Source organism: Cupriavidus sp. JZ107 (assembly GCF_053903255.1).
The window spans coordinates 2,063,567-2,119,406 of the sequence record NZ_CP096481.1 but is presented as its reverse complement, the minus strand read 5'-3'; the positions used below and the strand labels follow the sequence as shown (position 1 = coordinate 2,119,406).

Annotated in this window: 50 protein-coding genes, 1 tRNA gene and 1 pseudogene (2 of these 52 cut by a window edge); 27 read left to right on the top strand and 25 right to left on the bottom strand. The window is 68.3% G+C overall.

The genetic code is table 11. The annotated features are described in order from the left end of the window. A protein-coding gene (locus M1D55_RS19050) for an acyl-CoA synthetase (protein WP_456281560.1) crosses the window boundary here: on the bottom strand, positions 1–1,015 show its 5' portion. It extends 758 nt beyond the left edge of the window; only the first 1,015 of its 1,773 coding nucleotides appear in the window; it begins with the start codon at positions 1,013–1,015; its stop codon lies beyond the left edge, outside the window. Positions 1,016–1,241: 226 nt separating this feature from the next. On the opposite strand from M1D55_RS19050, the gene M1D55_RS19045 reads away from it, so the two are divergent. Further along, positions 1,242–2,135: an alpha/beta fold hydrolase gene (locus M1D55_RS19045; protein ID WP_043437665.1), complete on the top strand. Its 894-nt coding sequence runs from the start codon at positions 1,242–1,244 to the stop codon at positions 2,133–2,135. A gap of 40 nt (positions 2,136–2,175) precedes the next feature. Here the strand turns inward: M1D55_RS19045 and M1D55_RS19040 are convergent, their stop codons facing one another. Continuing rightward, positions 2,176–3,270 (bottom strand): NAD(P)/FAD-dependent oxidoreductase, encoded by a 1,095-nt coding sequence (locus M1D55_RS19040; protein ID WP_456281559.1) that lies wholly within the window; start codon positions 3,268–3,270, stop codon positions 2,176–2,178. A 190-nt stretch (positions 3,271–3,460) separates the two neighbouring features. On the opposite strand from M1D55_RS19040, the gene M1D55_RS19035 reads away from it, so the two are divergent. The 8 genes from M1D55_RS19035 (at position 3,461) to M1D55_RS19000 (ending at position 10,848) form a co-directional block, all read left to right on the top strand. Beyond that, entirely contained in the window at positions 3,461–4,318 is an 858-nt protein-coding gene (locus M1D55_RS19035; protein ID WP_456281558.1) for a 3',5'-nucleoside bisphosphate phosphatase, read from the top strand. A 16-nt stretch (positions 4,319–4,334) separates the two neighbouring features. Beyond that, a complete protein-coding gene (locus M1D55_RS19030; protein ID WP_006579094.1) occupies positions 4,335–4,958 on the top strand; it encodes an L-threonylcarbamoyladenylate synthase in 624 nt (207 codons plus the stop codon). A gap of 100 nt (positions 4,959–5,058) precedes the next feature. Next, a complete protein-coding gene (locus tag M1D55_RS19025; RefSeq protein WP_006579093.1) occupies positions 5,059–5,724 on the top strand; it encodes a site-2 protease family protein in 666 nt (221 codons plus the stop codon). Positions 5,725–5,797: 73 nt separating this feature from the next. Further along, complete coding sequence (locus tag M1D55_RS19020; protein WP_456281557.1) at positions 5,798–7,000, top strand: tryptophan--tRNA ligase; 1,203 nt, start codon at positions 5,798–5,800, stop codon at positions 6,998–7,000. Positions 7,001–7,020: 20 nt separating this feature from the next. Further along, positions 7,021–7,626: a class I SAM-dependent methyltransferase gene (locus M1D55_RS19015; protein WP_456282738.1), complete on the top strand. Its 606-nt coding sequence runs from the start codon at positions 7,021–7,023 to the stop codon at positions 7,624–7,626. A 160-nt stretch (positions 7,627–7,786) separates the two neighbouring features. Next, positions 7,787–8,671: a 4-hydroxy-tetrahydrodipicolinate synthase gene (gene dapA, locus M1D55_RS19010; RefSeq protein WP_064573212.1), complete on the top strand. Its 885-nt coding sequence runs from the start codon at positions 7,787–7,789 to the stop codon at positions 8,669–8,671. Positions 8,672–8,729: 58 nt separating this feature from the next. Continuing rightward, positions 8,730–9,965: an outer membrane protein assembly factor BamC gene (bamC, locus tag M1D55_RS19005; RefSeq protein WP_064573214.1), complete on the top strand. Its 1,236-nt coding sequence runs from the start codon at positions 8,730–8,732 to the stop codon at positions 9,963–9,965. An 88-nt stretch (positions 9,966–10,053) separates the two neighbouring features. Beyond that, entirely contained in the window at positions 10,054–10,848 is a 795-nt protein-coding gene (locus M1D55_RS19000; protein ID WP_456281556.1) for an MBL fold metallo-hydrolase, read from the top strand. Positions 10,849–10,949: 101 nt separating this feature from the next. Here the strand turns inward: M1D55_RS19000 and M1D55_RS18995 are convergent, their stop codons facing one another. Together M1D55_RS18995 and M1D55_RS18990 are read right to left on the bottom strand one after the other, a co-directional pair. Further along, the gene (locus M1D55_RS18995) at positions 10,950–11,186 is read right to left on the bottom strand and encodes a hypothetical protein (protein ID WP_043437644.1); all 237 of its coding nucleotides are present in this window, start codon (positions 11,184–11,186) and stop codon (positions 10,950–10,952) included. A gap of 199 nt (positions 11,187–11,385) precedes the next feature. Continuing rightward, the gene (locus M1D55_RS18990) at positions 11,386–12,594 is read right to left on the bottom strand and encodes a cupin domain-containing protein (RefSeq protein WP_023263668.1); all 1,209 of its coding nucleotides are present in this window, start codon (positions 12,592–12,594) and stop codon (positions 11,386–11,388) included. A gap of 11 nt (positions 12,595–12,605) precedes the next feature. Here M1D55_RS18990 and M1D55_RS18985 point away from each other — a divergent pair, with 11 nt between their 5' ends. Further along, a complete protein-coding gene (locus M1D55_RS18985) occupies positions 12,606–13,133 on the top strand; it encodes an FKBP-type peptidyl-prolyl cis-trans isomerase (RefSeq protein ID WP_456281555.1) in 528 nt (175 codons plus the stop codon). A gap of 75 nt (positions 13,134–13,208) precedes the next feature. On the opposite strand, the gene M1D55_RS18980 is transcribed toward M1D55_RS18985, so the two are convergent. The 3 genes from M1D55_RS18980 to M1D55_RS18970 all read right to left on the bottom strand — a co-directional run bounded on the left by M1D55_RS18980 (position 13,209) and on the right by M1D55_RS18970 (position 17,984). Next, complete coding sequence (locus M1D55_RS18980; protein WP_456281554.1) at positions 13,209–14,309, bottom strand: hypothetical protein; 1,101 nt, start codon at positions 14,307–14,309, stop codon at positions 13,209–13,211. Beyond that, positions 14,306–16,987, bottom strand: a complete 2,682-nt coding sequence (mutS, locus tag M1D55_RS18975; RefSeq protein WP_456281553.1) for a DNA mismatch repair protein MutS — start codon at positions 16,985–16,987, stop codon at positions 14,306–14,308. The genes M1D55_RS18980 and mutS overlap by 4 nt, the downstream gene beginning before the upstream one ends. A 178-nt stretch (positions 16,988–17,165) precedes the next feature. After that, positions 17,166–17,984 (bottom strand): inositol monophosphatase family protein, encoded by an 819-nt coding sequence (locus M1D55_RS18970; RefSeq protein WP_456281552.1) that lies wholly within the window; start codon positions 17,982–17,984, stop codon positions 17,166–17,168. A gap of 196 nt (positions 17,985–18,180) precedes the next feature. Here M1D55_RS18970 and M1D55_RS18965 point away from each other — a divergent pair, with 196 nt between their 5' ends. Further along, positions 18,181–19,089, top strand: a complete 909-nt coding sequence (locus M1D55_RS18965) for an RNA methyltransferase (RefSeq protein WP_456281551.1) — start codon at positions 18,181–18,183, stop codon at positions 19,087–19,089. Positions 19,090–19,369: 280 nt separating this feature from the next. Beyond that, complete coding sequence (cysE, locus tag M1D55_RS18960) at positions 19,370–20,113, top strand: serine O-acetyltransferase (protein WP_456282737.1); 744 nt, start codon at positions 19,370–19,372, stop codon at positions 20,111–20,113. Between the two features lie 50 nt (positions 20,114–20,163). On the opposite strand, the gene M1D55_RS18955 is transcribed toward cysE, so the two are convergent. The 4 genes from M1D55_RS18955 to M1D55_RS18940 form a co-directional block, all read right to left on the bottom strand. Next, positions 20,164–20,946, bottom strand: a complete 783-nt coding sequence (locus tag M1D55_RS18955) for a UDP-2,3-diacylglucosamine diphosphatase (RefSeq protein ID WP_456281550.1) — start codon at positions 20,944–20,946, stop codon at positions 20,164–20,166. 115 nt (positions 20,947–21,061) lie between these two features. Continuing rightward, a complete protein-coding gene (locus M1D55_RS18950) occupies positions 21,062–21,562 on the bottom strand; it encodes a peptidylprolyl isomerase (RefSeq protein ID WP_023264649.1) in 501 nt (166 codons plus the stop codon). Positions 21,563–21,574: 12 nt separating this feature from the next. After that, positions 21,575–22,192, bottom strand: a complete 618-nt coding sequence (locus M1D55_RS18945; protein ID WP_043440631.1) for a peptidylprolyl isomerase — start codon at positions 22,190–22,192, stop codon at positions 21,575–21,577. 154 nt (positions 22,193–22,346) lie between these two features. Further along, positions 22,347–23,141: a tetratricopeptide repeat protein gene (locus tag M1D55_RS18940; protein ID WP_456281549.1), complete on the bottom strand. Its 795-nt coding sequence runs from the start codon at positions 23,139–23,141 to the stop codon at positions 22,347–22,349. Positions 23,142–23,380: 239 nt separating this feature from the next. Between M1D55_RS18940 and cysS the strand changes: the two genes are divergently transcribed. The 6 genes from cysS (at position 23,381) to M1D55_RS18910 (ending at position 29,918) form a co-directional block, all read left to right on the top strand. Next, positions 23,381–24,769 carry a cysteine--tRNA ligase gene (cysS, locus tag M1D55_RS18935; protein ID WP_456281548.1) on the top strand — a complete coding sequence of 463 codons (1,389 nt, stop codon included), beginning with the start codon at positions 23,381–23,383 and terminating at the stop codon, positions 24,767–24,769. Beyond that, the gene (locus tag M1D55_RS18930; RefSeq protein WP_023264371.1) at positions 24,754–25,671 is read left to right on the top strand and encodes a DNA-3-methyladenine glycosylase family protein; all 918 of its coding nucleotides are present in this window, start codon (positions 24,754–24,756) and stop codon (positions 25,669–25,671) included. Before cysS ends, M1D55_RS18930 begins: the two co-directional genes overlap by 16 nt. A gap of 159 nt (positions 25,672–25,830) precedes the next feature. Continuing rightward, positions 25,831–26,802 (top strand): acetyl-CoA carboxylase carboxyltransferase subunit alpha, encoded by a 972-nt coding sequence (locus M1D55_RS18925; protein WP_023264370.1) that lies wholly within the window; start codon positions 25,831–25,833, stop codon positions 26,800–26,802. Further along, positions 26,768–28,270: a tRNA lysidine(34) synthetase TilS gene (gene tilS / locus M1D55_RS18920; protein WP_456281547.1), complete on the top strand. Its 1,503-nt coding sequence runs from the start codon at positions 26,768–26,770 to the stop codon at positions 28,268–28,270. Before M1D55_RS18925 ends, tilS begins: the two co-directional genes overlap by 35 nt. Before the next feature lie 168 nt (positions 28,271–28,438). Next, positions 28,439–29,689, top strand: a complete 1,251-nt coding sequence (locus tag M1D55_RS18915; protein WP_006577422.1) for an aspartate kinase — start codon at positions 28,439–28,441, stop codon at positions 29,687–29,689. Positions 29,690–29,824: 135 nt separating this feature from the next. Next, a tRNA-Ser gene (locus tag M1D55_RS18910) sits at positions 29,825–29,918 on the top strand. 110 nt (positions 29,919–30,028) lie between these two features. Here the strand turns inward: M1D55_RS18910 and M1D55_RS18905 are convergent. Then, positions 30,029–31,195, bottom strand: coding sequence for a mechanosensitive ion channel family protein (locus M1D55_RS18905; RefSeq protein ID WP_456281546.1), 1,167 nt, complete (start codon positions 31,193–31,195; stop codon positions 30,029–30,031). A 350-nt stretch (positions 31,196–31,545) separates the two neighbouring features. Between M1D55_RS18905 and M1D55_RS18900 the strand changes: the two genes are divergently transcribed. Then, positions 31,546–32,739, top strand: a complete 1,194-nt coding sequence (locus M1D55_RS18900) for an acyl-CoA dehydrogenase family protein (protein ID WP_456281545.1) — start codon at positions 31,546–31,548, stop codon at positions 32,737–32,739. A 10-nt stretch (positions 32,740–32,749) separates the two neighbouring features. Beyond that, positions 32,750–33,574, top strand: a complete 825-nt coding sequence (locus M1D55_RS18895) for an IclR family transcriptional regulator (RefSeq protein WP_064573233.1) — start codon at positions 32,750–32,752, stop codon at positions 33,572–33,574. Here the strand turns inward: M1D55_RS18895 and M1D55_RS18890 are convergent. The 8 genes from M1D55_RS18890 to wrbA form a co-directional block, all read right to left on the bottom strand. After that, positions 33,542–33,892 (bottom strand): AtuA-related protein, encoded by a 351-nt coding sequence (locus M1D55_RS18890; protein WP_064573235.1) that lies wholly within the window; start codon positions 33,890–33,892, stop codon positions 33,542–33,544. The two genes, M1D55_RS18895 and M1D55_RS18890, sit on opposite strands and share 33 nt — an antisense overlap. Positions 33,893–33,901: 9 nt before the next feature. Next, the gene (locus M1D55_RS18885) at positions 33,902–35,257 is read right to left on the bottom strand and encodes an acyclic terpene utilization AtuA family protein (protein ID WP_456282736.1); all 1,356 of its coding nucleotides are present in this window, start codon (positions 35,255–35,257) and stop codon (positions 33,902–33,904) included. 112 nt (positions 35,258–35,369) lie between these two features. After that, positions 35,370–36,365 carry a Bug family tripartite tricarboxylate transporter substrate binding protein gene (locus tag M1D55_RS18880; protein ID WP_456281544.1) on the bottom strand — a complete coding sequence of 332 codons (996 nt, stop codon included), beginning with the start codon at positions 36,363–36,365 and terminating at the stop codon, positions 35,370–35,372. Between the two features lie 198 nt (positions 36,366–36,563). Next, positions 36,564–37,220 carry a hypothetical protein gene (locus M1D55_RS18875; RefSeq protein ID WP_456281543.1) on the bottom strand — a complete coding sequence of 219 codons (657 nt, stop codon included), beginning with the start codon at positions 37,218–37,220 and terminating at the stop codon, positions 36,564–36,566. Then, positions 37,217–38,626 (bottom strand): selenium-binding protein SBP56-related protein, encoded by a 1,410-nt coding sequence (locus tag M1D55_RS18870; protein ID WP_456281542.1) that lies wholly within the window; start codon positions 38,624–38,626, stop codon positions 37,217–37,219. The genes M1D55_RS18875 and M1D55_RS18870 overlap by 4 nt, the downstream gene beginning before the upstream one ends. Positions 38,627–38,766: 140 nt before the next feature. Next, positions 38,767–40,200 (bottom strand): FAD-binding oxidoreductase, encoded by a 1,434-nt coding sequence (locus M1D55_RS18865; protein WP_456281541.1) that lies wholly within the window; start codon positions 40,198–40,200, stop codon positions 38,767–38,769. A 67-nt stretch (positions 40,201–40,267) separates the two neighbouring features. Then, positions 40,268–40,699 (bottom strand): DUF2069 domain-containing protein, encoded by a 432-nt coding sequence (locus M1D55_RS18860; RefSeq protein ID WP_006578176.1) that lies wholly within the window; start codon positions 40,697–40,699, stop codon positions 40,268–40,270. Continuing rightward, positions 40,696–41,316 carry an NAD(P)H:quinone oxidoreductase gene (gene wrbA / locus M1D55_RS18855; RefSeq protein WP_006578177.1) on the bottom strand — a complete coding sequence of 207 codons (621 nt, stop codon included), beginning with the start codon at positions 41,314–41,316 and terminating at the stop codon, positions 40,696–40,698. Before wrbA ends, M1D55_RS18860 begins: the two co-directional genes overlap by 4 nt. Before the next feature lie 163 nt (positions 41,317–41,479). Here wrbA and M1D55_RS18850 point away from each other — a divergent pair, with 163 nt between their 5' ends. Beyond that, positions 41,480–42,841: a YihY family inner membrane protein gene (locus M1D55_RS18850; protein ID WP_456281540.1), complete on the top strand. Its 1,362-nt coding sequence runs from the start codon at positions 41,480–41,482 to the stop codon at positions 42,839–42,841. A 93-nt stretch (positions 42,842–42,934) separates the two neighbouring features. Here the strand turns inward: M1D55_RS18850 and M1D55_RS18845 are convergent, their stop codons facing one another. Together M1D55_RS18845 and M1D55_RS18840 are read right to left on the bottom strand one after the other, a co-directional pair. Next, positions 42,935–43,762, bottom strand: a complete 828-nt coding sequence (locus M1D55_RS18845) for an alpha/beta fold hydrolase (protein ID WP_456281539.1) — start codon at positions 43,760–43,762, stop codon at positions 42,935–42,937. Next, positions 43,762–45,111: an O-acetylhomoserine aminocarboxypropyltransferase gene (locus M1D55_RS18840; RefSeq protein WP_006578179.1), complete on the bottom strand. Its 1,350-nt coding sequence runs from the start codon at positions 45,109–45,111 to the stop codon at positions 43,762–43,764. Before M1D55_RS18840 ends, M1D55_RS18845 begins: the two co-directional genes overlap by 1 nt. Positions 45,112–45,412: 301 nt before the next feature. Between M1D55_RS18840 and M1D55_RS18835 the strand changes: the two genes are divergently transcribed. The 3 genes from M1D55_RS18835 to aroC all read left to right on the top strand — a co-directional run bounded on the left by M1D55_RS18835 (position 45,413) and on the right by aroC (position 49,126). Beyond that, positions 45,413–45,859 (top strand): CBS domain-containing protein, encoded by a 447-nt coding sequence (locus M1D55_RS18835; RefSeq protein WP_006578180.1) that lies wholly within the window; start codon positions 45,413–45,415, stop codon positions 45,857–45,859. 142 nt (positions 45,860–46,001) lie between these two features. After that, on the top strand, positions 46,002–47,909 hold the full coding sequence (locus M1D55_RS18830) for an MFS transporter (protein ID WP_456281538.1): 1,908 nt from the start codon (positions 46,002–46,004) through the stop codon (positions 47,907–47,909). 104 nt (positions 47,910–48,013) lie between these two features. Then, positions 48,014–49,126 (top strand): chorismate synthase, encoded by a 1,113-nt coding sequence (gene aroC, locus M1D55_RS18825; protein ID WP_456281537.1) that lies wholly within the window; start codon positions 48,014–48,016, stop codon positions 49,124–49,126. An 82-nt stretch (positions 49,127–49,208) separates the two neighbouring features. On the opposite strand, the pseudogene M1D55_RS18820 reads toward aroC, so the two are convergent. Together M1D55_RS18820 and M1D55_RS18815 are read right to left on the bottom strand one after the other, a co-directional pair. Beyond that, positions 49,209–50,339, bottom strand: a pseudogene (locus M1D55_RS18820) (NAD(P)/FAD-dependent oxidoreductase); the annotation flags it as partial. Between the two features lie 82 nt (positions 50,340–50,421). Then, positions 50,422–51,141, bottom strand: coding sequence for a FadR/GntR family transcriptional regulator (locus tag M1D55_RS18815; protein WP_456281536.1), 720 nt, complete (start codon positions 51,139–51,141; stop codon positions 50,422–50,424). 350 nt (positions 51,142–51,491) lie between these two features. On the opposite strand from M1D55_RS18815, the gene M1D55_RS18810 reads away from it, so the two are divergent. Continuing rightward, the gene (locus tag M1D55_RS18810) at positions 51,492–52,370 is read left to right on the top strand and encodes a flagellar brake protein (RefSeq protein ID WP_006578584.1); all 879 of its coding nucleotides are present in this window, start codon (positions 51,492–51,494) and stop codon (positions 52,368–52,370) included. 169 nt (positions 52,371–52,539) lie between these two features. On the opposite strand, the gene M1D55_RS18805 is transcribed toward M1D55_RS18810, so the two are convergent. After that, a complete protein-coding gene (locus M1D55_RS18805) occupies positions 52,540–54,228 on the bottom strand; it encodes an electron transfer flavoprotein-ubiquinone oxidoreductase (protein WP_456281535.1) in 1,689 nt (562 codons plus the stop codon). Between the two features lie 418 nt (positions 54,229–54,646). On the opposite strand from M1D55_RS18805, the gene M1D55_RS18800 reads away from it, so the two are divergent. Then, positions 54,647–55,432 carry an SDR family oxidoreductase gene (locus M1D55_RS18800; RefSeq protein WP_006578585.1) on the top strand — a complete coding sequence of 262 codons (786 nt, stop codon included), beginning with the start codon at positions 54,647–54,649 and terminating at the stop codon, positions 55,430–55,432. A gap of 384 nt (positions 55,433–55,816) precedes the next feature. Continuing rightward, positions 55,817–55,840: the 5' end (the start) of a TRAP transporter small permease gene (locus M1D55_RS18795; protein ID WP_456281534.1), read on the top strand. The gene runs 582 nt beyond the window's last position; 24 of the gene's 606 nt are visible here — the first part of the coding sequence; its start codon is at positions 55,817–55,819; the stop codon falls past the right edge of the window.

Sequence of the window (55,840 nt, the reverse complement as noted above, 5' to 3'; positions counted from 1 at the left end):
CGCCGAAGGCCTCGCGGCACCAGTCGAACACCGTCTGGCCGACCGCCTCGCCCGCGCTCATCAGCGCGCGCAGGCGGATGTCATAGCGCTCGCGCGGGGCGGGGCAGGCCTTCATCATCTGCTTGAGCGCGGTCGGGAACAGGAAGGTGTTGGTGACGCGGTAGCGCTCCATCAGCCCGAACGCGACCTCGGGCGAGAAGCGGCCCTGATAGCCGACGATCGACTTGCCGAAATACAGCGCCGGCATCAGCGCGTCCCAAAGTCCGCCGGTCCAGGCCCAGTCGGCGGGACTCCAGAACACATCGTCCTCGCGCGGATACCAGTTCTGCGAGCAGACGAAGCCGGTCAGGTTGCCGATCAGCGCGCGGTGCGGCAGCAGCGCGCCCTTGGGCGGACCGGTGGTGCCGCTGGTGTAGATCAGCACAGCGGCCTCGTCGGCCTTGGTCCGCTCGGCCGTGAAGTCGTCGGCCTGGTCCGCCAGCGCCGCGTCCCAGTCGCGGTCGCCCCGGCCGGCCGCGTCGCCGACGGCAATGACCGCCTGCAGCGCCGGGCAGTCGCCGCGCGCGGCCAGCAGATTGTCGATCGAGGTCTCGTCCGCGATCGCCACGCAGGCCTCGCTGTGCTGCAGCCGATAGCCCAGCGCCTCGGGGCCGAACAGCATCGACAGCGGCATTGCAATCGCGCCGAGCTGGTAGACCGCCATATGGGCGACCACGGTCTCGATCCGCTGCGGCAGCACGATGGCGACGCGGTCGCCGCGCCGGACCCCGAGCGCACGCAGCGCGTGCGACAGCCGGTTGGCGTCGCGCTGGATCTCGCCGTAGCGGTGCGCGGCGCGCCGGCCGTCCTCGTGCTCGGCATGGACGGCGATCCGGTCGCGCGTGGCGGGGTCGCGCGCCCAACGGCCGCAGCAGGCTTCGGCGAGATTGAAGTATTCGGGAACGTGCCAGCGGAATTCGCGGTAGAGCGCGGAATAGTCGTCGCGCCGGCTGTCCGGCAGCGAGGGTGCGGCCATGGTGGTCTCCGTTCTTTTCTTGTGTGCCGGGCGTTGGGGCGCCGCGGCGTTTGTTGGCATGCTGGCTGGCGTCGCGGACGTGCTTGTGGCTACAATCGCGGTAAATCGAACGAGCGTTCGATTTTCTGGCTCCGGGATGGCGGGCTTCACCACAACCATCACGACCATCACGACCGGCAGAGCCATCGCCGCAACCAAACAGCCGACAGGCGGGACAGGGCAGACCATGACGATCCGCGACACATCGCGCTCCGAATGTATCACGGTGCGTGGCCTCGATTACCACGTGCGCCACTGGGGCGAACCCGGCGCGCCGAAGCTGTTCCTGCTGCATGGCTGGATGGACGTGGCGGCCTCGTTCCAGTTCCTGGTCGACGCGCTGCGCGGCCGCTGGCATGCGATCGCGCCGGACTGGCGCGGCTTCGGCGGCAGCGGTTGGCCGACCCGCCATCCGGGCACGGCCTCGTACTGGTTTCCCGACTATCTGGCCGATCTCGAGGTCCTGCTCGACCACTATCAGCCCGACGGCGCGGTCGACCTGGTCGGCCACAGCATGGGCGCGAACATCGCGTGTTTCTACGCCGGCGTGCGTCCGGAGCGGGTGCGCCGCGTGGTGGACCTGGAAGGTTTTGGCATGACCGCCACGCGGCCGGAACAGGCGCCGCGGCGCTTTGCCCGCTGGCTCGACGAATTGCGTGAACCGCCGACGCTGAAGACCTACGACAGCGTCGAGGCGGTCGCGGCGCGGCTGAAGAAGACCAATCCGCGGCTGCGCGACGATCGCGCGGCGTTTCTTGCCGAACACTGGTCGCGCCGCAACGAAGCGGGCCACTGGGAGATTCTCGGCGACCCCGCGCACAAGATGATCAATCCGGTGCTGTATCGGGTCGACGAGGCGATGGCGATCTGGGCCGCGGCGACCGCGCCCGTGCTGCATGTCGAGGCGCGCGACTCCGAGACGCTGCGCCATATCGCCCACAAGCAGAGCATCGCGGAATTCAAGCAGCGCTTTGCCGCGTTCCGCGACTTCCGCGAGGTGATCGTCGACGACGCCGGCCACATGCTGCATCACGACCAGCCCGAGGCGGTTGCCGCGCTGATCGAGTCGTTCTGCGGTTGAGCCCGCGCGGCGGGCGTCAGGGCCTCAAGACCTCAGGATTTCAGTCCGCGCCGTGCGTCAGCGCCTCCTTCAGCGCGGCGTTGTTGCTGGTATGCACGTGGACCAGCGCCTTGTCCGGGAAGGCGTAGTGATAGGCGCGGCGCAGCGCCAGCGCGGCCTCGTGGAAGCCGGACAGGATCAGCTTCTGCTTGTTCGGATAGAACGCGATATCGCCGGCGGCAAAGATGCCGCGGCGCGAGCTTTCGTAGGTCGTCGTATCGACCAGGATGCGGCCGGCGCGCATGTCGAGGTCCCAATGCGCGATCGGGCCCGGTTCGGACACCAGGCCGTACAGCGCGACCAGTTCGTCGGCCGGCAGCGTCAGCGTGTCCTCGCGCGTGCGTACCTGCGCAGCGACCAGCGTGTCGCCCTCGGTCTGCAGCGCGCCCAGCATGCCGACGACAAAATCCATCTCGCCGGCCGCCACCGCGGCGCGCATCTCGGCGACGGTATGGTCGGCCGCGCGGAAGCCTTCGCGCCGATGCAGCAGCGTGACGCGCGCGGCCACCTTGCGCAGCGCCAGCGCCCAGTCCAGCGCCGAGTCGCCGCCGCCGGCGACGATCACGCGCTTGCCGGCGAAGCGCGACACGTCGCGTACCGCATAGTGCAAATGCCGGCCCTCGAGCGGGGCCGCCTCAGGCAGCGAGACGCGCTGCGGGGCGAAGGCGCCGGCGCCGGCGCAGATCAGTACCGCGGCGACGTCGAAACGCTTGCCGGCGTCGGTGGCGACCAGCAGCCGCTGCGGCTCGCCCGGCAGCTCCTGCACGCCCTCGGCGCGCTGGCCGAAATGCATCGGCACGGCAAACGGCGCGCATTGCTCCAGCAGCCGGTCGACCAGTTCCTGGGCCAGGCAGCCCGGCACCGCAGGAATGTCGTAGATCGGCTTCTCGGGATAGAGCTCGGTGCACTGGCCGCCGGCGCGGTCCAGCACATCGATGATCTCGCATTGCAGGCCCAGCACCCTGGCCTGGAACGCGGCGAACAGGCCGACCGGTCCGGCGCCGACGATCAGCACGTCGGTGCGGACCGGCTCGGCATGCGTTGCAGCGGGAGAGGAAGCGTCGTGGGAGGGGGAGGCCGGGCGGGAGTTCTGCATGATCGGATCGTTGCGGTCGGCGCGCGCGATGACGGCACGCGGCGCGAAGAGACTGGGGAGGCGTCCACTATACCCCGGCCCCGCCGCGCTTCCGGCTACGCCACCGTTGGCGGCATGGCTTTGCGCGGCCTGCGCCGGGGGGCTGCCCTCGGCTCTGCGGGCGGCGAAGGCGCGGGAGTAGAATGACGGAATGCACGCTTCCCACGCCGCCTCCCACGCCATCAACGCCGACCTGCATTGCCACTCGACCATCTCGGACGGCACGCTGCCGCCCGCGGTCGTCGCCGAGCGGGCGCACGCGAACGGCGTCGAAATCTGGTCGCTGACCGACCATGACGAACTGGGCGGCCAGCTGATCGCGCGCGAGACCGCCGAGGCGCTGGGCATGCGCTATGTGCCCGGCGTCGAGATCTCGGTGACCTGGGCCGGCCAGACGGTGCACATCGTCGGCCTGCAGATCGATCCGCTGTGCCCCGAACTGATCGACGGCCTGACCGCGACGCGCTCGGGCCGGGCCCGCCGCGCGCAGGACATCGGCGAGGCACTGCGCGCGGTCGGCATCGAGGGCGCCTACGAAGGCGCGCTGCGCTATGTCGGCAACCCGGACCTGATCTCGCGCACGCACTTTGCCCGCTGGATGGTGGACGAGGGCATCTGCGGCAATATCGCCGAGGTGTTCGACCGCTACCTGACCGAAGGGCGGCCCGGCTATGTCGGCCATCGCTGGGCCACGCTCGGCGAGGCGGTCAAATGGATCCGCGCCGCCGGCGGCATTGCCGTGATGGCGCATCCCGGCCGCTACGACTACACCGATACGCAGCACGACGCGCTGTTCGACGAGTTCACCGCGCTTGGCGGCGGCGCCGTCGAGGTCGTGACCGGCAGCCATACGCCGGACCAGTACCGCCGCTATGCCGACGTCGCGCGCCACTACGGGCTGCTGGCCTCGCGCGGCTCGGACTTCCATGGGCCGGGCGAGGGACGCGTCGAGATCGGCACGCTGCCGCCGCTGCCGTCGTCGCTGACGCCGGTCTGGCACGACTGGTAAGCCGCCCGCTCGCGCCATGTCGCAGTTCTTCGATATCCATCCGCTCGATCCGCAATCGCGGCTGATCAAGCAGGCCGCCCAGATCGTCGGCAAGGGCGGGCTGATCGCGCTGCCGACCGATTCGAGCTATGCGCTGGCCTGCCGGCTCGACGACAAGGCGGCGGTGGAGCGCCTGCGCCGGCTGCGCGGCATCGACGACAAGCACCACCTGACGCTGATGTGCCGCGACCTGTCCGAACTCGGCAACTTCGCCCGGGTCGACAACCGCCAGTACCGCTGGATCAAGGGCGCCACGCCGGGGCCCTATGTATTCATCCTCGAGGCCACCAAGGAGGTGCCGCGGCGGCTGTCGCATCCGGCCCGCAAGACGATCGGCGTGCGCGTGCCCGACCACGCCATCCCGCAGGCGCTGCTGAACGAACTGGGCCAGCCGATCATCAGCGCGACGCTGCAGCTGCCCGGCGACGCCGCGCCGCTGGACGATCCGCTGGAGATCCGCGAACGCCTGCAGAAGCAGCTCGACCTGGTGATCTGCGGCGGCACCGCGCCCGCGCATGCCTGTACGGTGATCGACCTGACCAGCGGCGAACCGGTGCTGGTACGCGCCGGACGTGGCGATGTCGCCCGCTTCGGGCTGTGAGCGCGGCGTGTTGCCGCTGGGCGCCTCGCGCCACCCCGCGCGCGCGACGCGCCCGACGAATCGGCGTGGCGAGCGGTGCCCGCCGTTACAATAGCGCCCCATGGACGCCTCTCTGATTCAGACCTTCGCGGTCTACGCGCTGCCCGTGCTGTTCGCCATCACGCTGCACGAGGCCGCGCATGGCTATGTGGCCAAGCATTTCGGTGACAACACCGCCTATATCCTCGGCCGGGTCAGCCTGAACCCGGTGCGCCATATCGATCCGATCGGCACCATCGCCGTGCCGCTGCTGCTGTACCTGGTCACCAGCGGCCAGTTCGTGTTCGGCTATGCCAAGCCGGTGCCGGTCGCCTTCGGCCGGCTGCGCAATCCGCGCTGGCACAGCATGTGGGTGGCGCTGGCAGGCCCCGGCGCGAACCTGGTGCAGGCATTCGCCTGGGCGCTGATCGCGCTGGGCCTGGTGCTGGCGCAGGTGGACGAGCCGTTCTTCGCGCAGATGGCCCGCGCCGGCGTGCTGGTCAACCTGGTGGTGGCGGCGTTCAACCTGTTCCCGATTCCGCCGCTCGACGGCGGGCGCGTGCTCAGCGCCTTGCTGCCGCAGCGGATGGCGTACGCGCTGTCGAAGATCGAGCCGTACGGCATCTTCGTCGTGCTGGCGCTGGTCGCCGCCGGCGTGATCACGCGGGTCTGGATGCAGCCGGTGATGAGCCTGCTCGGCTCGCTGGTCCAGCTGCTGCTGGCGCCGATCCTGGCACTGGTGCAATGACGCTGCAATGACGCTGCAATGACGCTGCAATGACGCTGGTGCATTGATTTCCTGAAAGACTGATTACAACGACATGTTCCCCGATCGCGTTCTCTCCGGCATGCGGCCTACCGGCGCGCTGCATCTTGGCCACTACCATGGCGTGCTGAAAAACTGGGTCAAGCTGCAGTCGGAGCACCCGTGCTTCTTCTTCGTGGCCGACTGGCACGCGCTGACGACGCACTACGAGTCGCCCGAGGTGATCGGCCAATCGGTCTGGGAGATGCTGACCGACTGGCTCGCCGCCGGCGTCGATCCGGAGCAGGCGACGCTGTTCATCCAGAGCCGCGTGCCCGAGCACGCCGAGCTGTTCACGCTGCTGTCGATGGGCACGCCGCTGGGCTGGCTCGAGCGCGTGCCGACCTACAAGGACCAGATCGAGAAACTGAAGGACAAGGACCTGGCGACCTACGGCTTCCTCGGCTATCCGCTGCTGCAGGCGGCCGACATCCTGATCTACCGCGCCGACAAGGTGCCGGTGGGCGAGGACCAGGTGCCGCACGTCGAGATCACGCGCGAGATCGCGCGCCGCTTCAACTTCCTGTATGGCCGACAGCCCGGTTTCGAGGAGAAGGCGCAGGAGGCCGCGAAAAAGCTCGGCGGCAAGCGTACCCGCGTGTTCCTCGACCTGCGCAAGACCTTCCAGGAGCAGGGCACCGACAGTGCGCTGGAAGAGGGCCGCGCGCTGGTCGCGCAATCGCAGAGCCTGTCCAATGACGATCGCGAACTGCTGCTGGGCTATCTGGCGGGCTCGCGCAAGACCATCCTGGTCGAGCCGCAGGCGCTGCTGACGGCGGCCTCGCGGATGCCCGGGCTCGACGGCCAGAAGATGTCGAAGTCCTACGGCAACACGATCCGCATGCGCGAGGACAAGGAGTCGGTCGAGAAGAAGGTCCGCACGATGCCGACCGACCCGGCGCGCGTGCGCCGCACCGATCCGGGCGAGCCGGCGCGCTGCCCGGTATGGCAGCTGCACCAGGTCTATTCCGACGAGCCGACCAAAGAGTGGGTGCTCAAGGGCTGCCGCAGCGCCGGCATCGGCTGCATCGAATGCAAGCAGCCGGTGATCGAGGGCATCCTGCGCGAGCAGCAGCCGATGCTCGAGCGCGCGCAGCCGTACATGGACAATCCGGCCCTGCTGCGCGACATCGTCGACCACGGCTGCGCGAAGGCCAGCGCGGTCGCGCAGGAGACCATGCGCGAGGTGCGCGAGGCGATGGGGCTGGGATACCGCTGATGGGCTCGCTGCCGCCGTCCATGCCGCCGTCCGTGCCTCCGTCCCTGGCTGTCGGTGCGCCGCATGCCGCGATCGGCGAGCCGTCGCCGTGGGTGGTGCGCTGGACGCCGTTGCTGCGCGCCGGCGGCCGCGTGCTGGATCTCGCCTGCGGCAGCGGGCGCCATGCGCGCTGGCTGGCCGAGCGCGGCTTCGCGGTGCTTGGCGTCGATCGCGATGGCGCCGCGCTGGCCGGCCTGCCGCCGGCCGTCCGAACGCGCCAGGCCGACCTGGAGCAGGGCGCCTGGCCGCTCGGCGACGAGGCGCCGTTCGACGCGGTGATCGTCACCAACTATCTGCATCGCCCGCTGTGGCCGCATCTGCTCGATGCGCTGGCGCCCGGCGGCGTGCTGGTCTACGAGACGTTCGCAGCGGGGAACGAGACGGTCGGCAAGCCGTCCAACCCCGATTTCCTGCTGCGGCCCGGCGAATTGCTCGATGCGGTGCGCGGCCGCCTGCGGGTGATCGCCTACGAGGACGGCGTCATCGAAGTGCCGCGGACGGCGTTCGTACAGCGCATGTGCGCCGTGCGCGAGGCACTGGAAGGCGCCGGAGCGGCGGCCCCGCCACGCTATCGCCTGGACGGCTGATCGCGCGGCGCGACGTGGCCGCCATGTCGGCGCACAAGCGGGTCAATGCGTTGATCCACTTGGTGTTTGCCCGGGTAGGCAGGGATTGCCGGTGTGCTTCGGCGGCCAATTCGTATCCGGTACAATCCCGCTATTCGAAATCTCGAAAACCATACGACCTATGACACAGATTACCGGCAGCATCGTCGCCATCGTGACGCCGATGCAGGAGGACGGCAGCCTGGATTACCCCGCGCTGCGCAGCCTGATCGACTGGCACGTCGCCGAGGGCACCGATGGCATCGTGATCGTCGGTACCACGGGGGAATCGCCTACCGTGTCGGTCGAGGAGCATTGCGAGCTGATCCGGGTCGCGGTCGAGCAGGCCGCCGGGCGCATCCCCATCATCGCCGGGACCGGCGGCAACTCGACGCGCGAGGCGATCGAACTGACCGCGTTCGCCAAGCAGGTTGGCGCCGATGCGTCGCTGCAGGTCGTGCCGTACTACAACAAGCCGACGCAGGAAGGGATGGTCCGGCATTTCCGCACGATCGCGGAAGCGGTCGACCTGCCGGTGCTGCTGTACAACGTGCCGGGACGTACCGTCGCCGACATGAGCAACGACACCATCCTGCGCCTTGCGCAGGTGCCGGGCATCGTCGGCGTCAAGGAGGCCACCGGCAATATCGACCGCGCGGCCCAGTTGATCAAGGACGCGCCGGAAGGCTTCGCGATCTACAGCGGCGACGATCCCACCGCGGTGGCGCTGATGCTGCTGGGCGGCCACGGCAATATCTCGGTGACCGCCAACGTGGCCCCGCGCAAGATGCACGAGCTGTGCGTCGCCGCGCTCAAGGGCGATGCGATCACGGCCCGCCGCCTCCATATGGAATTGATCGCGCTGAACAAGGCGTTGTTCATCGAGGCCAACCCGATCCCTGTCAAGTGGGCGTTGCAGCAGATGGGCAAGATGGCCGGCGGCATCCGCCTGCCGCTGACGCCGCTGTCGTCCGACCACCACGAGACCGTGCGCCGCGCGCTGGCCGGCGCCGGGCTGCTCGCCTGATCGTTCCGATTTTTCTTTCGCGCCAAGCGGTCATTCCCTTCACTAGGATTGCGTGTCAATGAAACTCAAGCTTAACCGCCATGGCGTGCCGCAAGGCCGCCGTGCCGCCCTGGTCTTGCCGCTGCTCGCCTTCGGCATGATCGCTGGCTGCAGCACCGTCAACGACATGATGCAGGCCGACAAGATCGACTACAAGTCGGCCGCCGCCGCCAAGCGGACCTCGACGCTCGAGGTGCCGCCGGACCTGACCAAGCTCGACGGCGACCGCCGTTATTCGGTCCCCGAGCAGGCCGGTACGACGTTGTCGGGCTACCAGCAGGCCACCAGCACCCAGCCCAAGGTCGCCGGCACCAACGTGCTGCCGTCGGCGGAAGGCATCCGCGTCGAGCGCGACGGCAACCAGCGCTGGCTGGTCATCAGCAACGGCATGGCGCCGGATCAGCTGTGGCAGACCATGCGCGAGTTCTGGCAGGAGAACGGCTTCCTGCTGGTGCAGGACTCGCCCGAGACCGGCATCATGGAAACCGACTGGGCCGAGAACCGCGCCAAGATTCCGCAGGACTTCATCCGCAACACGATCGGCAAGGTGTTCGACAGCCTGTACTCGACCTCGGAGCGCGACAAGTTCCGCAGCCGCGTCGAGAAGGGCCAGAACGGCAACCTCGAAGTCTTCATCAGCCATCGCGGCGCCAAGGAAGAGCTGACCGGCCTGGACAAGTCGCAGACGGTGTGGACGCCCCGCGCGGCCGATCCCGAACTGGAGGCCGAATTCCTGTCGCGCCTGGCGCAGCGCCTGGGCGTGCAGAAGGAACAGGCCGACCGCATGGCCAAGAACGGCACGCTGCCCGCACCGGCTGGCGCCGCCAAGCCGGCCGCGCCGGCCGACGCCGGCGCCGGCAAGACCGCGGCCGCGGCGGCTTCGGCCAGCTATCTGACGCAGGTCAACGGCGCGCAGGCACTGCAGCTGCCCGAGCCGTTCGACCGCGCCTGGCGCTCGGTCGGCCTCGCGCTGGACCGCGTCAACTTCACGGTCGAAGACCGCGACCGCGGCCAGGGCCTGTACTACGTCCGCTATGTCGATACCCGTGACACGGTCAACGACAATCGGGGCTTCTTCTCCAAGCTGTTCACGCGCAGCGGCGGCGATGCCGCGCGCCAGGCCAAGAAGTATCGCGTCGCGCTGAAGGGCAGCGGTTCGGGCACCACCGTCACCGTGCTGAACGACGCCGGGCAGCCGGAGTCGACCGAGATCGCCAAGCGCATCCTGACGCTGCTCGACGAGCAGCTGCATTGAGCGCCGCCTTGCGCGCTGCATTGAGCGGACCTGCGATGCTGGATCGGCGCGCCGCCGTGGTCCGCCCCGGCATGGGGCGGGCGCGGCGATGATGCGGTTCGGCTTTCTGGGCAGCGGCAGCGAAGGCAATTCGCTGCTGATCGAAGCCCGCGATGGCGCCAGCGTGACCCGCGTGCTGCTCGACTGCGGCTTCGGCCTGCGCGAGACCGCGCGGCGGCTCGAGCGGCTTGGCGTGACCCCGGACGGGCTCGACGCGGTGCTGGTCACGCACGAGCACGGCGACCATGTCGGCTCGGCCTATGCCTTTGCCGCGCGGCATGGGCTGCCGGTCTTCACCACGCATGGCACCTGGCTTGCGACCTCGCATCTGCGCGGTGCCGACAAGGCCGATGTGCGCGTGATCGGCGCCGACTACACGTTCGAGATCGGCAATCTGCAGGTATTGCCCTACACGGTGCCCCACGATGCGCGCGAGCCGGTGCAGTTCGTGCTGTCCGATGGCGATGCACGGCTTGGCGTGCTGACCGACGCGGGAATGGAGACGCCTTATCTGGTGGCCCGTCTGGCGGGCGTCGATGCGCTGGTGCTCGAGTGCAATCACGACCGCGAGATGCTGCGCAACTCGGTGTATCCGCCTTCGCTGAAACGGCGCATCGGCGGCGACTTCGGCCATCTGGCCAACGAGGTGGCCGCGGCGATCCTGGCGCGCGTCGCGCACAGCGGCCTCGGCCGCGTGGTTGCGGCCCATCTGAGCCAGCAGAACAACACGCCGGCGTTGGCGACCGGCGCGCTGGCGGCGGCGCTCGGCGCGGGTCCCGACGATATTCTGGTCGCGGACCAGTACGAGGGCTTGGGCTGGCAGGCGGTGAAGGGATCGATCTGACGCGATCAGACCAAGGGGCTAGCCGGCCGCGGCGGCGCGGCCCGGCGAGCGCCCATAAAAAAAACCGGCCCGAAGGCCGGTTTTTTCGTTCGGGCGAACGCTTACTTGGCTTCCGCAGCCGAAGCGTCAGCGGCCGGAGCCGAAGCGTCAGCAGCCGGGGCCGAAGCGTCGGCAGCCGGAGCAGCAGCGGTGTCAGCAGCCGGAGCCGAAGCTTCGGTAGCCGGAGCGGTAGCAGCCGGAGCAGCGGTGTCAGCTGCGGGAGCGGCTTCTTCCTTCTTGCCGCAAGCGGCCACGGCAACAGCAGCCAGCAGGGAAGCGATCAGGAGAGACTTCTTCATTGTTCGTCCTTTAACTTGTAATAGAAAGAAAAACAGGCGATGAATAATTACCGGTAATTATCGCTCGTGAACTTCAATTTAATGGCTCTCCCCGGTGCCGTAATTGCTTTGGTCCACAGTACGAGCCAGCTGGCGATTATATCCACGTTTTCCCGGCTTGTGTAGCGGCGTCATTTGCTGACCACACTGTTACGCATTATTACATCGCAGCCGGTGCCAGCTGCAGCCAGCCCTCCAGCGTCCAATGGTGAAAAGTCTCCATCAACTCGGGCAGGTCGGCGCATTGCGCGACCTCGGCGGCGGTCAAATGGCGTCGATCGGCCAGCCGGCGCAGCCAGCCGGCCAGCTCGCCCGGCACCTCGTAGGCCTCGCCATTGAGGAAGAAATGGCTGCGGTCGTATAGCGCGATCGAAGCCGGCGCCAACACAATGCCGTGCGTTCTGGCCAGTTTCGCGTATTTTCCGGCGGCGATTTGCGGAACCTCGGCGAACTCCACGCCGGGCTTCGGTTCGGACAGATGGGTGCCGATAAACTCGGACACCATGTCATTGGACCAGCGCAACGCCTGCAGCCGTTGCGCAACGGCGCGGGCGAGATCCGCCGGCAGTTGCGCGGGGCGCGAAGTGGCCGCCTGACCGGGATCGGCATAACGCCCGGACAACGCTTCGTTGTCTTCCACGGTTTCCGACAGCCACGCCAGAAAATGGCCCGCCAGCTCTCGATAGGCCGGCGCGCGGAAGCCGATCGAGCAAGTCATGCACTCGCCGTCGGCGACGCCATCGTGGGCGTATTGCGGCGGCAGGTACAGCATGTCGCCCGGCTCCAGCACGAACTCCTGTTCCGCTTCGAATTCGGCCAGTATCTTTAATGGAAGATCGGGCACCAGTTCGAGCCGGTCCTGCGACGAGATGCGCCAGTGGCGCCGGCCCGAAACTTGCAGCAGGAACACGTCATAGGAGTCGAAGTGCGGACCGACACCGCCGCCGTCGGTGGCATAGCTGACCATCACATCGTCCAGGCGTGCATCGGGAATGAAGCGGAATTGCCCCATCAGCGCGGCCGCCGCGCTATTGTGGAGGTTCACGCCCTGGACCAGCAGCGTCCATTGGCGCGCCTTGGCGGGCGGCAGGTTGTCGGCGGCAAAGGGGCCGTGCGCCAGTTTCCAGCGGTTGCGGAAGTGGGTGACCAGCCGCGACTCGACGTCGTCGCGGTCGGCCAGCTCGAAAAGCGCTTCCCGCGAGACTGGGGGCACGATATCAGGGATGGCTTGTCGAACCAGCAGGGGTTTGCGGTGCCAGATATCACGCATGAATGCGGCGGGCGTCATGCCCCCGAGCAGCTGAAGTGGCGCATCCGGATCCACCGGGCCGCGGGGCAGGGCCTGCGCGTATAATGCGGAATCGTTCATGGAGTGAAGAATTGAAAATCGCGAAGAACACGGTTGTGTCCGTGGTGTACAAGCTGTCGGATGCGCAGGGCAATCTGATCGAAGAATCGGATGAGCCGATGGTCTACTTGCACGGCGGCTATGATGGCACGTTCCCCAAGATCGAGGAAGCACTCGACGGTCATGCCGCAGGCTTCGAGACGCAGTTGCAGCTCGAGCCCGAGGATGCCTTCGGCGACTACGACGCCGAACTGGTCAAGGTCGAGCCGCGCGATCGTTTTCCCGAGCCGCTGGAAGTCGGCATGCAGTTCGAAGGCGTGCCCGAAGACGGTGACGAAGAGGATTCGGTGATCTATACCGTTACCGATGTCGCCGAGGACAAGGTGGTGCTCGACGGCAATCATCCGCTGGCCGGCATGGCGCTGCGTTTCTGGCTGAAGGTCTCCGAGGTCCGCGAAGCGACCGCCGAAGAAGTGGAGCACGGCCACGCGCACGGCGCGTCGGGCATCGAGGTGGTCGACGAAGACGAGGACGACGACGGCCCGCGCACGCTGCACTGATCGGCATATGGATCCATCGAACGGAAAAGCCGGCATTGCCGGCTTTTTCGCTTTCCGGGGGACGAGGTTTCCGCGCTAGTTCTTGCCCGCGCCGTCCTGCAGCGCGACCGAGAACAGCGAACGCGAATCGGGCGAGATCGTCAGCTCGGTCCATTGCTTCGGCGAGCCCACCGGCAGCGCGACGCGCGTGAAGCTGCGGATCGTCTTGCCCTTCGCATCGCGCAGCGGCGTATCGATGCCGAAGCCGCCGATGCTGCTGTGGATCAGCAGCACCTGCCCGCGATAGTCGCTGACCAGCTCGCGCAACTGCCGCTTGAATTCAAGATAGCCGTCGCGCTTGCGATGGCGCAGGAATCCGTCGAGCAGCGTGGGCTTGCCGCGCTTCTCCCAGCCGTTGCCAAACAGCGGATCGCCGTGGATCACCAGCACGATGCCCTCGAGCGATTCCTGTTCGGCGACCGAGAACGCGCGCGCGAGCCATTGCCGGTTGGCTTCGCGGCGATCCTCGAATTCGCCGTTGCGGCCGGCCTCGGTGCGATAGTGGTTGTTGTCGTCGGGCACGTTCATGCCGACCAGCAGCACCTTGCCCGCGGTCCACCGAACGTTCTCGCGATAGCTGCGGAACTTGGCCTGATCCGATTGCCGGATCAGCCGGAGCTTGCGCTGGCCCAGCGAATCGTCGTCCGGAAAGGCCAGCTCGCGCAGCCGCGCCAGCCGCTCGTCGGGATCGAAGCTGCCGTTGACCGCCTGCTCACACTCTGCCCAGTCGGTTTCGCCCGGGATATAGATCAGCGGCAGCGGCGACAGATCGAGCAGCCCCAGCCGGCCGGCCAGCATTGCATCGGCGCACGACTCGGTATCGCCCTTGATGCCGCCGGCATGGATCACGAAGGCGAGCTTGCGCTGCGCGAGGTTGTCCAGCAGTTGCTGCGTCGGCGCCTCGGCGTCGGGCCATTGGGGCAGGTCGGCGATCAGTGCGATGCGGACCAGTCGCGAGTCGACAGCCTTGCCGCCTTTGCCGTCGGCCTTGCCGTCGGCTGCCTGCGATTTGGCGGCGACCGGCTGCACGGCGGCGGCGCTCTGCGTGCACCACGCGCCCAGCAGCGCCGCCGCCATCGCAATGGCCAGCAGCGGTCGGCACGACAGGGCCCGGCGGCGCACGCTTGCCATCGTCATGCCGGCTGACCGGATTCCTCGGCCAGCGCCTTCAGTCGATACAAGGCGTCGAGCGCTTGCCGCGGCGTCATGCTGTCGGGATCGAGATCGCGCATGGCCTCGTTCAGCGCATCGTTGGCCGGCGCAACGGAAGCGGAGGCGCCATCGTCGCGGACATCGTCATCGTCAGCCGTGGGCACCGCCGGCGCCGCGAACAGATCCAGCTGCGGCGTCGGCGTGGCGTCGGTCGATTGCTGCTCGAGCCAGGCCAGATGCTTGCGCGCGGCGCGGATGACCGGTTGCGGCACGCCTGCCAGTTGCGCGACCTGCAGGCCGTAACTCTGGCTGGCCGGGCCGTCCTGCACCGCGTGCAGGAAGACGATGCCGTCGCCATGCTCGACCGCGGACAGATGCACGTTGGCCGCCTGCGGAAATTCCTGCGGCAGCTGTGTCAGCTCGAAATAGTGCGTGGCGAACAGCGTGTGGCTGCGGTTGTGCGCGAGCAGATGGCGGGCGATCGCCCATGCCAGTGCCAGGCCGTCGAAGGTCGATGTGCCGCGGCCGATCTCGTCCATCAGCACCAGGCTGTGCGGCGTCGCGTTGTGCAGGATCGCGGCGGCCTCGGTCATCTCGACCATGAAGGTCGAGCGGCCGCCGGCCAGGTCGTCGGCGGCGCCGATGCGCGTGAAGATCCGGTCGATCGGCCCGACCGTCGCGCGCCGCGCCGGCACATAGGCGCCAACGCAGGCCAGCAGCACGATCAGCGCGGTCTGGCGCATGAAGGTCGACTTGCCGCCCATGTTGGGGCCGGTGATCAGCAGCAGCTTGCGCGCCTCGGTCAGCTGGCAGTCGTTGGCGATGAACGGCGTCGACTCCGCGGCCAGCTGACCCTCGACCACCGGATGACGGCCCTGCACGATGTCGATCACGTTCTCGTCGACGCGCTCGGGGCACGACCAGTCCAGCGTGCGCGCCCGTTCGCCCAGCGCGGCCAGCACGTCCAGCCGCGACAGCGCCGCCGCCACCCGGCGCAGCTCGCCGATATGCGGCAGCAGCAGTTGCAGCAGACCTTCGTACAGCTGCTTCTCGCGCGCCAGCGCACGGTCCTGCGCCGACAGCGCCTTGTCCTCGAAGGCCTTCAGCTCCGGCGTGATATAGCGCTCGGCGTTCTTCAGCGTCTGGCGCCGGCGATAGTCGTCGGGCACCTTGTCGGCCTGGCCGTTGGTGACCTCGATATAGAAGCCATGCACGCGGTTGTATTCGACCCGCAGATTGGCGATGCCGGTGCGGGTACGTTCGCGCGCTTCCAGGTCGATCAGGAACTGCCCGCAGTTCTCGGAGATATCGCGCAGCTCGTCGAGCTCGGCGTCGTAGCCGCGGGCGATCACGCCGCCATCGCGCACCGCCGTCGACGGCTCCGGTGCGATCGCGCGCGCCAGCAGGTCCAGGCAGTCCTGCGGTACCGCCAGCTCCGCCAGCGTCTGCGCCAGCAGCGGGGCGGTGTCGTCCGGGGTCACGCAGGCCTGCACGTCGGGCAGCGCCGCCAGCGTATCGCGTAGCGACGACAGGTCGCGCGGACGCGCGCTCAGCAGCGCCAGCCGGGCGGTGATGCGCTCGACGTCGGCGAGCCGGCGCAGCCGCGCGCGCAGCGTGTCGAGGTCCTGCGCCAGCAGCGCGCCGATGGCCTGCTGCCGTGCCTGAGGAATCGCGCGTTCGCGCAACGGATGGTGCAGCCAATGGCGCAGCAGCCGGCTTCCCATGGCGGTGGCGCAGGTATCGAGCAGCGAGAACAGCGTCGGCGCTTCGCCGCCGCGCAGCGTCTCGGTCAGCTCGAGATTGCGGCGCGTGGCGGTGTCCAGGCCAACGAATTCGGTTTCGTGTTCGACCGTGACGCCCTGCACATGGCGCAGCGACTGGCCCTGCGTGCTGGCCGCATAGTTCAGCAGCGCGCCGGCCGCGCCGAGCGCCGCGCCCAGCGGGCGGCAGCCGAACGGATCGAGACTGGCGACACCCAGTTGCTCGCGCAGGCGACGCGCGCCGGCATCCTGGTCGAAGTGCCACTCGGGCAAGCGGGTGCGCGCGCACGGATGCGCCGGCAGTTCGATGCCATCGGTGTGCAGCAGCTCGGCGGGGCGGATGCGCTCCAGCTCGCGCGCCAGTTGTGCCGCCTCGCATTCCATCAGCCGCAGTTCGCCGCTGGCGAGGTTGAGCCAGGCCAGCCCGGTCTTGCTGACGCCGCGCCGCATCGTTTGCTGGTGCACCGCCATCAGGAAGGTATCGGCCTTGTCCGGCAGCAGCGCCGCATCGGTCAGCGTGCCGGGCGTGACGATCCGGACCACCTTGCGCTCGACCGGGCCCTTGCTGGTGGCCGGATCGCCGATCTGCTCGCAGATCGCCACCGACTCGCCCAGCTTGACGAGCTTGGCCAGATATTGATCGACCGAATGGAACGGAATGCCGGCCATGCGGATCGGCACGCCATTGGAGCTGCCGCGCGCGGTCAGCGTGATATCGAGCAGCCGCGCGGCCTTCTCGGCGTCGTCGTGGAACAGCTCGTAGAAATCGCCCATCCGGTAGAAGAGCAGGGTGTCCGGATGGTCGGCCTTGATGCGCAAATACTGCGCCATCATCGGCGTGTGTTTTTCCGTGGTACCAGCCGATGCGCTGGCGGCCGCGGTAGTTGGCAGGTCTTCGGACATGCAATCCTCTCGGCGGGCCGCTGCAGACGGGCAGCGGCCGGGTTCGGAGCGTGCGCGAGGCCGTGGGCGTCGCACGCAAACGCGCATTTTACTGCGCGTTGCGGCCCGGTACGGAGAGGAGTTGGGTGAAAAACTGTGAGGGATGGTTAGCGCCCCGGTTCATCCCGGGGCCGACCCCTCAGGCCGCTGGCCCGCCGTTGTCCAGCGAATACGGCGTCAGCAGGCGCACCATCTGCGCGAATGCCTTCGGGTTGCCGGCCAGCACCTCGCCCTGTTCGAGCTGGCGCGCTTCGCCGGCGTAGTTGCCGACCAGGCCGCCGGCTTCGGTGATGAGCAGCATGCCGGCCGCCATGTCCCAGGGCTTCAGCCCGGTCTCGAAGAAGCCGTCCAGCCGGCCGCAGGCGACGTAGGCCAGGTCCAGCGCGGCGGCGCCGGGCCGGCGCAGGCCGGCGCAGTTCTGCGTCATCAGCGCGAACACTTCCACATAGGCCTCGAGGCCATCCAGGTCACGGAAGGGGAAGCCGGTGCCGATCAGGCAGTCGGCCAGCTTGTCGCGGCGGCTGACGCGGATGCGGCGGTTGTTCAGGAAGGCGCCGGCGCCCTTGGTCGCGGTGAACAGCTCGTCGCGGGTCGGGTCGTAGACCACCGCCTGCACCGGCGAACCCTTGTGCATCTGCGCGATCGACACGCAGTATTGCGGGAAGCCGTGGATGAAATTGGTGGTGCCGTCGAGCGGGTCGATGACCCAGGTGTACTCGTGGCCTTCCTCGCCCTCGCGCCAGGACTGGCCGGACTCTTCCGCTAGAATGCCGTGTTCCGGGTACGCCGTGCGGATGATCTCGATGATCGCGGCCTCGGCGGCGCGGTCGACCTCGGTGACGAAATCGTTGTGCTGCTTGCGCGAAACACGCAGGAGATCCACGTCCATCGACGCGCGGTTGATGATGGAACCGGCCTTGCGGGCGGCCTTGATGGCGATATTGAGCATCGGATGCATGAATCTCTCCAGGACGCCGGAAAGCGGGCAGCGCTGCGGACGGCATGGCGCGCGCGGCTCCCGGCGGACAACACAACGGATTGTAGAAGAACGGGCGCGCTGGCCCTGGCTGCGCTGGCCGGCATCGATGCCTCGGCCGGAGCGGCGGAGCGGCGCGCCAAATAAATTGAACCCCGCATTGTATAGGAACCCGTCAATGGACACGAGCAAGCACGCAAACGAGGCCCCGGGCGCCCCGCAGCAGGCCCTGGACGCCGCGTTCGCGCGCGTGCGCTTCGTGCTGGTCGAGACCAGCCATCCCGGCAACGTCGGCTCGGTGGCGCGCGCCATCAAGACCATGGGCTTCGGCGGCCGGCCCGGGACGCTGGTGCTGGTGTCGCCGCGGGAGCCGGCCGTGCGCGAGCATCCGGAAGCCGTCGCGCTGGCCAGCGGTGCCGACGACGTGCTGCGGGCCGCGCTTGTGGTCGACGATCTGGAGGCGGCGCTGGCCGGCGCGTCTTATACCGTCGCGATGACCGCGCGCCAGCGCGAGTTCGGGCCACCGCGGCTGCTGCCGCGCGAGGCGACGGCAAAGGCCAGCGAGCACTTGCTGGCCGGCGCGTCCGGCATCGAAGCGGAAACCGCCGAGCCGGCCGATATCGCGTTCGTCTTCGGCAACGAGCGCTTCGGCCTGCCCAACGAGGCCGTCGATCGCTGCTCGGTGGTGACCCATATCCCCGCCAATCCGGCCTACGCCTCGCTGAACCTGGCCCAGGCGGTGCAGCTGATCGCCTACGAGATGCGGCTGGCGCTGCTGCAGGAGCGCGCGGCGGTGCCGAGCGATATCGGCTATGCTGGGCAGGCCGCCACGGCCGAGCAGATCGAGGCGATGTTCGTGCATCTGCAGCAGGGCCTGGAGGCGATCGGCTTTCTGGATCCGGCCCATCCGAAGAAGCTGATGCCGCGGCTGCGGCGGCTGTTCGCGCGCAGCGGGCTGGAGCAGGAGGAAGTCAATCTGCTGCGCGGCATCGCCAAGCAGATGACACTGGCCGGACGCGGACCGCGCGGCGGCGACCGCAACAGCGACCGCAATAGCGACCGCAGTGGCAACACCACGGAGACATGACATTGGCGCGAATCGCCGCCTCTTCCCTGGGCACCGACGCTCCTCACGCCTTCCATCGCGAGCGATGTTGACGCCCGCGCCGCGCACGCCCGGGCTGCTCCCGCGCGTGTCGACGTAGCGGCGGGGCAGGTGCGGCGCCCGATGCCCATGACGGCATCAGGGTGCCAAATCTCTTACACTCCCTGCTTCCGTTTTCCCCAGGGCATTGCCCGGACACGACCCCGGCGGCATGCGCGCTCCGATGGCGCGCGGCACGGCGGGGCAATCGCACACGACCAAGATGTTCTCTCGCCTCAAGGAAGATATCGACACCATCATGCAGCGCGACCCCGCCGCGCGCAGCCGGCTGGAGGTGCTGACGTGTTATCCGGGCCTGCATGCCGTGGTGTTCCACCGCTTCGCGCACGCCTGCTGGAATGCAGGGATGCACTGGCTGGGCCGCTGGATCTCGCACTGGTCGCGTTTCCTGACCGGCATCGAGATCCATCCGGCGGTGAAGATGGGCCGGCGCGTGTTCATCGATCACGGCATGGGCGTGGTGATCGGCGAGACCGCCGAGATCGGCGACGACTGCACGATCTATCAGGGCGTGACGCTGGGCGGCACCTCGCTGTACAAGGGACAGAAGCGGCATCCGACGCTGGGCACCGGCGTGGTCGTCAGCGCCGGCGCCAAGGTGCTGGGCGGCTTCACCATCGGCGATGGCGCGCGCGTCGGCTCCAATGCCGTGGTGCTCAAGCCGGTGCCGCCGGGCGCGACCGCGGTCGGCGTGCCGGCCCGCATCGTCCTGCCCGACGCACCGCCTTCGCAGCAGGGCGCACGGCAGGAGTTCTCGGCTTACGGCATCACACCGAATGCCGACGATCCGGTGTCGCTGGCGCTGAAAAGCCTGATCGACCATGCGGCGAGCCAGCAGGAAAAGCTCGAGGCGGTGCAGGCCGCGTTGGACCGGCTCGGCGAGCATCTGGAGAACACGCCCAACGATCGCTTCGATGCCAGCGAGCTGCGCAAGCTGATGAAGTAGCGCGATCGCATCAAGCGAACAGGGCAGGACCTCCGTCTTGCCCTGATGGCTCAGTCCAGCTGCGGCAGCTCGCGAAAGCCCTCGGCATCGAGCTGCAATGCCGCCGCGCGCGGATGCGCGCCATCGAGATCCCAATCGGTCAGTACCCAGCGCAGGCCATGCGGCTCGTCATGCCGGGCCGGGCGGTGCGTGTGGCCATGCACCATCGCCGCCGTGCCGCTGTCGCGCAGCAGCGCCGCCACCGCGGCCGGCGCGACATCGCCGTAGTCGCGCGGCGGCCCGGGCCGCTGGCGGCCGGCCTCGCTGTCGCTGCGCAGCTTGCGCGCGATGCCCAGCCGCCACGACAGCGGCAGCGCCAGGAACAGCCGCTGGATCCAGGCTTTGCGGGTCCAGTGCCGGAAGCGCATATAGCGCGTGTCGTCGGTGCAAAGCATGTCGCCGTGAGTCAGCACCAGGCGGTGGCCGGCGCAGTCGATCACGGTCGGGTCGGGCAGCAGCGTGGCGCCGGCCTCGCGGGCAAAGCGAGGACCCAGCAGGAAGTCACGATTGCCGTGCATCAGATAGACGGGCACGCCGCGCGCTGACAGGCGCGCCAGCGCCGCGGCGACGGCGCGCGGAAACGGTGCCTCGCTCTCCTCGTCGCCGATCCAGAATTCGAAGAAGTCGCCGAGGATGAATAGCGTGCGCGCCTGTTCGGCGGCGCGTTCGAGCACGCGCTCGAATGCCGCCAGCGTGCGCGGCATCCCCGGGGTCAGATGCAGGTCGGAAATGAACCACGCCGGCGCCTCCACCGCGAGGACGGAGGCAGCCGGCGTGCTGGCGGCGGGGCTCATCGATCCGGAACGATTTCCATGGGCGAGGGCATGCCGCCGTCAATGGCGCGCGCTGTGCCGCAAAGAGGCAGCACGCGCCGTGCGGGACGATGTGCCGCGAAGACTCGGCGCACGATTACTCGAGCACCACCGCCTTCTCGATCACGACGTCCTCGAGCGGCACGTCCTGATGAAAGCCGGCGCTGCCGGTACGCACGCCCTTGATCTTGTCGACCACATCGGTGCCTTCGACGACCTTGCCGAACACCGCATAGCCGAAGCCCTGCGGCGTCGGCGACGTGAAGTTCAGGAAGTCGTTGTCGACCACGTTGATGAAGAACTGCGCGGTGGCGGAGTGCGGCGCGTTGGTGCGCGCCATCGCCACGGTGTAGCGATCGTTCTTCAGGCCATTGCCGGCCTCGTTGTCGATCGGGTCGTCGGTCGGCTTCTGCTTCATGCCGGGCTCGAAGCCGCCGCCCTGGATCATGAAGTTCTTGATGACGCGGTGGAAGATCGTGTTGTCGTAGTGGCCCTTGCGGACATAGGACAGGAAGTTCTCCACCGTCTTGGGCGCCTTGTCGGCGTCGAGTTCGATGACGATGGCGCCGTGATTCGTTTGCAGCTGGACCTTGGACATGGCTTTCCTCTGTTACTTGACGATGGTGGCCGACTCGATGACGATCGGCGTGGCTGGCACATTACGCATGGGGCCGTAGGCAGTGGTCGGCGACTTCTTGATGCGATCGACGGTGTCCATGCCTTCGACCACCTTGCCGAACACGGCATAGCCGTTGCCGTCCGGCTGCGGATAGTCGAGACTCGGATTATCTACCACATTGATGAAGAACTGCGCCGTGGCCGAGTTCGGATCGCCGGTGCGGGCCATCGCCACGGTGCCGGCCTTGTTCTTCAGGCCATTCTGCGACTCGAGCGGAATCGGCGCGCGCGTCGGCTTCTGCTTCATGTCGCGGTCGAAGCCGCCACCCTGCACCATGAAGCCGTTGATCACGCGGTGGAAGATCGTGCCGCTGTAGAAGCCGCTGTTCACGTATTCCAGGAAGTTGGCGACCGTCTTGGGCGCAGCGTCGGGATAGACCTCGATGGTGAAGCTGCCGGCGCTGGTGGCGAAGCGCACGCGCTCGGCGGCCGAGGCTGCCGGCGCCGAGGAGGGAGCCGGCGCCTGTGCCTGGGCGGCACCGAAGCTCAGGGTGCCGGCCATCAGCGCGGCCAGCATGGCGCCGAGGGCGCCGCGTCGGGTCAGGGACATGGGAATCTCCAGGGATTGGGCGAGGACGACCGGCGGATGCAGGCGGTCGATGGACGCGCCATTCCGGCAATCGCCCCGCATGGATAACGATCACGCCCGCTCGCTGCCGCATGCATGGGCCAAGCGGTGCGAGCCGGGCAATGCTGCGGTCAGCTCAGTCCAGGTCTTCGCGATCCGGGCCGGGCGGCCTGGGCAGCGGCGGCGGGGCGATCGGGGCCTGCGGCTCGTCGGCCGGCTCGCGCGTGCGCGGCTGCGAGGCTGCCGGCGCATTGGCTGGGGCCTTGGCCGCCGCCTTGGTGCCGACCGCGGCCAGGCCGGTGCGCGCGCGTGCGTCGCCGGGGTTGCGCTTGAGCGCTTCGGCGTAGGAGCGCTCGGCGAGCTTGCGGTAGACGTCGCCCAGATTGGTATAGCCGATCGCAAAACCGGGCTTGGCTTCGAGGGCGGCCAGCAGTTCGGCCTCGGCGCGCTTCAGATCGCCCCGGCGCGCATAGATCAGCGCCAGATTGTTGTGCGGCTCGGGCAGTTCGGGATATTCCTGTGCGATCTCGTGGAAGGCCTGCACCGCCTCGTCCTCGCGGCCGGCCTGCGACAGCGCCCAGGCGCGCTCGAAGCGGGCCTGCACATTGCGCGGGTTGGCGGCGATCACCTTGTCGAAGCGCTCGATCGCCTCCGCATAACGCCGCTGCTGCGCTGCCTTCTCGGCGTCGGCCATGCCGGGGTCGCCCGAAGGCTGGAAGCCCTTCGCGCCGGGCGCGGCGCCGCCGGGGAAGCCAACGGACTGCGCCAGCACCGGCGCAGCGGGCAGGGCGCACAGCAGCGCGGCGGCGCTCGCCACGGCGACGGCGCATGCGCGGCGTACGGTGGTGGCGGCGCGGCGGCGCACGGTCATGTTGCCGGGCGTGACGTGATGCATGGCGTCGGTCGCGACGTTGGACGATGGCAAGCTCATGTAGGTGCGGTCCTTTATACTTCGCGGCATTCTAGCAAAGCGCGGCATCGACGCCGACGCGCGAAGGCTTCCGGTAAGATATGGCCTCGCTCGGCGAACCGATGTCGACGCCGCGGCCGCGACGCATCGCCGTGTCACGTCGTCCGGCGAGTCGGCCGGCAAGTCGGCCGGCGCGCGATCGGCCAGTCGCACCGGCTCGCGCGGCAGGCGCCACGCATTCTCTTCGAACACCCCGTTTCATGCATCCACTGAACATCTACAACACGCTCGCGCGCGAGAAACAGCCCTTCGTGCCCATCGAACCCGGCAAGGTCCGCATGTATGTCTGCGGCATGACGGTGTACGACTACTGCCACGTCGGGCACGCGCGCGTGATGGTGGTGTTCGACATGGTGCAGCGCTGGCTGCGCGCCGCCGGCTACGAGGTGACCTATGTGCAGAACATCACCGACATCGACGACAAGATCATCCGCCGCGCCGCCGAGAACGGCGAGACCATCGGCGAGCTGACCGAACGGTTCATCGGCTATATGCACGAGGACGCGGCCGCGCTCGGCATCCAGCGTCCGGACCACGAGCCGCGCGCGACGCAATACGTGCCGCAGATGCTCGACATCATCGGCAAGCTGGAAGCGAAGGGCCTGGCGTATCAGGCCAGCGACGGCGACGTCAACTACGCGGTGCGCAAGTTCAACGGCTACGGCAAGCTGTCCGGCAAGTCGCTGGAGGACCTGCGCGCCGGCGAGCGCGTGGCGGCCAACGATGCCAAGCACGACCCGCTCGACTTCGTGCTGTGGAAGTCGGCCAAGGACAGCGAGCCGGCCGAAAGCAAGTGGCCGTCGAAGTGGGGCGCCGGCCGTCCGGGCTGGCATATCGAATGCTCGGCAATGAGCTGCGCGCTGCTCGGCGAGCATTTCGACATCCATGGCGGCGGCGCCGATCTGCAGTTCCCGCACCACGAGAACGAGATCGCGCAATCCGAGGGCGCCAGCGGCAAGCCATTCGTCAACGTGTGGATGCATAACGGCTTCGTGCGCATCAACGACGAGAAGATGTCGAAGTCGCTCGGCAATTTCTTCACGATCCGCGAGGTGCTGAAACAGTACGATGCCGAGGTCGTGCGTTTCTTCATCCTGCGCGCGCACTACCGCAGCCCGCTGAACTACAGCGACGCGCATCTGGACGACGCGCGCCACGGCCTGACCCGCCTGTACACCGCGCTGAAGGACGTGCAGCCCGACACGCAACCGCTCGATTGGGACGAGCCGCACGCGCGCCGCTTCGCCGAGGCGATGGGCGACGACTTCAATACGCCGATCGCGGTCTCGGTGCTGTTCGACCTGGCCGGCGAAGTCAACCGCAGCGGTTCGCCCGCGGCGGCACGGCAGCTGAAGGGCCTGGCCGCCACGCTGGGCCTGCTCGGCCGCGATGCGCACGTCTTCCTGCAGGGCGGCGCCGACTCGGCCGGCATCGCGCCGGAACAGATCGAAGAACGCATCGCCGCGCGCAAGCAGGCCAAGGCCGAGCGGAACTTTGCCGAGGCCGACCGCATCCGCGCCGAGCTGCTCGAGGCCGGCGTCGTGCTGGAGGACAAGCCGGGCGGCGTGACCGAATGGAGGCGTGCTTGAACGCTGCCGTGCGCAAGACGCCCGGCACGGCGGCCAAGGCCGCCAGGCCGGCGCGGGCCACCGGAGAGCCAGCCATCAAGGCGGCCAAGGCGACCACTGCGACCAAGGCCACCAAGCCGGCAAGGGTCGCCAAGGCGCCCGCCGCCGGCGAGGTGGCCGCGCCGAAGGGCCGCACGGTGACCAAGGCCGACGGCAAGCCGGCGCTGAAGACCACGCGCGCCGGCAAGACGGCGCTGCCCGAGGCCGCGGCGATCCCGCTGCCGGTCGAGACGGTCGAGGGCGCCGTGCGTCCCGCCTATTGGGACGAGGCCTGCGCCGACCTGATGAAGCGTGACCGCATCCTGCGCAAGATGATCCCGACCTACGGGCCGGCCCATCTGATTTCGCGCGGCGATCCCTTCATCACGCTGGCGCGTTCGATCGTCGGCCAGCAGATCTCGGTCAAGGCCGCGCAATCGGTATGGGACCGGCTGGCCGCCGCCTGTCCGAAGCTGACCCCGGCGCAGCTGCTGCGGGCCGGCGTCGACAAGCTGGCCGCCTGCGGGCTGTCGCGCCGCAAGGCCGAATACATCGTCGATCTGGCCGATCACTTCAAGGCGGGGCGGGTCCATGTCGACAAGTGGGCCGAGATGGACGACGAGGCGGTGATCGCCGAGCTGACGCAGATCCGCGGCATCGGCCGCTGGACTGCAGAGATGTTCCTGATGTTCAACCTGATGCGGCCGAACGTGCTGCCGCTGGACGACATCGGCCTGATCAACGCGATCTCGGCCAACTATTTCAGCGGAGAACCGGTCACGCGCAGCGAGGCACGAGAAGTCGCCGCCAACTGGGAGCCATGGCGCACCGTGGCGACCTGGTACATGTGGCGCAGCCTTGATCCGCTGCCTGTCACTTACTAGTCTGGCTTCGATAACCGATAGCCGAAAGCCGCGGCTCTAAAGTGCTCCTTTCACCATCTTCAGGCGGCGCAAGCGGCGCATACGAGGCGATTTCAGCGCCCGGGGCGCCAGGAAATTCCGGTAGAATGCGCCCCTTCACAGACAGGTACGTGTGATTCAATGAAAACCACCTTCCTGGATTTCGAACAGCCGATCGCCGAACTCGAGGCAAAAATCGAAGAACTGCGCTTCGTGCAGGACGACTCGGCCGTCGACATTTCCGAAGAGATTTCGCGGCTGGCCGGCAAGAGCCAGCAGCTGACCAAGGACATCTACGCCAACCTGACCCCATGGCAGGTGGCCCAGATCGCTCGTCATCCCCAGCGTCCCTACACGCTGGACTATGTGCGGGAGATCTTCACCGACTTCCACGAACTGCACGGCGACCGCGCCTTTGCCGACGATCTGTCGATCGTGGGCGGCCTGGCCCGCTTCAACGGCCAGGCCTGCATGGTGATCGGCCACCAGAAGGGCCGGGACACCAAGGAGCGCGCGCTGCGCAACTTCGGCATGTCCAAGCCCGAGGGCTATCGCAAGGCCAAACGGCTGATGGAACTGGCCGACAAGTTCGGCCTGCCGATTTTCACGTTCGTCGACACGCCGGGCGCATTCCCGGGCATCGACGCCGAGGAGCGCGGCCAGTCGGAGGCGATCGGCCACAACCTGTACGTGATGGCCGGCCTGAAGGTGCCGCTGATCGCCACCATCATCGGTGAAGGCGGTTCGGGCGGCGCGCTGGCGATTGCCGTGGGCGATGTGGTGCAGATGCTGCAATTCGCCACCTATGCGGTGATTTCGCCCGAAGGCTGCGCCTCGATCCTGTGGAAGACCGCCGAGAAGGCGCCCGAGGCCGCCGAGGCGCTGGGCCTGACCGCGCATCGCCTGAAGGCACTGGGCCTGATCGACAAGATCGTCAACGAGCCGCTGGGCGGCGCGCACCGCGATCCGAAGGCCATGGCCGCCATGCTCAAGCGTTCGCTGGCCGAGTCGCTGCGCCAGTTCCAGGGCATCAGCGTCAAGGAACTGCAGGCGCGCCGCCACGAGCGGCTGATGGCCTATGGCAAGTTCAAGGAAACCGGCGCCCAGGGCTGAGGCTGATCCCGCCGCGCCCGATTTGCGCGACCCGACCGCCACGCTGACCGACAAGGTCGCACAGGCCCTGCAGGCCGGTGCGGCCTTTGTCGTTTCCGGGGCCGGCCAACACGAGCGGCACGGTCCGAAGGCGGTGGCGGTGGCGCTGTCCGGCGGCCGCGACTCGGTCGCGCTGCTGCATGCGGCGCGCGCCGCGCTGGCCGCCATGCGCGTGGACGACGCGCAGCCCGTGCCCCTGCTGGCGCTGCACGTCCATCACGGATTGCAGGCCCAGGCCGACCAATGGGAGCGCTTCTGCGCGCAGTTGTGCCGCGACTGGGGCGTCGAATACCGCGCCGCCCGCGTGACGGTCGCTCCGGCACATGGGGAAGGGCTGGAAGCCGCCGCGCGCCGCGCGCGCTACCAGGCCCTGACCGAGCTCTGCGAGCAGCACAACGTCGGCTGGCTGCTGTTCGGCCACCATCTGGACGACCAGGTCGAGACTGTGCTGATGCGGCTGTTCCGCGGCAGCGGCGTGCATGGCCTGGCCGGCATGCCGGCGCTGCGGCGCCTCGCCGAGCACCGCGACATCGCGCTGCTGCGGCCGTGGCTCGAGATCGAACGGCGCGACATCGAGGCCTATTGCCAGACGCACGGCCTGCGCTGGATCGACGATCCGTCCAACGACGACACCCGCTTTGCCCGCAACGCGCTGCGCCAGCAGTTGCCCGGGCTGCTCGCCGCCTTCCCGGCGCTGCGCGCCAATGTCGCGCAGGCCGCCGCGCATCTGGCGGAAGCCGCTCACGCGCTTGACGCCATGGCCGCGCGCCAGCTGGCGACATTGGCGCATCCCGGCCGCGATGCCGCCACGCTGGCTGAGCTCGACCTCGACGGCCTGCGCGCCCTTCCTGTCGCGCAAGGCGACGCGGTGCTGAGGCTGTGGCTGCGCGACCTCGGGGTCCGCGCGCCGTCGGTCGCCCGCCTGGCCGCGATGCGCGCGCAACTGATCGACCATCGCGGCGGCGAGCCCGCGCTGCCGCACGACGGGCTGGTGCTGCGGCGCTTCCGCTCGCGGGTGCTCGCCTGCGTGCCGCCCGGGTCGCCGGCGGCGCAGGCCGTCGCGCTGCAGTGGGCGGGGCAGGCCAGCCTCCCGGTACCCGCCTGGCGCGGCGAACTGCGCTTCACGCGCGACGACACCTTCGGCGTGCCGGAGGCGGTGCTGCGGCAGCCGCTGACGCTGGGGCCGCGCAGCGGCGGCGAGCGCATCGTGCTGCGGCCGGGCGGCCCGGCCCGGGCGCTGAAGCAGGCCTATCAGGAGGCCGCCGTGCCGGCCTGGCGCCGTCCCCATCTGCCGCTGCTGCGGGCCGGAGAGCAGATCGTGCTGGCCGCCGGGCTCGGCATGCATCGCCGCTGGCCCGACGCCGCGCCGGCTCCGCGCTGGCGGGTCGAATGGCAGGCGTGGGGCCCGGAGACCGGCTCGCCGCAGTGAGCGAGGCATGACGCGCGCCTGTCGACCGCGCGCCGCATGCCGCCTACCGCACGGGACATCGCTCCCGCCAGGCTTGACAAGGCCAAACGGCCGCTATTCCGCCTTGCCGGGCGCCGGTGCTTGGTGTATTTTCAGTGGTTTTGCACAATCGCTGGCGTCGACAAGAAGATGGCTCTCATCGTTCACAAATACGGCGGCACTTCGATGGGTTCCACGGAACGCATCAAGAATGTCGCCAAGCGCGTGGCCAAGTGGCACCGCGCCGGTCACCGCGTAGTCGTGGTGCCTTCGGCCATGTCGGGCGAGACCAATCGCCTGCTGGGACTCGCCAAGGAGATTTCGCCGCAGCCGGATCCGCGCGAGCTCGACATGCTGGCCTCGACCGGCGAACAGGCCAGCGTCGCGCTGCTGGCCATCGCGCTGCACGGCGAAGGCATCGACGCGATCAGCTATACCGGCTGGCAAGTCCCGGTGAAAACCGATTCGTCGTACACCAAGGCACGCATCGAATCGATCGACGATGAGCGCATCCTGGGCGATCTCGACGCGGGCCGCGTGGTGATCGTCACCGGCTTCCAGGGCATCGACGCGCTGGGCAATATCACGACGCTGGGCCGCGGCGGCTCCGATACCTCGGCCGTCGCCATCGCCGCCGCGATCGAGGCCGACGAGTGCCTGATCTATACGGACGTGGATGGGGTCTACACCACCGACCCGCGCGTGGTCGAAGACGCGCGCCGGCTCGATCGCATCACCTTCGAGGAAATGCTGGAAATGGCCAGCCTCGGTTCCAAGGTGCTGCAGATCCGTTCGGTGGAATTCGCCGGCAAATACCGCGTCAAGACGCGCGTGCTGTCGTCGCTGACCGATCCCCTGATGCCGCTCGAGCAGGAAATGCATTCGGGCACGCTGATTACTTTTGAGGAAGACCCAGACATGGAAGCAGCCGTCATCTCCGGCATCGCCTTTGCCCGTGACGAAGCCAAGATCACCGTTCTCGGCGTGCCCGACAAGCCCGGCATCGCCTACCAGATCCTCGGTCCGATCGCCGACGCCAATATCGACGTCGACATGATCATCCAGAACCAGTCCGTCGAGGGCAAGACCGACTTCACCTTCACCGTGCCGCGCGCCGACTATCAGCGCGCGCTGGGCATCCTCAACGACGGTGTCAAGGCGCATATCGGCGCGGGCAGCGTGTCGGGCGATCCCAAGGTGTCGAAGGTGTCGGTGGTCGGCGTGGGCATGCGCTCGCATGTCGGCATCGCCAGCAAGATGTTCCGCACGCTGTCGGAAGAGGGCATCAATATCCAGATGATCTCGACCTCGGAAATCAAGATCTCCGTGCTGATCGACGAGAAGTACATGGAACTGGCCGTCCGCGCGCTGCACAAGGCGTTCGAACTGGAACAGGCCTGAATTCCGGCGCGTTCGCGCGCCGGCTCTGGCTGGGGCAGGCAAGTGCGGTGTCATCGATTCGTCGTTGACCAATTGCCGCACCCTCGCTAGAATACGCGCTTCGTTGTGCGGCCTCCCTCGCACAACGCAAGTTTGGGAGACGTGGCCGAGAGGTCGAAGGCACTCCCCTGCTAAGGGAGCATCCGGGCCAAAACCTGGATCGAGGGTTCGAATCCCTCCGTCTCCGCCAGTACATCGGTACATGGCGGCGGAACCCCGGAAGATCGCGGTCTTCCGGGGTTTTGTTTTTTGTGGCCCTTCATTTTGTGGCCCTTCATTTCGTGTGCAACGTGCCGCAGGCTACCGCGCCTGGGACAACGAAGGTCGGTCGCGATGGCTCTGTTTTGGGGGCCATGCCCGTTCGGGCTCGCCCGCATCGCGCCAGGCGGACCCGCTGGCCGCATGGGCATCGGCATCGGTCCCGACCAGCTGCACCGTCCGCACCGGCACTCCAAACTCCACGCCCAGCTTGCCCAGTTCCGTCACCATCGCCAGATTGATCGACTGCTGGATATCCATGTACAGGTTGTAGTCCGGATCGGTGACGAAGTAGACCACCTCGAACTCCAGCGCGCTTTCGCCGAAGCCCTTGAAATGCGCGCGGTCGAAGCGGGTTCTGCCTGCCGCGACGACGGCCGCCTTGACGATCTCCGGGATGCGCCGCAGCGTTTCCGGCGGCGTCTGGTATGTCACGCGGAAATTGAACTGGATGCGGCGTTCGGCCATGCGCTTGTAGTTGTGGATCGTCGTCTTCAGCAGTTCGGTATTGCTGCAGACGATCTGCTCGCCGCTCAACGCGCGCAGCCGCGTGGTCTTCAGGCCGATGCGCTCGACGCTGCCGGCGATGTCGCCGAACACGATGAAATCGCCGTTCTCGAACGGTTTGTCGAGTCCAATGGCCAGCGACGCGAACAGGTCGCTGAGGATGTTCTGCACGGCCAGCGCCACCGCCACGCCACCGACGCCGAGGCTCGCGACGAAGGCCGTGATATTGACGCCCATATTGGCCAGCACCGCGAGCAGCAGCACCGACCACAGCATCACGCGCATGCCCCATGCCATCACCGTGGTGAACACGGGATTGTGGGCCGAGGGTCCGCTACCGGTCAGGCGGTCGTACGTCCATAGCGTGACGGCATGATTGATCCAGATCGCGATCTGCAGCCCGATCAGCAGGAACCACAGATGGCCGATGCGGCTGGCCCATTTCGGCGGCAGATCGAGGAAGTCGACGGCGATCAGCAGCGCGGCCAGCAGCAGCACCAAGCGCGACGTATGCCGCAGCATGTCGGCCATGCGGTCGATGATCACCGGCCGCGTGCGGGCCGCGAGCCGGTCCAGGCGTGCGCCGGCGAAGCCCAGCAGCGTGACCAGCACCAGATAGCTGACCACGGCCGCGATGCCGGCATGCAGCCAGTTCAGGGCCGGGATGCCCAGGAAGACGTTCAGATCGAGCCATTCCTTCATGCCTTACCTCCTGTGCCGAGACGAACGCATGGGGTAGGGGCTTGCAGGATTGATGCCACTGCGCGGCCCGGCATCGGGGCCCGAGCCACACGGGGCGTGGAATGGGTCTATTTCAACGGATCCCGGCGCGACCCTCCGTGACGGCAGGACTGATGCGTTGCGATGGCCGCAGGCAATCGACCTTCGAAAATTCAAACGAGGGCATCGCTGACATGGTGCTGATGGCGGGCAGGCCGCGGGATGGAATCCCCTACAATCGGTTCACCGCATCCAACAATCAGCGGCGGGCACGCGCGATGCAGAGCGATCCATGATCCGCGAGCGCGACCGACCCCAAGGAGACACCCAGCATGTTCACCCCGTGCCCCACCGAACGCAGCCGCGTCATTGCCGATCGCGTCGAGCGTTTTGTCCGCGATGTCGTCGTCCCCTATGAAGCCGATCCCCGCTGCACGGCGCACGGGCCGACGAACGAACTGATCGACGAGATGCGCGCGAAAGCCCGCGCGGCGGGCGTAATGACACCGCATATCCTGCCCGACGGTTCGCATCTGACGCAGCGGGAAACCGCGGCCGTGCTCAAGCGCTCGGGCCTGTCGCCGCTGGGACCGGTTGCAGTCAATACGATGGCGCCGGACGAGGGCAATATGTTCCTGCTCGGCAAGGTCGGCACGCCGGCGCAGAAGCAGCGCTTTCTGGAGCCGCTGGTGCGCGGCGAGGCCCGCTCGGCGTTCTTCATGACCGAGCCCGCCGAGGAGGGCGGGGCCGGTTCGGATCCTTCGATGCTGCAGACCACGGCGACGCAAGCCGGCGGCGACTGGATCATCCGCGGCCGCAAGAAGTTCATCACCGGCGCCGAAGGGGCGCAGGTGGGCATCGTGATGGCGCGAACCGGCGACGGCGAGCACGCGCGGGCGACGATGTTCCTGGTGGATCTGCCGCATCCGGCCATTCGCATCGAGCGCGTGATCGACACCATCGACAGCTCGATGCCGGGCGGCCATGCGCAGATCCTGCTCGACGACCTGCGCGTGCCGGCCGACCAGGTACTCGGCGAGGTCAACGAGGGCTTCCGTTATGCGCAGGTGCGTCTGTCGCCGGCGCGGCTGTCGCACTGCATGCGCTGGTTTGGCGGCACGGTCCGGGCCGACGAGATCGCGCGCACGTATGCCACCACGCGCAAGGCCTTCGGCAAGCTGCTGATCGACCACGAAGGCGTGGGCTTCATGCTGGCCGAGAATCGGATCGATCTGCAGCAGGCCGCGCTGATGATCGACTGGTGCGCCGGCGTGCTCGACGGCGGTGCGGCGGGCACGGCGGAGAGCTCGATGGCCAAGGTCGCGGTGTCGGAGGCGCTGTACCGCGTGGCCGACCGCTGCGTGCAGATCATGGGAGGCCTGGGCGTGTCGCGCGACACCATCGTCGAGCAGATCCTGCGGGAGGTGCGGGCCTTCCGTATCTACGACGGTCCCACCGAGGTCCACAAGTGGTCGCTCGCGAAGAAGATCAAGCGCGATACGCTGGCCGGCACGCCCGCGCGCTGAACGTCGCGAGATGCCGTCGCGTCCCTCACCGGTCCAGCGCGCCCTTGCCGTGCTGCGCGCGCTGTCCGACCCGGAAGTGCGCCGCATGAGCGATGTCGCGCGCGCGACCGGGCTCGATCCCGCCACCGCGTCGCGCATGCTGGACCTGCTGGTGCAGGAGGGCTTTGCCACGCGGGACGAGATGCGCCGCTATGGCATCGGCCCGGAGATCTTCCAGCTGGCCGACGTCGCGCAGCGCCGGGCCGAGCTGCGCAAGCTGGCGCGGCCTGCCCTGCAGCGGCTGGTCGAGGCATTCGGCGATACCGCCGTGCTGACCGAGGCCAGCCGTGGCGAGGCGGTGTGTTCGGACGTGGAGCCAGGTACCGTCGCTCAAAGCGCGAACTACGTGTCGGTCGGCACGCGCCGGCCGCTCGGCGTCGGCGCGGGAAGTCTGGCGGTGCTGGCCTGGCTGCCGGCGCCCGAACGGGCGCATCGCCTGCAGCAGACCTCGCGCAAGCTTGCCAACTATCCGCGTCTGGACGCGGCCGCCATCGCAGAAGAAATCGAGGCGGCCCGTGCGCGCGGGCACGTGATGTTTCTGGACTGGGTGGTGGAGGGCATGGGCGGCATCGCGGTACCGATCCTGGACGACCAGGGGCGCCCGATCGGCGCGCTCAGCGTGGCGGCGCAGACGGTACGGTTGCGCGCGCGCGAAGCGGTGCTTGCGCGGCGGCTGAAAGCCGAAGCCAGCCGTATTGCCAGCGCATGGACCGGAACGGCGCTGGCCGCGCAGGGCGAACGAGGCCGGGTGACGGCGGTGCGCCTATCGCGCCGGCCCGCGCAACAGCGGCGCTAGCTCGTCCGGAATCTCGACGTCGAAGCGCAGCACCGCGCTGGCCAGCGCCTTGCCATAGTTGTCGATCGCCAGGCTGCGCGACACGCCGCCGCCGAGCGCGCCCTCGGCGACGAAGTTGAGCACCTGCAGTCCGTCGACCTCGTAGCGGGTCACCTCGCCCGTGATCAGCGTGCCGTAGCACGACCTGAACGCCGCCGCGGTCAGTTGCGCCTTGATATGCGGATAGAACTCGGGCGCGTAGGCGATCACGGCCGTGTTCGAGGTGTTGCCCTTGTCGCCGGAGCGGCTATGGGCCAGACGCCGCAGGGGTACACGCATGACGCTTCCTTACAGATAGTGAATCTCGGAGCGGATCAGCGCGCGCGGCACCAGTGCCGACCAGACGCCGATGATCTCGCGGGTGCGGTCCTGATGCGGCACGCGCTTGCCGGTCGATGCCAGCCCACAGACCGCCATGCTGTCGATCTCGCGGCCGACCTTGGCGGCTTCCTCGCGCGTGCGCGTGCGCGCCGCCACGCGTACCGCGATCTCGTTCGGCTCGCACGCCGGTTCTGGCGACGCGGCCCCATGCACGGCGTTGACGCCGAGAAAGTCGATGCGCAGCTCGTCCGCGCGCAGCTCCGCGATGGCGAAGCGTTCCTCGAGGATGCGCCTGGCCAGCTTCGCCTTTTCCAGGCAGCCCGGTCCCGCGTAGAAGAACATGTCTTCACCGATATGGCCCTCGGTGCAGCCCAGCGATACCTTCAGCGTGTCGGTGGCCGGCAGTCCGCCGACACCGCTGACGCGCACGCGGTCGGGCCCGACCTGTTCCAGCACCGCGCTCGAGAAGTCGACGATCGCGTCGGGCGTGAGATAGCGGCGCGGATCGTGGACCTCGTAGAACATCTGCTCCTTGACGGTCTGCAGGTCGATGCGCCCGCCGCTGCCTTCAACCTTCGCGATCACCGCGCTGCCGTCGGCCTCGACCTCCGCGATCGGGAAGGCGAGATTCCACGGCTCGGGCACGTCCTTGTAGCCCGGATCGCCGAAGTAGCCGCCGGTCACCTGCGCGCCGCATTCGAGCAGGTGGCCGATGGCGCTGCCGCGCGCGAGACGGGTCGCGTCGTCGGTCGGCCAGCCGAAATGCGCGATCATCGGCGCGAGGAACAGCGAGGGGTCGGCCACGCGGCCGGTGATCACGATCTGCGCGCCGGCGCGCAAGGCCTCGACGATCGGCGCCGCGCCCTCGTAAGGCTCCGCGCTGATCAGCGTGCCGCGCAGCGAGGACACCGGCGCGCCGCTCTCCAGCAGCGTCAGGTCGAGATCGCAGATGCTGCCGGTCAGGTCGGTGGTCGTGATCGCCGCGATCCGGACGCCGGGCAGCCCCAACTCGTCGCACAACTGGGCGACGCGCCTGGCGGCACCGAGCGGATGGATCCATCCCTGATTGCTGACGATGCGCGTGCCGTTGGCGATGCAGTGCGGCAGCACCGCGCGCATGCGCTCGTCGAGATAGGTGTCGTAGCCCGCGAACGCCGGGTCGCGCCGCTTGCGGACCTGCGCGGCCGAGACCGTGGCCTCGGCCATCGTTTCGAAGCAGAGATAGTCGAGCTTGCCTAGGCGCGCCGAGCGTTCTGCGGGTTCGACGCGATCGCCCCACCAGCCCGATCCCGAGCCGATGCGAAGGGTGCTGCTGCGAGTCATGGTGTCCGTCATGCCTGGGTCCTTCTTTGCTGCGGTACGTGTCGTGCGTGCCATACGAGCCGTACGTGCACGACGTGCGGTACGCGCGGTACGTGCGATACGTGCAGCACGCTCATTGGGCCTTGATCCCCGCGCTGCGAATCACGCGCGCCCACTTGTCGGTATCCGCCTTGATCTGCGCCGCGAACGCCGCGGAGCCTTCGCCGCCGGGCTCGGCGCCCAGTTCCTGGATGCGCTTGCGCACGTCCGGCATCGCCAGCACCTTGTCGACGGCCTGCTGCAACTGGCGCACGCGCTCGGGCGGCGTGCCGGCCGGCGCCAGCAGGCCGAACCACGAATTGACCTCGTAGTCCGGCAACCCCGACTCGCGCACCGTCGGCACCGACGGCAGCACCGAGGCGCGCTTGACGCCGGTGACGGCCAGCGCCTTGATCTTGCCGCCCTGGATCTGCGCCAGCGCGGAGGGCAGGTTGTCGAACATCAGGTTGACCTGACCGGCCAGCAGGTCCGTCATCGCGGGCGCCGCGCCCTTGTACGGCACGTGCTGCATCTTGACGCCGGCCATCATGCTCAGCAGCTCGCCCGACAGATGCGGGGAGCCGCCGGTGCTGGTCGACGCGTAGTTGATCTTGCCCGGCTCGCGCCTGGCGAGCGCGATCAGCTCGCCGATGGAGTTGGCCGGCAACGTGCTGTTGACCAGCAGCACGTTGGGCGAATTGGCGACCAGCGTCACCGGCGCGAAGTCCTTCGCGCTGTCATACGGCATGCGCGGATAGATGAACTGGTTGGTGACCTGCGTGCCGAGCGTGCCCATCAGCAGCGTGTAGCCGTCGGCGGCGCTGCGCGCGGCCGCCTCCGCGCCGATGTTGCCGCCCGCACCGGGGCGGTTCTCGACCACCATCGGCTGGCCGAGTGCCTCGCCGGCTTTCTGCGCGACCAGCCGCGCCAGGATGTCGGTCGTGCCACCAGGCGTGAATGGGACGATCAGCCGAATGGGCTTGCTGGGAAAGGCCTCGGCCGCGCTCGCGGACAACGCGGGAACGGCCGCGGCGCACAGCATCGCCATCGCGGCGAGCAGGGCGCGCCGCGCAAGGGAATGACGCTTCATCGGTTTGTCTCCTCGGCGCCAAGGCGCGCGCTGGTTTCGTCAATGGAAACTCTGTGCGGCACAGGGTAGGGCGGCGCCGAAAGCAGCGTCAAACGAAGCGATCAGATTTTCATTGAATGAAAATTCTGGTGTGGGGAGCTGGGTTCCGTCGCGCTCCACCTTGCATCGGCGCCAGGCGCGTTCAGCATGCAGGTACGTTCAGCGCGCCGTCGCCGCCATCAGCGACATCCCACCCACCAGCACGAGACTCAACGCCCAGGCGGCGTCGGTATTGATCCAGCTGCGCGAGACCAGCGCGAGGCCGACGTGGCGATAGGCGACCCAGGCCATCGCGCCGCCGCCCGCGATCATCGCCGCGGTGTGGACCAGCGCGACGAGCATCGCCATGCCGGCGTTGCCGAAGGCGAGCGAGGCCGCGGCCTGATGGCCCGCGTCGGCCCCGGTGCCGCAGAGGTCGAGATAGAGCGGCACCAGCATCAGCCCCGCCCCATGGGCCAGCGCGATCGCGAAGGACCACAGCGCCAGCCGCGACGGCGGGATGCGGGCGAGCGCGCGTGCATGGCGGCGCCGCGCCAGCAGCGCGATGCCATAGCCGATCACGAGGGCGGCGGCGACGAAGCGGATCTCGCGCTGCCAGGCGGCCAGCGACGCGAGCAGGCCGAACGGCAGCGTCAGGGCCATCACCGCGCCGGCATGGCCGAGGCCCAGATAGCCGAGCGCGGCGAACACCGCGTCGTCACGCCGCGCCATCAGGCCGTTCGACACGGCCAGCGGCCACCCCATCGCGGGGCTCAGGCCGTGATACAGGCCGCTGACCATCACGCCGGTCCACAGGCCGGCCTGTTCCCACGTCATCGCGGTCCGACGGACGGATAGCAGAACGAATCGGTCGAGCAGTCGCCGCCTTCGAGGCGGATCTGATGGGCGCGGTAGCCCGCGGGGAAGTCGACCCAGAAGTCGTCGGCCAGCGTCAGGCCGCCATCCGGATCGGCATGGGCCATGACCTGGGCCGCCGGCACGCCGTCGGGATAGAACTGGTTGTCCCAGCTGGAGTAGAGCGAGTTGGACCAGTAGACGCGGCGGCCGTCGCGGCTGATCTCGACCATCTGCGGTCCCGCGGCGAACGGCTTGCCGTTCGGATGCGGCGTGCGGCGCGCGATGCCACCCAGATGGACGGAACCCGTCAGCCGTGGCTTGCGCGGATCGGTGACGTCGTACTGGCGCATCTCGCCGGTGCCCCAGCACGACACGTACAGAAAGCGGTCGTCGAGCGACAGGTCGATGTCCGTCACCAGCGGCGGCACGGCGCCGAACCCCTGCAACATCGGCGGCAGCACGTCCGTGGCGGCCGGTTCGGCCGGAATCGTCGCGGTCTTCTCGGCGTGGAATTGCCCGTCCTCGCGCCACCACGTCCAGATCGATCCTTCGAGATTGGTGGTGTCGACCACCACGCCGACGAAGCCGTATTCGCGCACCGGGTCGTGGGCGGGGCGCACCTCCAGCGCCATCTGATGCCGCGCGCCGAGGTCGATCGTCTGCACGTTGCGCCGCGCGCGCAGGTCCCAGAAGTGCAGGCGATGGCCATAGCGATTGGACAGCAGGTCCTCGGGCACCAGGCCATTCTCGAACTGCGGCGGCAGCGCCCATTCGCTCGATACCATGTAGTCGCGCGGCAGGTTCCACCAGAAGTCGTAGTGCTTGTCCTGCGGGCCGCGGTCGATCTCCCAGCGGCCCAGCACGTCGAACGTCTCGCAGTCCATGATGAAGATGCCGGGCGCGCCGTCGGTGCCATCCTTGCCGGCGCCGCCGAGCGTGCTGACATAGATTCCCTCGGGGCCGCAATGCACGGTGTGCGGCCGCGAATACCCGGTCTTGCGGAAGATCTCGTCGGGCTCGATCACGCGGTGGATCGCCGCCTGGGTCGGATGCGGTTTGGTATCGACGATATAGATCCGCGACGAGCGCATGCCGGGGATGATCAGGAAGCGCCGTTCGAGAAACGCGTGCCCCGTCAGCGGGGACAGCGCCGACGAGCAGGCATTCCAGCCGAAGTGGTGCAGCTCGTCTCCGCGGTGGGTCATCGGCACCGTATGCACGACCTGGCTGTAGGTCGGCGAGCCAGGTTTGACGTCGATGACGGCCAGCGCATCGGGCTGCGAGGCATCGGGGCTCAGCATCACCGTGTAGGCGTACTCCTCCGCCGGCGCTTGCATCGCCAGCGCGGGCGAGGCGTGGAATGTGGGATCTGGCCGCAGGCTCATGGAAGTCCCCTTCTTGCAGCGATGTGCCGCGCGAACCTATCTACACTAGGTCGCGACGAAAGGGGCGTCAACGAAACCGGGGCCTGCCGCTACGACGGATTTCGCATGAGCTTATGCGCGCTTGCCGCCGCCGCCGCGCCTTACACCACCTTGCCCGGATTCATCAGCCCGAGCGGGTCCAGCGCCTGCTTGATCGCTCGCATCATCGCGAGTTCGACCTCGCTCTTGTAGCGCCGATTCTCCTCGCGCTTGAGCTGGCCCAAGCCATGCTCGGCGGAGATGGAGCCATCGTACGCATGGACGCTGTCGTGCACGATGCGGTTGATCGCATCCTGATGCGCGAGGAAGGCGTCGTGGTCCTGTCCCGCCGGCGGCGACACGTTGTAGTGCAGGTTGCCGTCGCCCAGATGGCCGAAGGTCACCATGCGCACGCCGGGGAAGGCGGCCTGCAGCTGCGCGTCGGTGCTGGCAATGAAGTCGCCGACGCGCGAGATCGGTACCGCGATGTCGTGCTTGATGTTCTTGCCTTCCTCGACCTGCGCCAGCGGGATGTGCTCGCGCAGATTCCAGAAGTCGCGCGACTGCTGCACCGATTCGGCCACCACCGCGTCGGCGACGATGCCGGCGTCGAAGGCCGCTTCCATCAGCGTTTCGAAGGTCGCGCGCGCGTGCTCGGCGCTTTCGCTGTCGGACAGCTCGAGCAGTACCACCTGCGGATGCGGCCGGTCGAACGGGTAGCGCAGTTGCGGATAGTGGCGCGTCACCAGTTCGAGGCACATCGCCGACATCAGTTCGAAGCCGGTCAGCATCGCGCCGGCGTGGCTCTGCGCCAGCGCCAGCAGCGCCAGCGCGGCACGCGGGTCGGCCACGGCGGCGAGCGCGGTCACGCGCGCACGGGGCGCCGGGTACAGCTTCATCACCGCCGCCGTGATCACGCCCAGCGTGCCTTCCGCACCGATGAACAGGTCGCGCAGGTCGTAGCCGGTGTTGTCCTTGCGCAGGCCGCGCAGACCGTTCCAGACTTCGCCGCTGGCGGTCACGACCTCGAGCCCGAGGCACAGCTCGCGCGTATTGCCATAGCGCAGCACGCCGGTGCCGCCGGCATTGGTGGCCAGGTTGCCGCCGATCGTGCAGCTGCCTTCCGCGGCCAGGCTCAACGGAAACAGCCGCTCGTGCTCGGCGGCCGCCTGCTGGACCTGCTGCAGGATCGCGCCGGCCTCGACCGTGATCGTGTTGTTCAGCGGATCGACCTGGCGGATGCGGTTCAGGCGCTTCAGCGACAGCACCACCGAAGGCTGTGCGCCGTCAGGCGTCGCGCCGCCGCACAGGCCGGTATTGCCGCCCTGCGGCACGATCGCGATCTGGTGCGCGTGGCAGGCGCGCACCGCGGCGGCCACTTCGTCGGTGGTGCCCGGCAGCAGCACGGCCAGCGCATCGCCGGTATAGCGGCGGCGCCAGTCGGTCAGATAGGCCGCCTTGTCCTCGGCTTCGGTCAGCACATGCGTCGGCCCCAGCGCGGCGCGGCACAAAGACAGGAAGGAGTGGAGGCGGGCGTCGGTCGGGGCTTGCGTCATGGCGTTGGCGGTCGGGTCGGGTCGGAGGAAGCGTCGATGGGAGCGCCGATAAAGACGGCGCGGCGGTTCAGTGCCGTGCCTGCGTGGAAGCCGCTGCGTCGGCCTGGGTTTTGGCCTGCGCACGCGCACGGCGCTTGTACGGGCGCAGATAGAAGATGGTCGCGAAGAAGAACAGCACGGTCAGCGCGACCTCGCACCACGCCAGCCACGACGACGGCGCGCGATCGCTGGTGGCGCGCACGACCCCTTCGGTGAAATACAGCAGGATCAGCATCGACGACCACTGCATCGTGTAGCGGTTACGCGTCAGCATGCCGCGCAGCGGCAGCAGCAGCGGCACGAACTTGACGATCAGCCAGGAGCCGCCCGGCCGCAGCGGGGCGAGGAACCATTCCCAGGCGATCGACAGCGCGATCAGCGCGAGCAGGCTGGCGATGCTCAGCCGGTACAGCAGCGGGCTGTGCAGCGCGGCGTCGTCGCGCGGGTCGGCCGGGTTCATCGCGACGCTCCGTTGGCGGAGGCGTGGTCGGCAAGCCGCAGCGCGGTCTGTGCCAGCCGCTTGCCCATCGCGATGGCCAGCGCCGATTCGTCTTCGCTGACCGGCCGGCTGTTGTCGCCGAGCGCGTGATGGCTCGGCCCGTAAGGCGTGCCGCCGCCCACGGTCGTCATCAGCCCGCGTTCGCTGTAGGGCAGTCCCATCACCAGCATGCCGTGATGCAGCAGCGGCAGCATCATCGACAGCAGCGTGGTTTCCTGGCCGCCATGCAGGCTGCCGGTCGAGGTGAACACGCAGGCCGGCTTGCCCGTCAGCGTGCCCGACAGCCATTCGGCGATGGTGCCGTCGAGGAAGTACTTCATCGGCGCGGCCATGTTGCCGAAGCGGGTCGGGCTGCCGAGCGCCAGGCCGATGCACTCGTGCAGGTCGCGCAGTTCGACATAGGGCGGGCCGTCGGCGGGGATGTCCGGCGCGGTGGCCTCGCACACCGTCGAGACCGGCGGCACCGTGCGCAGCCGCGCGTGGGCGCCGGGCACGCTGTCGATGCCGGTGGCGATCAGTTCGGCGAGCTTGCGGGTGCTGCCGTGACGGCTGTAGTAGAGGACCAGGATGTCGGACATGAGGGCGGAAGGGCAGGCAGGAACGGGACGGGCGTTACATTGCGCGCAACATGCGCAGCGGCGCGCGCGGTGATCCGCGCTTGGCCGCACGGGCATCCCATGCAGGGCAACCGGCGTATTATAGTGGCGGGCTCGGCGCCCGCCGCCCTGGAGTTTGTCCCGCATGTCCCATCCGAGTCTCCTGTCCCGCAGCACCAACCGTCTCGCGCGCCTGCGCCGCGAATGGAACTGGCAGAAGCTGCGTGCGCTGCTGCGCTATGCCGCGCGGCGCGCAGGCGAGGATCGCCTGCCGCAGGTCGCGGCCAGCCTGACCTTCACGACCGTGCTGTCGGTGGTGCCGGTGCTGACGGTCGCGTTCGCGCTGCTCGCCGCGTTCCCGATGTTCGCGAACTTTCGCAACGCGATCGAAGGCTTCCTGTTCCAGAACCTGATTCCCGGCAATCTGACCGATTCGATCACCGGCTATCTGGGGCAATTCGCGCGCAATGCCAAGGGCCTGACCGCGGTCGGCCTGGTCGGCCTGATGGTCACGGCGGTGCTGACGATGCTGACGGTCGAGGACGCGCTCAATGCGATCTGGCGCGTCAAGCAGAAGCGGCGCTTCGCGCAGCGCGTGCTGGTGTTCTGGGCGGTGCTGACGTGCGGCCCGGTGCTGATCGGCGGCAGCCTGTCGATCAGCTCGTACCTGATCTCGATCTCCGCCGGCTATGTCGGCACGATGCCGTTCGGCGTCGGCTTTGCGGTCAGCCTCGCTCCGGTGCTGCTGTCGGCGATCGCCTTCGCCTTGCTCTATACGGCCGTGCCCAACGCCTATGTCGAATGGCGCGATGCCATTCTCGCGGGGCTGGTGGCGGCGCTGGCATTCGAGCTGTCCAAGCGCGGCTTCGGCTATTTCGTCACGCGCTTCCCGACCTATACCGCGGTCTACGGTGCCTTCGCCGCGCTGCCGATCTTCCTGCTGTGGATCTACCTGAGCTGGCTGGTGACGCTGCTCGGCGCCACCATCGCGGCCAACCTGCCGGTGGTGCGGCAGGGCTACTGGCGCCGCCGCACCTTTGCCGGTAGCGAGTTCTACGATGCGCTGGGCGTGCTGTACGTGCTCTACCGCGCGCGCGAGCAGGCGCCGCGCAGCGTCGGCGAACTGGACCTGGGCCGCAAGCTGCGGGTCGAGGCCGATTATCTGGCGGTGCTGCTGGGCAAGCTCAATGCGATGCATCTGGTCGGCAAGCTGCAGCACCATCGCGGCCAGGCGCACTGGGCGCTGCTGTGCGACCCGGCGCGCGTGCCGCTGCGGCTGCTGCACGACCGGCTGGTGCTGAACCTGCCGCGGCTGCCGCGCACCGCGGTGGCGCAGCTGCTCCACGGCGCCGACGCGTTGCGCGGCGTGCTGGAGAACCCGATGCTCGACAAGACGCTGCAGGAAATCTTCGACACCGGCGCGATGTCGCCACCGCAGACGCCGGCGGGTGAGGGGCAGCGCCGCACGCTCGAGGTGGTCCCGCCCGGCTGGCACGGGCAGGTCTGAGGGGGGATATCGCGTCGTTCCCGCGGACGCGGAAACCCAGCGTCTTTTCAAGCCACTGGATCCCCGCTTTCGCGGGGACGACGGTGTGGGCGATTAACCGCCGCTCGCCATCACGCGCCGCGCAAAGCCCGCCAGCGCGTCCAGCACCTCGTCCGGCTTCTCTCCCATGATTGCGTGGCCGCAGGGCACTTCGACCACGCTGGCGCGCGGCATCGTCGACGCCAGCGCGCGGGCCGAGCGCGCCGGCGTCATCATGTCCTTGCTGCCGATCACGACCAGCGCCGGACACTGCAGGCCCGCCGCGGCGCGCTCGCCGTTGGCGTAGGCGTTGCAGGCGGCAAAGTCGGTATGGAACACCTGGCCCTGCGGATTGCGGCGGCCGACCCGTTCCATCAGCCGCTGGCCGACGCCATGCATCCAGAAGCCAGGACCGGGCGCCGACGGCTTGTTGGCCAGGCTCGAATGCGACCACGCATTGACCATCGCGATGGCCTCGTGCTCGCGGTTCTGCGCGGCGTCGAGCAGCGCGTCCGACACCTTCATCGGATAGGCGGTCGCCAGCATGCCGATCGCGCGCACCGCGCCGGCATGGCGCGCCGCGCATTCGAGCGCGATCAGCGAGCCCATGCTGTGGCCGAACACCAGCGCGGGCTGCCCGACGCCGGCCGCTCGCAGCAGCGCGGCGATCCAGTCGGCCATCTGCTCGACCGTGGCCAGCGGCGGCCCCTCGCTGCGGTTGTGGCCGGGCAGGTCCACCGCGAGCACCGAGAAGCCGTGATGCGCAAACCAGCGTGTCTGCAGGCCCCAGACGCTGTGGTCGTTCTGGGCGCCGTGCACGAACACGGCGCAGGGCAGGGCGGGATCGAAGGGTTTGCCGCCGGTATAGGCGTAGGCCCGCTGGCCATCGACGTTCAGGTACATCAGGCGTTCCCTCCGTTGGTCTTGTTGCCGGCAGTGCCGCTGCCACCGCCGCTGCCTTTCTCCATCGACTTCTGCGCCGCCTTCAGCCCGCGCTTCAGGTCATCGATCAGGTCGTCCGGATCTTCGAGGCCGATCGACAGCCGGATCGTGCCCTCGGCGATGCCGGCCGAGCGCAGCGCCGCGGCATCCATGCGGAAGTGCGTGGTCGAGGCGGGATGGATCACCAGCGAGCGTGCGTCGCCGACATTGGCCAGATGCGAGAACAGCGTCAGGCTTTCGATGAAGCGCTGGCCGGCGGCGCGGTCGCCCTTCAGGTTGAAGCTGAACACCGCGCCGCAGCCGCGCGGCAGCAGCCGTTTGGCGATGGCATGGTCCGGGTGCGATTCGAGCTCGGGATAGGCCACCGACTCGACCATCGGGTGCGAGACCAGGAACTGCACCACGCGGCGCGCATTGTCGATATGGCGCGCCATCCGCAGCGGCAGCGTCTCGATCCCCTGCAGCAGCTGCCACGCCGCCATCGGATTCATGCAGGCGCCGAAGTCACGCAGGCCCTCGCGGCGCGCGCGCAGCAGGAAGGGCGCGACGGTGCTCTCCTCGGTGAAGACCATGTTGTGGAAGCCCGCATACGGCTCCGACAGCTCGGGAAAGCGCCCGGATGCCTCGAAATCGAAGTTGCCGCCTTCGGCCAGCACGCCGCCGATGGTGGTGCCATGGCCGCCGAGGAACTTGGTCGCCGAGTGGTAGAGGAGCGCCGCGCCGTGCGCGAACGGCTGCAGCAGATAGGGCGTGGTGAAGGTCGAGTCGACCAGCAGCGGAATGCCATGTTCGTCGCCCAGCTGGGCCAGCGTCGGGACGTCCAGCACGTCCAGGCCCGGATTGCCGAGCGTCTCGCCGAACAGCAGCCGGGTCTCGGGCCGGATCGCGGCGCGCCAGGCGTCGATGTCGCGCGCCTGCACGAAGGTGGTCTCGATGCCGAAGCGGCGCAGCGTGTAGTGCAGCAGATTGTGCGAACCGCCGTACAGCGCGGACGAGGCGACGATATGCGAGCCGGCGCCCATCAGCGTGGCGATCGCCAGATGCAGCGCGGCCTGGCCCGACGCCGTGGCGATCGCGCCGACGCCGTTCTCGAGCGCGGCGACGCGCTCCTCGAACACGGCCACGGTCGGATTCGAGATGCGCGAATAGACGTGGCCAGCCCGTTCCATATTGAACAGCGAGGCCGCGTGTTCGCTGTCGCGGAACACGAACGAGGTGGTCAGGTGGATCGGCGTGGCGCGCGCCCCGGTGGCCGGGTCGGGCGCGGCGCCGGCGTGCAGCGCGAGGGTATCGAAACGGGTATCGGACATGGTCTCTTTCGTGTCTCCTTGTATCGTGGTTCCAGCGAAGCCGTCTGACAGCGGCCGGTACCGGCACGCTCGCGCGGGGCGAACGTCCGGCGGCATGCGGATGTGCCGGCCTGCATCGTAGCATTGGCCGCCGGCGGCGGACCGCGCGGCGCCGAAGGGCTCCGGCTTTACTTGGGCGCCCGCTTTCGGCTAGCATCGGCCCATCTATCGCGGATGGCGCGCAAAGCCTGCGCAGCCACGCGGTTCGGGCGGTTCAGGCAGGCGATGCCCGCCGCACCGGCATCATCGAGGGGAGACCATTATGAAAGTCAGCGACATCCTGCAGATCAAGGGCAATACGCTCTATACCGTCAAGCCGGATACGTCACTGCTGGAGGCGGTCACCACGATGGCCGAGCGCGACATCGGCTCTCTGGTGGTGATGGAGTACGGCGAACTGGTCGGCATGCTGACCTTCCGCGAGATCATCCAGACGCTGGCGTCGAACAACGGCAATGTCGGCAACGCAACGATCCGCCGCGTGATGGACGACGCGCCGCTGACCTGCACGCCCGAGACTGATGTCAATGAAGTTCGCCGGATGATGCTCGAGCGCCATGCCCGCTATATGCCGGTGCTCGACAGCCGCACGCTGATGGGCGTGATTTCGTTCTACGACGTGGCCAAGGCCGTGGTCGAGGAGCAGAGCTTCGAGAACCGGATGCTGAAGGCCTATATCCGCGACTGGCCGGAAGAGAAGGCCAGCTGAAGCGGTCCCGCCGGCGAGGGGCGGGCCATCGCGGTGCCGCCCGCCCGGCTCCCACCTGTTCGAATCCCGACTCCGCGTCCGCGATCGCGCCTGGACGTTCTGCGCCACCGTTGGCGCCACCCTCCGCGCCATTCCCCGATCCATGAGCCAATCGAGCCAGTCCCGCCTGCTGCGCGAGCGCCGTTTTGCGCCGTTCTTCTGGACCCAGTTCCTGGGCGCGATGAACGACAACGTGTTCAAGGTCGCGTTCACCTCGCTGGTGACCTACCAGACCGCGCGCTTCGAGGGCGTGGACGGGGCCAGCGCGGCCTTCCTGATCTCGGCGATCTTCATCGCGCCGTTCGTGCTGTTCTCCGCCACCAGCGGGCAGATCGCCGACAAGATCGAGAAGTCGCGGCTGATCCGGTTGGTCAAATCGCTCGAGATCGCGATCATGCTGGTCGGGCTGGCGGGCTTCGCCTGGTATAGCGCGCCGCTGCTGTACCTGACGACCTTCCTGATGGGCCTGCATTCGACGCTGTTTGGCCCGGTCAAGTACGCCTACCTGCCGCAGCACCTGGAAGATAGCGAGCTGGTTGGCGGCAACGGGCTGGTCGAGATGGGAACCTTCGTCGCGATCCTGCTCGGCACCGTGCTCGGCGGCGAGTTGGCGGCGGTGGGCGGAGCGGCGGCACGGCAAGGCATTCCCGCCACGCTCTATATCGGCGCGGCCTGCGTGGCGCTGGCGATCGCCGGCCGCGTGGCGGCGTCGCGCGTGCCGCTGTCGCCGGCGCCGCAACCGGACCTGAAGCTGAACTGGAACCCGGTGACCGAGACCTGGCGCAACCTGATGCTGGCCCGCGAGAGCCGTACCGTGTTCCTGAGCCTGCTGGGCATCTCGTGGCTGTGGTTCCTGGGCGCGACCTTCCTGACCTCGTTCTTCGCGTTCGCCAAGACCGTGCTCGGCGGCGACCAGAGCGTGGTGACGCTGCTGCTGGCGGTGTTCTCGGTCGGCATCGGCGTCGGCTCGCTGCTGTGCGAGCGGCTGTCGGGCCGGCATGTCGAGGTGGGCCTGGTGCCGTTCGGCTCGATCGGCATGACGGTGTTCGCGATCGATCTGTACTTCGCCAGCCGGGGCCAGGCGCCGGCGGCGCTGAGCGGCATCGCGGCCTTCATCGCCGAGCCCGCGCACTGGCGCGTGCTGGCCGACCTGTTCCTGCTGGCGATGTTCGGCGGCTTCTACAGCGTGCCGCTGTACGCGCTGATCCAGAGCCGCAGCGCGCCCACGCATCGCGCGCGGATCATCGCCGCCAACAACATCCTGAACAGCCTGTTCATGATCGCCTCGGCGCTGCTGGCGATGGCGATGACCGGCGCGGGCTACAGCATCCCCGAGCTGTTCCTGGCCGTCGGGCTGCTCAATGCCGCGGTGGCGATCTACATCTATTCGCTGGTGCCGGAATTCCTGCTGCGCTTCGTCGCCTGGATCCTGGTGCATACGGTGTACCGGCTCAAGCGGATCCACACCGACCGGATTCCCGCCGAGGGGCCGGCGGTGCTGGTCTGCAATCACGTCAGCTTCGCCGATGCGGTGGTGCTGATGGCGGCGAGCCCGCGGCCGGTGCGCTTCGTGATGGATCACCGGATCTTCCGCGTGCCGCTGCTGTCGTGGTTCTTCCGGCAGGCGCGCGCGATTCCGATCGCCCCGGCGCATGAAGACCCGCAGACGCTGAAGCACGCCTACGACGAGGTCGCGCGGGCGCTGGCCGCCGGCGAACTGGTCTGCATCTTCCCGGAGGGCAAGATCACCGCCAGCGGCGACATCAATCCGTTCAAGCAGGGCGTGCAGCAGATCGTGCGCCGCACGCCGGTGCCGGTGGTGCCGATGGCGCTGCGCGGCCTGTGGGGCAGCTTTTTCTCGCGCAAGGGCGGGGCGGCGATGACGCGGCCGTTCCGGCGTGGCATCCTGAGCCGGCTCGAACTGGTGGTCGGCGAGCCGATCGCGCCGGAGCAGGCTACGCCCGAAGGCCTGCAGCAGGTGGTGCAGGGGCTGCGCGGCGAATGGCGGTAGGCGAGGGCCCGCGGCGTCCGAGCCGGCGCCGCAGTGCGGTGCCGTCCAGTGTCACATCAGGCCGTACAATGTAGGCCTTTCCCAATTCCTGCGTGGTTTTCATCATGTCCGGCAATACCCTCGGCCTGCTCTTCACAGTCACCACCTTCGGCGAGTCGCACGGACCCGCCATCGGCGCGGTGGTCGATGGTTGCCCGCCGGGCATGAGCCTGAGCGAGGCCGATATCCAGGGCGATCTGGACCGCCGCAAGCCGGGCACGTCGCGCCACGTGACGCAGCGCAAGGAGCCGGACCAGGTCGAGATCCTGTCGGGCGTGTTCGAGGGCAAGACCACCGGCACGCCGATCTGCCTGCTGATCCGCAATACCGACCAGCGCAGCAAGGACTACGGCAATATCGTGGAGACCTTCCGTCCGGGCCACGCCGATTACACCTACTGGCAGAAATACGGTATCCGCGACCACCGCGGCGGCGGCCGCTCGTCGGCCCGGCTGACCGCGCCGGTGGTGGCCGCCGCGGCGATCGCGCGCAAATGGCTGCGCGAGCAGTACGGCACCGAGATCCGGGGCTATATGTCGCAGCTGGGGGAGATCCAGGTGCCGTTCACCGACTGGGCCGAAGTGCCGCGCAACCCGTTCTTCGCCGCCGACGCCAATATCGTTCCCGAGCTGGAGACCTATATGGACGCGCTGCGCCGCGACGGCGATTCGGTCGGCGCGCGCATCGAGGTGGTGGCCAGCGGCGTGCCGGTGGGTCTGGGCGAGCCGCTGTTCGACAAGCTCGATGCCGATATCGCGCACGCGATGATGGGGATCAATGCGGTCAAGGGCGTCGAGATCGGCGCCGGCTTCGCCAGCGTGGCGCAACGGGGCAGCGTCCATGGCGACGAACTGACCGCGGCGGGCTTTCGCACCAACAATGCCGGCGGCGTGCTGGGCGGCATCTCGACCGGCCAGGACATCACCGTGTCGCTGGCGATCAAGCCGACCTCGAGCATCCGCACGCCGCGCGAATCGATCGACAAGGCGGGGCAGGCCGCCACGGTCGAGACCTTCGGCCGCCACGACCCGTGCGTGGGCATCCGGGCGACGCCGATCGCCGAGGCGATGCTGGCGCTGGTGCTGATGGACCACGCGCTGCGCCATCGCGCGCAATGCGCAGACGTGCGGGTGGAGACGCCGCGGATTCCGGCGCAGGCGCCGAAGGCGCAGGGTTAAGTCATCCCGATTGTTTTCTCCCCCTCTCCCGCATGCGGGAAAGGGGCGGGAGAGGGAAGCTCGATTGTCGCGTGCGGCGCTTCTATTCCGCGATCGCCGCCACCATTTCCCCAATCGCCAGCGACGCCGTCAGCCCCGGCGATTCGATGCCGAACAGATTGACCAGCCCGGGCACACCGTGCACGGCCGGGCCGTCGATGCGGAAGTCCGCGGCCGGCTCGCCCGGGCCGCTGATCTTCGGGCGGATGCCGGCATAGCCCGGCTGCAACGCCCCGTCCGCCAGCGCCGGCCAGTAGCGCCGTACCTCGTCATAGAAGCTGTCGGCATCGTGCGGATCGACGCCATATTCGATCTCGTCGATCCATCGCACATTCGGGCCGAAACGGGCCTGGCCGCCCAGGTCCAGCGTCAGATGCACGCCCAGCCCGGCCGCCTCGGGCACCGGGTAGATCAGCCGCGAGAATGGCGCCCGGCCGGCCAGCGTGAAATAGCACCCCTTGGCGTAGAACTGCGGCGGGACATGCTCCGCCGGCATGCCTTCGATCCGGCGGGCCAATTCCGGGGCCGTCAGCCCTGCCGCATTGACGACGGTGCGGGCCAGCAGCGTGGTCGCGGTGTCGCCGCCGACTTCCAGCACGATGCCGTCGGTGGTGACGGCGCCGGCCTGCACCGGCGAACACACCGCGAGCATCGCGCCGGCCCGCTCGGCATCGCCCAGCAACGCCAGCATCACGCCGTGGCTATCGACGATCCCGGTCGACGGTGACAGCAGCGCCGCCTCGCACTGCAGATTCGGCTCGAGTTCCAGCGCCTGTTCGCGCGACAGCAGGCGCAGATCGCCGACGCCGTTGGCGGCGGCCTTTGCCCGGATGCCTTCGAGTGTGGCGACCTGGGCCGCGCTGGTCGCGACGATCAGCTTGCCGCAACGCTGGTGCGCGATCTGGTGGCTGGCGCAATAGTCGTACAGCATCGCCTTGCCGCGCACGCACAGCCTGGCCTTCAGCGAGCCGGCCGGGTAGTAGATGCCTGCGTGGATCACCTCGCTGTTGCGCGCGCTGGTGATCGTGCCGAAGGTGTTCTCCGCCTCCAGGATCACCACCTCGCGCCCCTGCTGCGCAAGCGCCCGCGCGACCGCCAGGCCCACCACGCCGGCGCCGATTACCACGCAATCCACTGATTCCATCGTTGCTTCCCTTGCTTTGCTTGCTTCTTCGTTGCTTCTTCGTTGCGTCTTCGAGGGAGCCGATGCGGGACAGCGACTGCGATCGCGCTACCGGCTTCCTCGTCTTTTGCGGTCAATCCAGTTCGAGCCCCATGCGCGCCGCCGCCGCCTCCAGATGGCGGCGGGCCGCCTGCCGTGCCGCTCCGGCATCGCCGGCGGCGATCGCCTCGGCCAACGCCGTGTGTTCCTGCTCGGCCGCGCCCGGCCCGCCGCGATAGCGTGCGGCGTTTTCCCAGGCCAGCCGGCGCGCGGCGAGCAGTTGCTGGCCAACGAAATCGGTCAGCCCCGCCATGCACGGGTTGTGCGCGGCCTGCGCGATCGCCTGGTGGAACGCCACGTCGGCCGCCGCCGCGCTGGCGGCGTCGTCGCGCTGCGCCCGCATCGCGGCGAGGGCGGCGGCGATCGCGGCGAGATCGGCGTCGGTACGGCGGCGTGCTGCCAACTCGGCGCAGGCGGTCTCGGCCATCACGCGCAGTTCGAACAGGTGCGTGAGCGTCGGTCCGTCGGCCGGGCCGCCGTCCGCACCGGCGGCATCGCCGCGCAGCCGCCAGACCTGTCCGCCCGGCGTGTCGGAGACGTAGGCGCCCGAGCCCTTGCGCGTAACCAGCACGCCGTCGGCCTTCAGTTGCGCGATGGCCTCGCGCACGATCGGGCGGCTGACGCCAAACGCCGCCGCCAGGGCGGACTCGGCCGGCAGGCGCGCGCCGGCAACGAAGCGGCCCGCGCCGATATCGGCGCGGATCGCTTCGGCGATCCGTGAAGCCAGAGAGGAGGGGCGGGTGAGGGGTTCCAAGCAGGGTTCCGTTGGCGGGTCGTCGGTAAGGGGGCCAAAGGTGGCCGCGTCGGGCCGAGTCGTCGTGGCAATCTGTAAGGCTGTCAGACAGCTTTGACGAGATTCTGGGGTTACTCGACGCCTGCGTCAAGGCGGAAACGGTGGGGCCCGGCCAACGCCCATACCGCCATCCGCCCGGCGGCCCGTTCGCTATCACCCCGGCGGCCCGTTCCGTTATCCCCCTTAGGTAGGGTGTCGCTAAACCTTTGGGGCCTGGCGCCGATAGCTGTGGAATCGGGAGGCGCGGCCGCGGCCCGGCGGCCGCCCCCGCACTGTCGCCCACGGCCGTGGGCATTGAAATTGGGACGCCGATGATTCCTCTGACACCGAACGACCTGCCGGTCGGCCAGCCTTTGCCGTGGTCGCTGCTCGACGGGCAGGGCAACCTGTTGCTCGGCAGCGGCAAGGTGCTCGCCGACGGCCGCGACGTCGCGCTGGTGTTTCGCCATGGCTCGGTGTGCCGGCCCGATCCGCTACCGCCCGACGATGCCGCGCCGGTCGGTGCGGTGCGTGTCGATCCGGTGCCCGCGCAGGCCTCGGGCCCGCTAGGGCTGCAGGTCGGCACGCTGCTGCAGATCAAGGCGCCCGACGACGGCGGCCGCGCGGCGGCGAGTCGGCTGATCGGCTTTATCGAGCAGGGGCTGTTCGTCAGCTGGCCGCAGTTCGGCGGCAACGACGCCACCTTCCAGGCGGGCGAGGAGGTGCTGCTGCGCGGCTTCACCGGACAATCGATCCACAGCTTCCGCTGCACCGTGACCGCGGTGTGCCGCAGTCCGTTCCGTTACCTGGTGCTGTCCGTGCCGACCGAGGTGCAGCAGGTGCCGGTGCGCAGCAGTCCGCGCGTGCAGACCCGGCTGGCGGCGCAGCTGATGGATCAGGACGGCGACGCGGCCGGCGCGCCGCGACTGGCGGTGCTGTCGGACCTGAGCGCCGGCGGCGCGCTGGTGCAGACGGCCGGCCCGACGCCCGCTCCCGGCACGCGGCTGCAGCTGCGTTTCGTGCTGCGCACCGCTGGCACCGACAGCGAGATCACGGTCGACGCCTGGGCGCGCAATCCGGCGCGCGACGACGGCGACGCCGAGTTTCCGGCGTTCGGCGTGGCGTTCGATCTGCTGGGGGAAAGGGAGGCCGCGTTATTGCACTGCTATATCTACGAGCAGCTGCTGGCCGCGGCCAGCATGACGGTGTAGGCGGGGAGGGATTTGCTCCCCTCTCCCGCGTGGCGGGAGAGGGGCTGGGGGAGAGGACAGCAGCGTTCGATGAACGGGGGGCGTTCGCGATGGCGCACGCCGCTTGCCCTCTCCCGGACCCCTCTCCCACGTGTGGGAGAGGGGGAGAACAGCAAGGCGGTGAGCCGCCTTACATCCCCACGTAGTTCGGACCGCCGCCGCCTTCCGGCGTCACCCAGACGATGTTCTGGGTCGGGTCCTTGATATCGCAGGTCTTGCAGTGGACGCAGTTCTGCGCGTTGATCTGCAGGCGCTGCCCGCCGCGTTCGTCGTCGGCGACGAACTCGTAGACGCCCGCCGGGCAATAGCGGCTTTCCGGGCCGGCGAACTTGTCCAGGTTGATCTGCACCGGCACGCTGGCGTCCTTCAGCGTCAGGTGGGCGGGCTGGTTTTCCTCGTGGTTGGTGTTGCTGATGAACACCGAGCTGAGGCGATCGAACGTCAGCTTGCCGTCCGGCTTCGGATAGACGATCTGCTGGCATTCGGCGGCCGGCTTCAGGTAGACGTGATCCGGCTTCTCGCGGTGCAGCGTCCACGGCGGATTGCGGATGCCGAGCTTGGGCAGCAGCCACTGCTCGATGCCGGTCATCAGCGTCGCCGTGGTGCGGCCCTTCTTGAACCACTGCTTGAAGTTCTTGGCCTGCAGCAGTTCCTTGTACAGCCAGCTGTTCTCGAACGCGGCCGGATAGGCGGTCAGCTCGTCGTGCTGGCGGCCTGCCTGCAGCGCCTCGAAGGCGGCCTCGGCGGCCAGCATGCCGGTCTTGATCGCGGCGTGGCTACCCTTGATGCGCGAGGCATTCAGATAGCCGGCGTCGCAGCCGACCAGCGCACCGCCCGGGAAGATGGTCTTGGGCAGCGACAGCAGGCCGCCCGCGGTGATCGCGCGCGCGCCGTAGCCGATCCGCGTGCCGCCCTCGAAGTACTGTCGGATCTGCGGATGGGTCTTGAAGCGCTGGAATTCCTCGAACGGCGACAGCCACGGGTTGGTGTAGTCGAGTCCGACGACAAAGCCGACCGCGACCTTGTTGTCCTCCATGTGATAGAGGAAGGAGCCGCCATAGGTGGCCGGGTCCAGTGGCCAGCCCGCGGTGTGAACCACCAGGCCGGGCTTGTGCTTGCTCGGGTCGATCTCCCACAGCTCCTTCAGGCCGATGCCGTAGCTCTGCGGGTCCTTGCCGGCATCGAGGCGGAACCGTTCGATCAGCTGCTTGCCCAGGTGCCCGCGCGAGCCTTCGGCGAAGATCGTGTACTTCGCGTGCAGCTCCATGCCGAGCTGGAAGTTGTCGGTCGGCTCGCCGTCCTTGCCGATGCCCAGGTTGCCGGTGGCCACGCCCTTGACCGAGCCGTCCTCGTTGTACAGCACCTCGGCGGCCGGGAAGCCCGGGAAGATCTCCACGCCCAGCGCCTCGGCCTGCTGGCCGAGCCAGCGCACGAAGTTCGACAGGCTGACGATGTAGTTGCCTTCGTTATGGAAGCACTCGGGCAGCAGCGCCGGCGGCGTGCCGCGCGAGCCGGTCTCGTTCAGGAACAGGAACTGGTCCTCGGTGACCGGCTGGTTCAGCGGCGCGCCCAGTTCCTTCCAGTTCGGCAGCAGTTCGTTCAGCGCGCGCGGGTCCATGATCGCGCCCGACAGGATGTGGGCGCCGGGCTCCGAGCCCTTTTCCAGCACGCAGACATTGACTTCGCTGCCATTGTCCTGCGCCAGCTGTTTCAGGCGGATGGCGGTCGCCAGGCCGGCGGGACCGCCGCCGACGATGACGACGTCGTATTCCATGGATTCGCGGGGGCCGAACTGCTCCACGAGCTGCTGCTGGTCCATTGTCTCTAACCCTCTTTTGTTGCTGCGTACTTGTGTTTGGGGAAGCGGTGATCCGGGGTGGCCTGTGCTGCCGGAACCGGGCGACGGCAAGGTCGGCAAGGATGGCATGGGGCCGGCAAGGCGGGGTCGGCGTGCTGCGCGTTGGCGCGTGGTCCGGCTGCTTGGGGTCGGCTCTTCTGCTGGATCGCGACGGATCGGCGAACGGTTTTTTGCCCGCGCGCTTCTGCCTCGCTGTTTCCTTTTTGTGCCCGAGTTCTTAGAATCTCCGGCATTGTCCGGGACTCGACACCCACAGGCAAGCAATTTTTTGGAACGATCGTTCGTTTTTTAATATACTGCCCGCGTTCCCGTCAAACGAGGGCAGCCATCGAACGCGATCTCCGGCAAGGCCGGGACGCGTTCCACTGCAGAGGTCCATATGGGTTTGTCGATCAATCTGGAAGGCAAGGTCGCGATGGTGACCGGTGCGTCGAGCGGGCTGGGCATGCGCTTCGCGCAGGTGCTGTCGGCCGCGGGCGCCAAGGTCGTGCTGGCCTCCCGCCGCGCCGAGCGGCTCAAGGAACTGCGGGCGGCAATCGAGGCCGATGGCGGCAGCGCCCATGTGGTGCGGCTCGACGTGACCGATCCGGACAGCATTCGCGCCGCGGTGGCGCATGCCGAGACCGAGGCGGGCGCGATCGATATCGTCGTCAACAACTCGGGCGTGTCGACCACGCAGCGGCTGACCGATGTCACCGCCGAGGACTTCGACTTCGTCTTCGACACCAATACCCGTGGCGCCTTCTTTGTCGCGCAGGAGGTTGCCAAGCGGATGATCGCGCGGTCCAAGGGCGCCGAGCGCAACGGCACGCCGCTGCCGCAGTCGCGCATCATCAATATCGCCTCGGTGGCCGGCCTGAAGGTGCTGTCGCAGATCGGTGTCTACTGCATGAGCAAGGCCGCGGTGGTCCACATGACCAAGGCGATGGCGCTGGAGTGGGCCCGCTATGGCATCAACGTCAATGCGATCTGCCCCGGCTATATCGACACCGATATCAACCACCATCATTGGGACACCGATGCCGGCCAGAAGCTGATCCAGCTGCTGCCACGCAAGCGGCTCGGCAAGCCCGAAGACCTCGACGGCCTGTTGCTGCTGCTGGCTTCGGACCAGTCGCAGTTCATCAACGGCGCCGTGATCACCGCCGACGACGGTATGGTATAAAGCCGGCCACGCGCGCCGCCGATATCGGCTTCATCAGCGAGTCGGCGCGCGATCCACGGCGATCGCCTGTGCCCGCCGCCCGCCAGAAGCGGGGCGGGCCTTCCAGCCCGGGGCTTATCCGGTCCCCTCGGGCGCCACGGCCGACGCCTGGCCACCTGCATGCCGCTGCCATTGCCTAGGGTATTGGAGGTGTCCGCCCATCGCCAGTGTGGGCATAATTCGCTGGTGCCGATTCCGTAAGCCTTTAATTAGCCGCGCCCCGCGGTCACGCGGCAGCGGCGTCGGCCAGAAAAGAACGCATTCACAAAAGTACGCCGCCAAGGCGTCATGCAGCAGCTGCCGCGGTCCAGCAGGGCACGGCAGACCGGACCGGAGGCCGGGGAGATGGAGCAGCAAGAGCAGGCACGG

What these genes read in the sequence shown, in the direction of transcription:
- M1D55_RS18810 (WP_006578584.1), top strand. Translation starts at nt 51,492, where the DNA reads ATGATTCCTCTGACACCGAACGACCTGCCGGTCGGCCAGCCTTTGCCG.
- M1D55_RS18925 (WP_023264370.1), top strand. Translation starts at nt 25,831, where the DNA reads ATGAAAACCACCTTCCTGGATTTCGAACAGCCGATCGCCGAACTCGAG.
- M1D55_RS18900 (WP_456281545.1), top strand. Translation starts at nt 31,546, where the DNA reads ATGTTCACCCCGTGCCCCACCGAACGCAGCCGCGTCATTGCCGATCGC.
- M1D55_RS18945 (WP_043440631.1), bottom strand. Translation starts at nt 22,192, where the DNA reads ATGTCCCTGACCCGACGCGGCGCCCTCGGCGCCATGCTGGCCGCGCTG.
- M1D55_RS18895 (WP_064573233.1), top strand. Translation starts at nt 32,750, where the DNA reads ATGCCGTCGCGTCCCTCACCGGTCCAGCGCGCCCTTGCCGTGCTGCGC.
- M1D55_RS18835 (WP_006578180.1), top strand. Translation starts at nt 45,413, where the DNA reads ATGAAAGTCAGCGACATCCTGCAGATCAAGGGCAATACGCTCTATACC.
- wrbA (WP_006578177.1), bottom strand. Translation starts at nt 41,316, where the DNA reads ATGTCCGACATCCTGGTCCTCTACTACAGCCGTCACGGCAGCACCCGC.
- M1D55_RS19000 (WP_456281556.1), top strand. Translation starts at nt 10,054, where the DNA reads ATGATGCGGTTCGGCTTTCTGGGCAGCGGCAGCGAAGGCAATTCGCTG.
- M1D55_RS18880 (WP_456281544.1), bottom strand. Translation starts at nt 36,365, where the DNA reads ATGAAGCGTCATTCCCTTGCGCGGCGCGCCCTGCTCGCCGCGATGGCG.
- M1D55_RS18885 (WP_456282736.1), bottom strand. Translation starts at nt 35,257, where the DNA reads ATGACTCGCAGCAGCACCCTTCGCATCGGCTCGGGATCGGGCTGGTGG.
- M1D55_RS18955 (WP_456281550.1), bottom strand. Translation starts at nt 20,946, where the DNA reads ATGAGCCCCGCCGCCAGCACGCCGGCTGCCTCCGTCCTCGCGGTGGAG.
- M1D55_RS18840 (WP_006578179.1), bottom strand. Translation starts at nt 45,111, where the DNA reads ATGTCCGATACCCGTTTCGATACCCTCGCGCTGCACGCCGGCGCCGCG.
- M1D55_RS18850 (WP_456281540.1), top strand. Translation starts at nt 41,480, where the DNA reads ATGTCCCATCCGAGTCTCCTGTCCCGCAGCACCAACCGTCTCGCGCGC.
- M1D55_RS18860 (WP_006578176.1), bottom strand. Translation starts at nt 40,699, where the DNA reads ATGAACCCGGCCGACCCGCGCGACGACGCCGCGCTGCACAGCCCGCTG.
- M1D55_RS18845 (WP_456281539.1), bottom strand. Translation starts at nt 43,762, where the DNA reads ATGTACCTGAACGTCGATGGCCAGCGGGCCTACGCCTATACCGGCGGC.
- aroC (WP_456281537.1), top strand. Translation starts at nt 48,014, where the DNA reads ATGTCCGGCAATACCCTCGGCCTGCTCTTCACAGTCACCACCTTCGGC.
- tilS (WP_456281547.1), top strand. Translation starts at nt 26,768, where the DNA reads ATGGCAAGTTCAAGGAAACCGGCGCCCAGGGCTGAGGCTGATCCCGCC.
- M1D55_RS18870 (WP_456281542.1), bottom strand. Translation starts at nt 38,626, where the DNA reads ATGAGCCTGCGGCCAGATCCCACATTCCACGCCTCGCCCGCGCTGGCG.
- M1D55_RS18995 (WP_043437644.1), bottom strand. Translation starts at nt 11,186, where the DNA reads ATGAAGAAGTCTCTCCTGATCGCTTCCCTGCTGGCTGCTGTTGCCGTG.
- M1D55_RS18805 (WP_456281535.1), bottom strand. Translation starts at nt 54,228, where the DNA reads ATGGACCAGCAGCAGCTCGTGGAGCAGTTCGGCCCCCGCGAATCCATG.
- cysS (WP_456281548.1), top strand. Translation starts at nt 23,381, where the DNA reads ATGCATCCACTGAACATCTACAACACGCTCGCGCGCGAGAAACAGCCC.
- M1D55_RS19035 (WP_456281558.1), top strand. Translation starts at nt 3,461, where the DNA reads ATGCACGCTTCCCACGCCGCCTCCCACGCCATCAACGCCGACCTGCAT.
- M1D55_RS18930 (WP_023264371.1), top strand. Translation starts at nt 24,754, where the DNA reads ATGGAGGCGTGCTTGAACGCTGCCGTGCGCAAGACGCCCGGCACGGCG.
- bamC (WP_064573214.1), top strand. Translation starts at nt 8,730, where the DNA reads ATGAAACTCAAGCTTAACCGCCATGGCGTGCCGCAAGGCCGCCGTGCC.
- M1D55_RS19015 (WP_456282738.1), top strand. Translation starts at nt 7,021, where the DNA reads ATGCCGCCGTCCGTGCCTCCGTCCCTGGCTGTCGGTGCGCCGCATGCC.
- M1D55_RS18830 (WP_456281538.1), top strand. Translation starts at nt 46,002, where the DNA reads ATGAGCCAATCGAGCCAGTCCCGCCTGCTGCGCGAGCGCCGTTTTGCG.
- dapA (WP_064573212.1), top strand. Translation starts at nt 7,787, where the DNA reads ATGACACAGATTACCGGCAGCATCGTCGCCATCGTGACGCCGATGCAG.
- M1D55_RS18980 (WP_456281554.1), bottom strand. Translation starts at nt 14,309, where the DNA reads ATGACGATGGCAAGCGTGCGCCGCCGGGCCCTGTCGTGCCGACCGCTG.
- M1D55_RS18905 (WP_456281546.1), bottom strand. Translation starts at nt 31,195, where the DNA reads ATGAAGGAATGGCTCGATCTGAACGTCTTCCTGGGCATCCCGGCCCTG.
- M1D55_RS18800 (WP_006578585.1), top strand. Translation starts at nt 54,647, where the DNA reads ATGGGTTTGTCGATCAATCTGGAAGGCAAGGTCGCGATGGTGACCGGT.
- M1D55_RS19020 (WP_456281557.1), top strand. Translation starts at nt 5,798, where the DNA reads ATGTTCCCCGATCGCGTTCTCTCCGGCATGCGGCCTACCGGCGCGCTG.
- M1D55_RS18890 (WP_064573235.1), bottom strand. Translation starts at nt 33,892, where the DNA reads ATGCGTGTACCCCTGCGGCGTCTGGCCCATAGCCGCTCCGGCGACAAG.
- M1D55_RS18915 (WP_006577422.1), top strand. Translation starts at nt 28,439, where the DNA reads ATGGCTCTCATCGTTCACAAATACGGCGGCACTTCGATGGGTTCCACG.
- M1D55_RS18970 (WP_456281552.1), bottom strand. Translation starts at nt 17,984, where the DNA reads ATGCATCCGATGCTCAATATCGCCATCAAGGCCGCCCGCAAGGCCGGT.
- M1D55_RS19040 (WP_456281559.1), bottom strand. Translation starts at nt 3,270, where the DNA reads ATGCAGAACTCCCGCCCGGCCTCCCCCTCCCACGACGCTTCCTCTCCC.
- M1D55_RS18875 (WP_456281543.1), bottom strand. Translation starts at nt 37,220, where the DNA reads ATGACGTGGGAACAGGCCGGCCTGTGGACCGGCGTGATGGTCAGCGGC.
- M1D55_RS19045 (WP_043437665.1), top strand. Translation starts at nt 1,242, where the DNA reads ATGACGATCCGCGACACATCGCGCTCCGAATGTATCACGGTGCGTGGC.
- mutS (WP_456281553.1), bottom strand. Translation starts at nt 16,987, where the DNA reads ATGTCCGAAGACCTGCCAACTACCGCGGCCGCCAGCGCATCGGCTGGT.
- M1D55_RS19025 (WP_006579093.1), top strand. Translation starts at nt 5,059, where the DNA reads ATGGACGCCTCTCTGATTCAGACCTTCGCGGTCTACGCGCTGCCCGTG.
- M1D55_RS18865 (WP_456281541.1), bottom strand. Translation starts at nt 40,200, where the DNA reads ATGACGCAAGCCCCGACCGACGCCCGCCTCCACTCCTTCCTGTCTTTG.
- M1D55_RS18950 (WP_023264649.1), bottom strand. Translation starts at nt 21,562, where the DNA reads ATGTCCAAGGTCCAGCTGCAAACGAATCACGGCGCCATCGTCATCGAA.
- M1D55_RS19030 (WP_006579094.1), top strand. Translation starts at nt 4,335, where the DNA reads ATGTCGCAGTTCTTCGATATCCATCCGCTCGATCCGCAATCGCGGCTG.
- cysE (WP_456282737.1), top strand. Translation starts at nt 19,370, where the DNA reads ATGTTCTCTCGCCTCAAGGAAGATATCGACACCATCATGCAGCGCGAC.
- M1D55_RS18940 (WP_456281549.1), bottom strand. Translation starts at nt 23,141, where the DNA reads ATGAGCTTGCCATCGTCCAACGTCGCGACCGACGCCATGCATCACGTC.
- M1D55_RS18965 (WP_456281551.1), top strand. Translation starts at nt 18,181, where the DNA reads ATGGACACGAGCAAGCACGCAAACGAGGCCCCGGGCGCCCCGCAGCAG.
- M1D55_RS18990 (WP_023263668.1), bottom strand. Translation starts at nt 12,594, where the DNA reads ATGAACGATTCCGCATTATACGCGCAGGCCCTGCCCCGCGGCCCGGTG.